The 57,671-nt window shown below is 46.7% G+C and carries 52 protein-coding genes (2 of these 52 cut by a window edge); 12 read left to right on the top strand and 40 right to left on the bottom strand.

What is annotated here, in order from left to right; genetic code table 11:
* Both QWY82_RS14140 and xthA read left to right on the top strand, forming a co-directional pair.
* A protein-coding gene (locus QWY82_RS14140; RefSeq protein ID WP_290263626.1) for a carboxy terminal-processing peptidase crosses the window boundary here: on the top strand, positions 1 to 1,620 show its 3' portion. It extends 480 nt beyond the left edge of the window; the window shows 1,620 of its 2,100 coding nt (coding positions 481-2,100); its start codon lies off the left edge, out of view; the stop codon is at positions 1,618 to 1,620.
* An 82-nt stretch (positions 1,621 to 1,702) separates the two neighbouring features.
* Positions 1,703 to 2,509, top strand: coding sequence for an exodeoxyribonuclease III (gene xthA, locus QWY82_RS14145; protein ID WP_290263629.1), 807 nt, complete (start codon positions 1,703 to 1,705; stop codon positions 2,507 to 2,509).
* Between the two features lie 101 nt (positions 2,510 to 2,610).
* Here the strand turns inward: xthA and QWY82_RS14150 are convergent, their stop codons facing one another.
* From QWY82_RS14150 to QWY82_RS14190, 9 genes are all read right to left on the bottom strand, one after another.
* A complete protein-coding gene (locus QWY82_RS14150; RefSeq protein WP_290263631.1) occupies positions 2,611 to 4,818 on the bottom strand; it encodes a response regulator in 2,208 nt (735 codons plus the stop codon).
* 151 nt (positions 4,819 to 4,969) lie between these two features.
* Positions 4,970 to 5,200 carry a hypothetical protein gene (locus tag QWY82_RS14155; protein ID WP_290263632.1) on the bottom strand — a complete coding sequence of 77 codons (231 nt, stop codon included), beginning with the start codon at positions 5,198 to 5,200 and terminating at the stop codon, positions 4,970 to 4,972.
* Between the two features lie 23 nt (positions 5,201 to 5,223).
* Positions 5,224 to 6,843, bottom strand: a complete 1,620-nt coding sequence (locus tag QWY82_RS14160) for a methyl-accepting chemotaxis protein (protein WP_290263634.1) — start codon at positions 6,841 to 6,843, stop codon at positions 5,224 to 5,226.
* A gap of 148 nt (positions 6,844 to 6,991) precedes the next feature.
* Positions 6,992 to 8,377, bottom strand: coding sequence for a siroheme synthase CysG (gene cysG, locus QWY82_RS14165; protein WP_290263636.1), 1,386 nt, complete (start codon positions 8,375 to 8,377; stop codon positions 6,992 to 6,994).
* Positions 8,377 to 9,654, bottom strand: coding sequence for a serine--tRNA ligase (gene serS, locus QWY82_RS14170; protein WP_290263638.1), 1,278 nt, complete (start codon positions 9,652 to 9,654; stop codon positions 8,377 to 8,379). The genes cysG and serS overlap by 1 nt, the downstream gene beginning before the upstream one ends.
* 26 nt (positions 9,655 to 9,680) lie before the next feature.
* Positions 9,681 to 10,055, bottom strand: a complete 375-nt coding sequence (gene crcB / locus QWY82_RS14175; protein WP_290263640.1) for a fluoride efflux transporter CrcB — start codon at positions 10,053 to 10,055, stop codon at positions 9,681 to 9,683.
* Positions 10,056 to 10,080: 25 nt separating this feature from the next.
* A complete protein-coding gene (locus tag QWY82_RS14180) occupies positions 10,081 to 11,439 on the bottom strand; it encodes a replication-associated recombination protein A (protein ID WP_290263642.1) in 1,359 nt (452 codons plus the stop codon).
* Entirely contained in the window at positions 11,432 to 12,061 is a 630-nt protein-coding gene (gene lolA, locus QWY82_RS14185; protein WP_290263644.1) for an outer membrane lipoprotein periplasmic chaperone LolA, read from the bottom strand. Before lolA ends, QWY82_RS14180 begins: the two co-directional genes overlap by 8 nt.
* A 30-nt stretch (positions 12,062 to 12,091) precedes the next feature.
* Entirely contained in the window at positions 12,092 to 14,425 is a 2,334-nt protein-coding gene (locus QWY82_RS14190; RefSeq protein ID WP_290263646.1) for a DNA translocase FtsK, read from the bottom strand.
* A 252-nt stretch (positions 14,426 to 14,677) separates the two neighbouring features.
* On the opposite strand from QWY82_RS14190, the gene trxB reads away from it, so the two are divergent.
* The 4 genes from trxB (at position 14,678) to infA (ending at position 17,386) form a co-directional block, all read left to right on the top strand.
* Positions 14,678 to 15,628, top strand: coding sequence for a thioredoxin-disulfide reductase (gene trxB, locus QWY82_RS14195; protein WP_290263648.1), 951 nt, complete (start codon positions 14,678 to 14,680; stop codon positions 15,626 to 15,628).
* Positions 15,629 to 15,739: 111 nt separating this feature from the next.
* Positions 15,740 to 16,357 carry a leucyl/phenylalanyl-tRNA--protein transferase gene (gene aat, locus QWY82_RS14200; RefSeq protein ID WP_290265707.1) on the top strand — a complete coding sequence of 206 codons (618 nt, stop codon included), beginning with the start codon at positions 15,740 to 15,742 and terminating at the stop codon, positions 16,355 to 16,357.
* Positions 16,350 to 17,063 (top strand): arginyltransferase, encoded by a 714-nt coding sequence (locus QWY82_RS14205; protein ID WP_290263650.1) that lies wholly within the window; start codon positions 16,350 to 16,352, stop codon positions 17,061 to 17,063. Before aat ends, QWY82_RS14205 begins: the two co-directional genes overlap by 8 nt.
* 104 nt (positions 17,064 to 17,167) lie before the next feature.
* Positions 17,168 to 17,386 carry a translation initiation factor IF-1 gene (infA, locus tag QWY82_RS14210; protein ID WP_290263652.1) on the top strand — a complete coding sequence of 73 codons (219 nt, stop codon included), beginning with the start codon at positions 17,168 to 17,170 and terminating at the stop codon, positions 17,384 to 17,386.
* Positions 17,387 to 17,486: 100 nt separating this feature from the next.
* On the opposite strand, the gene flgL is transcribed toward infA, so the two are convergent.
* The 13 genes from flgL to QWY82_RS14275 all read right to left on the bottom strand — a co-directional run bounded on the left by flgL (position 17,487) and on the right by QWY82_RS14275 (position 33,049).
* Entirely contained in the window at positions 17,487 to 19,088 is a 1,602-nt protein-coding gene (gene flgL / locus QWY82_RS14215) for a flagellar hook-associated protein FlgL (RefSeq protein ID WP_290263654.1), read from the bottom strand.
* A 10-nt stretch (positions 19,089 to 19,098) separates the two neighbouring features.
* Positions 19,099 to 22,272 (bottom strand): flagellar hook-associated protein FlgK, encoded by a 3,174-nt coding sequence (gene flgK, locus QWY82_RS14220; RefSeq protein ID WP_290263656.1) that lies wholly within the window; start codon positions 22,270 to 22,272, stop codon positions 19,099 to 19,101.
* Positions 22,273 to 22,334: 62 nt separating this feature from the next.
* The gene (gene flgJ / locus QWY82_RS14225) at positions 22,335 to 23,300 is read right to left on the bottom strand and encodes a flagellar assembly peptidoglycan hydrolase FlgJ (RefSeq protein ID WP_290263658.1); all 966 of its coding nucleotides are present in this window, start codon (positions 23,298 to 23,300) and stop codon (positions 22,335 to 22,337) included.
* Between the two features lie 12 nt (positions 23,301 to 23,312).
* Positions 23,313 to 24,419: a flagellar basal body P-ring protein FlgI gene (locus tag QWY82_RS14230; RefSeq protein WP_290263660.1), complete on the bottom strand. Its 1,107-nt coding sequence runs from the start codon at positions 24,417 to 24,419 to the stop codon at positions 23,313 to 23,315.
* Positions 24,416 to 25,093 carry a flagellar basal body L-ring protein FlgH gene (gene flgH / locus QWY82_RS14235; RefSeq protein WP_290263662.1) on the bottom strand — a complete coding sequence of 226 codons (678 nt, stop codon included), beginning with the start codon at positions 25,091 to 25,093 and terminating at the stop codon, positions 24,416 to 24,418. Before flgH ends, QWY82_RS14230 begins: the two co-directional genes overlap by 4 nt.
* 16 nt (positions 25,094 to 25,109) lie before the next feature.
* The gene (flgG, locus tag QWY82_RS14240) at positions 25,110 to 25,895 is read right to left on the bottom strand and encodes a flagellar basal-body rod protein FlgG (protein ID WP_290263664.1); all 786 of its coding nucleotides are present in this window, start codon (positions 25,893 to 25,895) and stop codon (positions 25,110 to 25,112) included.
* 107 nt (positions 25,896 to 26,002) lie between these two features.
* Positions 26,003 to 26,746: a flagellar basal body rod protein FlgF gene (locus tag QWY82_RS14245; RefSeq protein ID WP_290263665.1), complete on the bottom strand. Its 744-nt coding sequence runs from the start codon at positions 26,744 to 26,746 to the stop codon at positions 26,003 to 26,005.
* A gap of 152 nt (positions 26,747 to 26,898) precedes the next feature.
* On the bottom strand, positions 26,899 to 29,361 hold the full coding sequence (locus QWY82_RS14250; protein ID WP_290263667.1) for a flagellar hook-basal body complex protein: 2,463 nt from the start codon (positions 29,359 to 29,361) through the stop codon (positions 26,899 to 26,901).
* 20 nt (positions 29,362 to 29,381) lie between these two features.
* Positions 29,382 to 30,092, bottom strand: a complete 711-nt coding sequence (locus tag QWY82_RS14255) for a flagellar hook assembly protein FlgD (RefSeq protein ID WP_290263669.1) — start codon at positions 30,090 to 30,092, stop codon at positions 29,382 to 29,384.
* A 14-nt stretch (positions 30,093 to 30,106) separates the two neighbouring features.
* Positions 30,107 to 30,541, bottom strand: a complete 435-nt coding sequence (gene flgC / locus QWY82_RS14260) for a flagellar basal body rod protein FlgC (RefSeq protein WP_290263671.1) — start codon at positions 30,539 to 30,541, stop codon at positions 30,107 to 30,109.
* A gap of 2 nt (positions 30,542 to 30,543) precedes the next feature.
* Entirely contained in the window at positions 30,544 to 30,948 is a 405-nt protein-coding gene (gene flgB, locus QWY82_RS14265; protein ID WP_290263673.1) for a flagellar basal body rod protein FlgB, read from the bottom strand.
* A 244-nt stretch (positions 30,949 to 31,192) separates the two neighbouring features.
* Positions 31,193 to 32,035 carry a CheR family methyltransferase gene (locus QWY82_RS14270; protein WP_290263675.1) on the bottom strand — a complete coding sequence of 281 codons (843 nt, stop codon included), beginning with the start codon at positions 32,033 to 32,035 and terminating at the stop codon, positions 31,193 to 31,195.
* A gap of 63 nt (positions 32,036 to 32,098) precedes the next feature.
* Positions 32,099 to 33,049 carry a chemotaxis protein CheV gene (locus tag QWY82_RS14275; protein ID WP_290263677.1) on the bottom strand — a complete coding sequence of 317 codons (951 nt, stop codon included), beginning with the start codon at positions 33,047 to 33,049 and terminating at the stop codon, positions 32,099 to 32,101.
* A gap of 215 nt (positions 33,050 to 33,264) precedes the next feature.
* On the opposite strand from QWY82_RS14275, the gene flgA reads away from it, so the two are divergent.
* The 5 genes from flgA (at position 33,265) to QWY82_RS14300 (ending at position 37,137) form a co-directional block, all read left to right on the top strand.
* Positions 33,265 to 33,975, top strand: coding sequence for a flagellar basal body P-ring formation chaperone FlgA (flgA, locus tag QWY82_RS14280; protein ID WP_290263679.1), 711 nt, complete (start codon positions 33,265 to 33,267; stop codon positions 33,973 to 33,975).
* Between the two features lie 304 nt (positions 33,976 to 34,279).
* Positions 34,280 to 34,576, top strand: coding sequence for a flagellar biosynthesis anti-sigma factor FlgM (gene flgM, locus QWY82_RS14285; RefSeq protein WP_290263681.1), 297 nt, complete (start codon positions 34,280 to 34,282; stop codon positions 34,574 to 34,576).
* 71 nt (positions 34,577 to 34,647) lie between these two features.
* On the top strand, positions 34,648 to 35,127 hold the full coding sequence (locus QWY82_RS14290; protein ID WP_290263683.1) for a flagella synthesis protein FlgN: 480 nt from the start codon (positions 34,648 to 34,650) through the stop codon (positions 35,125 to 35,127).
* A 5-nt stretch (positions 35,128 to 35,132) separates the two neighbouring features.
* Positions 35,133 to 35,870 (top strand): flagellar regulator YcgR PilZN domain-containing protein, encoded by a 738-nt coding sequence (locus tag QWY82_RS14295; RefSeq protein WP_290263685.1) that lies wholly within the window; start codon positions 35,133 to 35,135, stop codon positions 35,868 to 35,870.
* Between the two features lie 283 nt (positions 35,871 to 36,153).
* A complete protein-coding gene (locus QWY82_RS14300) occupies positions 36,154 to 37,137 on the top strand; it encodes a hypothetical protein (RefSeq protein WP_290263687.1) in 984 nt (327 codons plus the stop codon).
* A gap of 176 nt (positions 37,138 to 37,313) precedes the next feature.
* Here the strand turns inward: QWY82_RS14300 and QWY82_RS14305 are convergent, their stop codons facing one another.
* Positions 37,314 to 38,777, bottom strand: coding sequence for an MBL fold metallo-hydrolase RNA specificity domain-containing protein (locus QWY82_RS14305; protein ID WP_290263689.1), 1,464 nt, complete (start codon positions 38,775 to 38,777; stop codon positions 37,314 to 37,316).
* 450 nt (positions 38,778 to 39,227) lie between these two features.
* Between QWY82_RS14305 and QWY82_RS14310 the strand changes: the two genes are divergently transcribed.
* Positions 39,228 to 41,147: a polysaccharide biosynthesis protein gene (locus QWY82_RS14310; protein WP_290263691.1), complete on the top strand. Its 1,920-nt coding sequence runs from the start codon at positions 39,228 to 39,230 to the stop codon at positions 41,145 to 41,147.
* Positions 41,148 to 41,171: 24 nt separating this feature from the next.
* On the opposite strand, the gene QWY82_RS14315 is transcribed toward QWY82_RS14310, so the two are convergent.
* The 17 genes in view from QWY82_RS14315 to QWY82_RS14395 are tightly spaced (at most 29 nt apart) and all read right to left on the bottom strand, a layout consistent with a single transcriptional unit that may run on beyond the window.
* Positions 41,172 to 41,720 (bottom strand): sugar transferase, encoded by a 549-nt coding sequence (locus QWY82_RS14315; RefSeq protein ID WP_290263693.1) that lies wholly within the window; start codon positions 41,718 to 41,720, stop codon positions 41,172 to 41,174.
* A 1-nt stretch (position 41,721) separates the two neighbouring features.
* The gene (locus tag QWY82_RS14320; RefSeq protein ID WP_290263695.1) at positions 41,722 to 42,672 is read right to left on the bottom strand and encodes a UDP-glucose 4-epimerase family protein; all 951 of its coding nucleotides are present in this window, start codon (positions 42,670 to 42,672) and stop codon (positions 41,722 to 41,724) included.
* Positions 42,665 to 43,843, bottom strand: a complete 1,179-nt coding sequence (locus QWY82_RS14325; protein WP_290263696.1) for a glycosyltransferase family protein — start codon at positions 43,841 to 43,843, stop codon at positions 42,665 to 42,667. Before QWY82_RS14325 ends, QWY82_RS14320 begins: the two co-directional genes overlap by 8 nt.
* Positions 43,843 to 44,979, bottom strand: a complete 1,137-nt coding sequence (gene wecB / locus QWY82_RS14330; RefSeq protein WP_290263698.1) for a non-hydrolyzing UDP-N-acetylglucosamine 2-epimerase — start codon at positions 44,977 to 44,979, stop codon at positions 43,843 to 43,845. The genes QWY82_RS14325 and wecB overlap by 1 nt, the downstream gene beginning before the upstream one ends.
* Positions 44,976 to 46,082: a UDP-2-acetamido-2,6-beta-L-arabino-hexul-4-ose reductase gene (gene wbjC / locus QWY82_RS14335; RefSeq protein ID WP_290263701.1), complete on the bottom strand. Its 1,107-nt coding sequence runs from the start codon at positions 46,080 to 46,082 to the stop codon at positions 44,976 to 44,978. Before wbjC ends, wecB begins: the two co-directional genes overlap by 4 nt.
* Before the next feature lie 3 nt (positions 46,083 to 46,085).
* Positions 46,086 to 47,120, bottom strand: a complete 1,035-nt coding sequence (locus QWY82_RS14340) for a polysaccharide biosynthesis protein (protein WP_290263703.1) — start codon at positions 47,118 to 47,120, stop codon at positions 46,086 to 46,088.
* The gene (locus QWY82_RS14345; protein WP_290263704.1) at positions 47,107 to 47,892 is read right to left on the bottom strand and encodes an AglZ/HisF2 family acetamidino modification protein; all 786 of its coding nucleotides are present in this window, start codon (positions 47,890 to 47,892) and stop codon (positions 47,107 to 47,109) included. The genes QWY82_RS14340 and QWY82_RS14345 overlap by 14 nt, the downstream gene beginning before the upstream one ends.
* Positions 47,893 to 47,894: 2 nt before the next feature.
* On the bottom strand, positions 47,895 to 48,512 hold the full coding sequence (gene hisH, locus QWY82_RS14350; RefSeq protein ID WP_290263706.1) for an imidazole glycerol phosphate synthase subunit HisH: 618 nt from the start codon (positions 48,510 to 48,512) through the stop codon (positions 47,895 to 47,897).
* Entirely contained in the window at positions 48,509 to 49,648 is a 1,140-nt protein-coding gene (locus QWY82_RS14355) for an N-acetyl sugar amidotransferase (protein WP_290263708.1), read from the bottom strand. Before QWY82_RS14355 ends, hisH begins: the two co-directional genes overlap by 4 nt.
* Before the next feature lie 9 nt (positions 49,649 to 49,657).
* Complete coding sequence (locus tag QWY82_RS14360) at positions 49,658 to 50,803, bottom strand: glycosyltransferase family 4 protein (RefSeq protein ID WP_290263710.1); 1,146 nt, start codon at positions 50,801 to 50,803, stop codon at positions 49,658 to 49,660.
* Between the two features lies 1 nt (position 50,804).
* Complete coding sequence (locus QWY82_RS14365; protein ID WP_290263712.1) at positions 50,805 to 51,413, bottom strand: CatB-related O-acetyltransferase; 609 nt, start codon at positions 51,411 to 51,413, stop codon at positions 50,805 to 50,807.
* A gap of 29 nt (positions 51,414 to 51,442) precedes the next feature.
* Positions 51,443 to 52,780, bottom strand: a complete 1,338-nt coding sequence (locus QWY82_RS14370; RefSeq protein WP_290263714.1) for a hypothetical protein — start codon at positions 52,778 to 52,780, stop codon at positions 51,443 to 51,445.
* Positions 52,777 to 54,165, bottom strand: coding sequence for a polysaccharide deacetylase family protein (locus tag QWY82_RS14375; protein WP_290263716.1), 1,389 nt, complete (start codon positions 54,163 to 54,165; stop codon positions 52,777 to 52,779). The genes QWY82_RS14370 and QWY82_RS14375 overlap by 4 nt, the downstream gene beginning before the upstream one ends.
* 1 nt (position 54,166) lies before the next feature.
* The gene (locus QWY82_RS14380) at positions 54,167 to 54,658 is read right to left on the bottom strand and encodes an acyltransferase (protein ID WP_290263719.1); all 492 of its coding nucleotides are present in this window, start codon (positions 54,656 to 54,658) and stop codon (positions 54,167 to 54,169) included.
* Entirely contained in the window at positions 54,631 to 55,818 is a 1,188-nt protein-coding gene (locus tag QWY82_RS14385) for a hypothetical protein (RefSeq protein ID WP_290263721.1), read from the bottom strand. Before QWY82_RS14385 ends, QWY82_RS14380 begins: the two co-directional genes overlap by 28 nt.
* On the bottom strand, positions 55,799 to 56,932 hold the full coding sequence (locus tag QWY82_RS14390; RefSeq protein ID WP_290263725.1) for a CapA family protein: 1,134 nt from the start codon (positions 56,930 to 56,932) through the stop codon (positions 55,799 to 55,801). Before QWY82_RS14390 ends, QWY82_RS14385 begins: the two co-directional genes overlap by 20 nt.
* A protein-coding gene (locus QWY82_RS14395; protein WP_290263726.1) for a lipopolysaccharide biosynthesis protein crosses the window boundary here: on the bottom strand, positions 56,929 to 57,671 show its 3' portion. Its footprint extends 520 nt past the window's final position; only the last 743 of its 1,263 coding nucleotides appear in the window; its start codon lies beyond the right edge, outside the window; it ends in the stop codon at positions 56,929 to 56,931. The genes QWY82_RS14390 and QWY82_RS14395 overlap by 4 nt, the downstream gene beginning before the upstream one ends.

The raw sequence follows: 57,671 nt of genomic DNA on the forward strand, positions 1-57,671 counted from the left end.
CTTTGGCGCAAGCGTGTAAAAGCCGCAGTACTGTCGCTCAAACTGTCTGGGAAAAGTGTTGAGGAAGCGAAAACTACGTTAACGCGTCGTTATAAAAATCAACAATCTCGCCTGCAACAACAGGATAGAGAAGATGTATTTGAAACATTAATCAATGCACTGACACTCCTTTACGACCCACACACTAGTTACCTATCACCCCGCACCTTGGAAAACTTCAACATCAATATGTCCCTTTCCCTCGAAGGCATTGGCGCGGTATTACAGACAGAAGATGAATTTACAAAGATCGTTCGCCTAGTCGCGGCAGGCCCGGCTGATAAAACCGGCCAGTTAAAGCCTAGCGATAAAATTTTAGCGGTAGGTCAAGGTAAGGAGGGTGAGTTAATCGATATCGTTGGCTGGCGCTTAGATGAAGTTGTACAACTGATTCGCGGTGAGCCCAACACCATCGTGCGCCTGCAGATTCAACCCGCCAATGAAGATGCCACCGCCATTAAAACGGTAACCATTAGTCGGGAGCGGGTAAAGCTTGAAGAGCAGGCCGCTAAAAAGGCTGTGTTTGAAGTTAAAGAAGGCAATAGCACCTATCGACTGGGCGTTATTGATGTACCTGCGTTCTACTTAGATTTTGAGGCCTACCGGCAACGAGATCCAAACTTTAAGAGCACCACGCGAGATGTGATGCAGCTACTGCAAGAGCTTGAACAAGAAAATGTTGATGGCATTATCTTGGATTTGCGCAATAACGGCGGAGGCTCCTTACAAGAGGCCACAACCTTAACAGATCTATTTATTGATCAAGGGCCAGTTGTCCAGATTCGACAATCGAACGAAACCATCTCTCGCCACCACCGGTCTCGTGCGCGTGCAGTTTACCGAGGCCCCCTACTCGTGCTAATCAATCGATTGAGTGCATCAGCCTCTGAAATTTTTGCCGGCGCGATTCAAGATTATGGCAGAGGTATCATTGTAGGCTCACAATCTTTTGGTAAGGGCACAGTGCAATCTCTTACGGGATTGCAGGAAGGGCAACTAAAGATCACCGAGTCGAAATTCTATCGCGTTTCTGGTGACAGCACTCAGCACCGCGGTGTTATCCCCGACATTCTGCTGCCTAACCTAATCGACAGCAGTGAGGTTGGCGAAAGCTCGTATGAAACAGCCTTGCCGTGGGATAAAATTCATGCGGTTGCGCACGACAAATATTACGACATAACAGAGCTGATGAAAGAAATTAACCCGCAACACGAAGCCAGAGTTGCGGTCAGCCCAGATTTTAACTTTCTAAAAGATCAGTTGCAGATGGTGGCTGAGCTTAAAGAGAAAAAGGCACTCTCACTCAACGAGAAAACCCGATTAACGGAAAAAACCTTGCTAGACCAGCGCAACTTGGCTAGCGAAAATGCTCGCCGCAAGGCTAAAGGTGAAGCACCCTATCCTAGCTATGAGGCACTAAAGGCAGCAAATGAAGAAGAAAATGCCAATGCACTGAGCAGCCCGGTACAAATTGATACTGAAAAAGATGCCATGCTTCGGGAAGCCGGCTTTGTATTAGCTGATTTCATCACCAGTCAACGTGTAGAGGCTAGTAGCAAGTTAGCCAATTTTCAGGAATAGTGAAATAATCATGTGCTAAGACGAGCCCCCTTGGGGCTCTTTTTTTGCTTAACCGGCCGGCACTCGACACAAAGGACATTCTGTGAACATTATCTCTTTTAACATTAATAGTATTCGCGCCCGCCTTCCGCAACTGGAAGCTATTGTTAAAAAGTACGCCCCCGACTTCATTGGTTTACAAGAAACAAAAGTTCAAGACATAGATTTTCCGATAAGCGCCATTGAGGCTATGGGTTACCACGCAATCTATCACGGACAAAAAACCCATTATGGTGTTGCCTTACTGTCTAAACAAAAGCCTACTGAGATAGTGAAAGGTTTTGAGTCAGATGCTGTAGACGCGCAACGTCGTTTCGTCGGCGGAAAATTTATTATCGGCAATCAGGATATTTGGGTCTACAACGGCTATTTTCCACAGGGGGAAAATGAAAAACACGTAACTAAATACCCTGCGAAACGCAAGTTTTATGCCGACCTACTCCATTTATTGAAATCAAAACATCATCCGAGTGAATCAATTGTGATTATGGGTGACATCAACATTTCCCCCCAAGATATCGATATTGGTATTGGCGAGCAGAACCGTAAACGATGGCTTAAGGATGGAAAATGCAGCTTTTTACCCGAAGAGCGACAGTGGCTTCAAGCGCTACAGGCCTGGGGCTTAGTGGATAGTTTTAGGCATCATCATCCTGAGCAAGCGAGCGAATACAGTTGGTTCGATTATCGCAGCCGCGGCTTTGAAGATGAGCCTCGGCGTGGCCTACGCATCGACAGTATTTTATGTACGAAAAGCCTCGTTGAATCGTCTATTGGCGCAGGCATTGATTATGAGATTCGAGGCATGGAAAAGCCTTCAGATCACGCGCCAATTTTTACTCGTTGGTAGCAGTTCTTGCACCCGGCTAAAAGCTCCAGCTAAAGGCATTGTAGGCATCTTGTGCACATATCCAGTCCTACAATGCGCCATTAGCTCCCCCAGTGAAAGAGCTACTTCTTTGTGTCACTTTTCCCGAGCCAGCGCTTCAAACTGTCTTCTAGCTGGTCATAACTCACGGGCTTAGCAAGATAGTCGCTCATCCCAGCTGCGAAACACTTAGCTTGATCAGAATCACCCGCATGCGCGGTCATGGCCACAATGGGAATTGGGTCAGCGACGTTATCCAACTGCTCCTTTTTTCGTATCGCGCGTGTTGCCCCGTAGCCATCGAGCTCTGGCATTTGGCAATCCATCAATATTAGATTAAATGCCTGCTCATCCAGCGCAACCAACGCCTCTTTGCCATTGTTGGCTAGCGTAACCTTATAACCAAGTTTTTGTAACATACCTTTAGCGACCATTTGATTGACACGATGATCGTCAACTAACAATATTTTTTTACCCGTACCGAGCTGATGATTATGCCCTTCTGTTTCCTCCACAACTGCTGCAGCCAATAGTGTCTCCAGCATGGCTTGATGTAAATTACCGCGCAAAACCGGCTTTAAAAGTACCTTGATATCGTTGTGTACCAGCAACGCTTCCACCTCTGCAGAAGCACGCTGTTGCAGCGTCGCCGCAATAGCAAGGGGCATAGATTTCAACTCGGGGTGCTGCTTTAACCTATGTGCGAATGTTAATAATCCAAGCGATTTCACATGCGTGTATAAGAGTGCGCCATCAAAGGGGTGCTCATCGTTCAACCCCTCCTCAAGACGCGTTAACGCCTGCTCTTCATCGTGCGCAGCGTCTACGTTCATGCCCCAGGCTTCCATCTCAATTAAGAATGAATCTTCAATTGAAGACGGAATGCCCACTAACAAGATACGTTTATTGCGAAGCTGTGGCTCTATGGCGATGCTTTTAGGCGACTTGCTCGTCGTGTCCAGCGTTATATTGAAAAAATACTGGGTGCCACTGTCCTTGTCTTCGAATACCTGTAGAGAGCCATTCATGCATTCAGCCAGACCTTTACACAAAGTAATACCGAGCGGTGCGTTTTCAGTATCGTAATGTACGGCCTCTGCAGTTGCGGGCATGATTTTCTCGTTCGAAACCGTTTCACGCTGATCTATGATGGTGATTTGAAGCTCGCCCTGCTGCTCATTCTTGATAACGAACTCAGATTTGAAAAAAACTTCGCCATGGCTGGAATATTTAATGGCATGACTTAAAAGATTTATTAGTACCTGCTGCAATCGCTGGGCGTCGCCTTTAACTCGAACTGGCGTGTCACTATCCAGCACGTGATTTAGCTCAACCTGTTGTTGATATGCGTCGTGAGAGACATCTTCGACCACGTGCTCAATTAATTTCCATAGGTTGAATATGGCGTGATCGAGCACGAGGTTTTCGTTCGACGCCTGGGAAAAATCGATGGCGTTATTAACCAAATTTAATTGCCGCTCACCGGCTTTATTTGCAAGCGCGAGCAGTTCCCTTTGCTCGCTGGTTAAGCGACTGTCAGCGAGCAAGCTGAGAGCGCCCAATACATCATTAAGTGAGGTGCGCAACTCGCCACCAAAGCGAGTGAGAAAGGTATTTTTTAGCTCCGCTGCAGCCTCTGAGTCGCGCTTTTCAATCTCCAAGTTTTTCGCGTGTTGATCCAAATTGTATTGCGCCTCGAGCCTATCCCAGTAAATGCGCGACGTAACTTCTCCTTGATGATCCAGCAACAAGTAAAAAACCAACATGGTTACACCATAAACATAGCCCTCCCAAGTGCCCAATAGAATGGCAGCCGCCGCGGCTGGAATTTGACCTAAAAATAAATATAAGCCTAAAAATTTGCGATAAGGCGCGAGCACGTTGGCCACGCTAGAATAAAAAACCACCGAATAGAGCCAGATAAGCAAAGTGTCATTTTTCATCCCCACAATGGTTGTGACGCTAGCAATAATCAAACTCCACCAAGCCGCGCCCACGAAGGATGCCCAAAAATAATGGGTGCGCCAACGTCCAGGGGCTCTAGGGTAAAGAGTGTCAAATCGAAATAAAAAATAACCACGCCATAGGGTGATTAAAAGGAGACCTATGGCAAGTCCGAGCGAATAATTCGGGGCCTGCTGGTAAAAGTCACCGAGTGCAACACATAGCAGAAAAGCAAAAAGATTGAGAATTAAGCCTCTTCGGCTGTATTTAGCCATGCGAGCATCCGTCTCGCGCATGATTTTCCGATCTTTTTGAACTTTATTGGCGGGAACAAATAGCTGCAACATTGATCTACCTGAATGGGTCGCGGATCTGAGGTTGAGGCATTGTAGGGCTTGTAAGAAAGAGAATGAACCGGTTTTTGAGGTCTAATCCGTAATTGTGTTGACCATGTACCCTAGTCCGAGGGCTTCGAATCCGTTACATAACGTTTCCTCGCTATGCGGTTACATCCACCTTATGATCACTGCGTCGACGGTCCTGACCTGTGCGCAGCTCGATCAGCGGGCGGCGATAGGCGCGTCCACGCCGCCGCTGCCGGCGCCTCCGCTCCTTACTTGGCGAGCTGTCTGGAAGATCAACGGCCTTTTCTATATTGACGTGCTTGGGCAGTGTTTGGCTGACCGGCGCTACGCTAATAACATTACTCGGTATTCGTATATCAGACATATTACATCTCGTTTTACATGTACCTATACCCTAAATTGTGCCGCGACAGTTTTCAACTGGTCGGCTAAGCCTTGTAACGATGAGCTCAATTGAGTCACCTGCTCGGTATTGTTTTGCGCAACTTTTGATCCATCCCGCATTTTAATCACATTACTTTGAATGGACTTAGCAAAATGCTGTTGCTGTTCTGTTGCCGCAGCAATCTGTTTGTTCATGTCGGTAATTGAGGTGACTTTTGAGGTAATGGCATCCAGGGAATTCCCGGTCTCACTGGCCTGCGCAACACTTTGTTTGGCGCGAGATTTGCCCGTATCCATAACCTGAACTGCTTCTCTCGCCGCGTTTTGTAATTGCTCAATCACTTTTTGAATCTCATGAGTAGATTCCTGCGTTCGAGATGCAAGCGTTCTAACCTCATCCGCCACCACGGCGAAACCTCTCCCCTGCTCTCCCGCTCTCGCTGCCTCAATGGCCGCGTTAAGAGCGAGTAAATTAGTTTGCTCGGCAATGCCTTTAATTACGTCCAAGATGCCTGCAACGCTCTCGGTGTCTTTTTCCAGTTTTACGATAACTTCTGCCGCCCGCTCGACTTCTGTAGCCAAGTTGTTAATGGTAATAACCGTATCGCCAACAACCTTAAGACCCGCTTTCGCCTCCTTGTCGGCATGCGAGGCTGCCTGCGCTGCGGAACCCGCATTTTCTGCAACGTTATTGACACTACGCATCATATCGGCCATGGCATTATTTACATGCTCTGAAGATTGCGCCTGATCGGTGGAAAGTTTTTCCGATTCGTGTGATACACCATTGAGGCGTGTGGCCACATCAGTGAGTGGCGAGATCACTTGAATGACCTCCCCTATCGTATGATGCAGTTTATCGATAAAGGTATTAAACCAGCCAACCAACTCGCCTAGTTCATCCTCTGAGCTCTTTTGAATACGCTGGGTTAAATCGCCATCGCCCTGAGCGATATCCTTTAAAGACTGGGTAATCACGTCGACATTGCGGGTAATAATCAAAGCAATGCTGATAGAAATAACCAGAAGTAGCGCGACAGTGATAAGACCTACGATCAAGCCTACTTTAAGATTGGCCTGCTCTGTGTCGGTGGCTTGGCTAACGGTGTCTTTAAAGCTTGCATCGCTTTGGTCTCGAAAAAGAGTTAGCGCATTGTTAATTTTTTGAAGGGATTTAGTTCTGTTTTCTGCGATAGTGGCTAGTTGAGTAAAATCCACTGTGCCATCGATCATACTGGCGGTTAAGTCGAAAGAGATTTTTAGGTAAGCTTTTAAAGATTGCTCGATCAGATCTATCTCGGCTGCTCGTTCTGGCTGAAGCTGACGAGTTTTGCCAAGATTAGTTTTAATCGCCTCTCCCATACGTTTGGCGCTATTGAGCATATCCATTTCGCCAGTACTAGCGGCGGTGCTCATGGTCTCATTCATCCGGTCTAAGGTAACAATATTGGTGCTGGCTAATTCCAGAACAGGGAAATATACGTTCTGGATCAGGTTTAATCGCTCAACGTTTTTAGTACCCGAATTAATGGTAAACATCAGAAAGAGCGCAAACCCCGTGATGCCGACCGCTGGGATTAGCAAAATTTTGTACTTTATACTGACTTTACTCAACCAGTTCATAGAGCCACTTACCTTTAAGTTTCAATAGAATAAGCATAGCTAATAACCGACTGGATGCTAATCAGTCGGGCTATAACGGGTTATCGACTTAATGGAGGCCGACTTTAGAAAAATACCTCGAACTTACCATTATGTTGGGCATAACCGGTCAATTGTGGCGTTTATACCACTGTAGCTCTGGCTGAAGGGCGACAACACCACCAATAATAAGCAGTGTCGGGGCTTGAATGGATTCTTGCCTAGCGATTTGCGGGAGGCTTTCCAGGGTGCCAGTGTAGGTTTTTTGATCTGGCGTAGTGCCCTTTTCGATCAATGCTGCTGGGGTGGAGGCCGCCTTGCCATGCTTGATAAGGGCTTCGCATATGGCGGGCAGCCCCTGCAAACTCATGTAAAACACTAGGGTTTGATCATCCGCCACTAGCTCTGGCCAGCGAATATTGGTGGCATCAGCCTTCAAGTGGCCGGTGATAAACCTTACGGATTGGGCGTGATCTCGGTGCGTTAAAGGAATTCCCGCATAGGCTGCACAACCCGACGCTGCAGTAATGCCCGGCACCACTTCAAAAGGGATGTTATTTGCGGTCAGCAGTTCAATCTCCTCGCCACCGCGGCCAAAGATAAACGGATCACCGCCCTTTAAGCGCAGCACCCTTTTACCCTCTTTGGCGAGGTCGACCAGCATTTGGTTGATGTCGGCTTGTTCAACCGCGTGCTCGGCCCGCCGCTTGCCCACGTAAACTCTATCGGCGTCGCGACGAACGCGTTCCATGATGGGATCTGAAACCAGCCGATCGTAGAGCACTACATCGGCTTGCTGCATAAGCTGTAACGCTCTCAAGGTGAGTAAATCGGGTGCGCCGGGTCCGGCGCCCACCAAGTAGACCTCACCAAGGGCAGGCGATTGCTGGGCGACGTTTAGGTTTGTTGTTACCCATTCGTGAGCGGCGTCTTCTTTTTCTTGATAGACCAGGTTTTCCACTGGCCCTGCAATCAATTTCTCCCAAAAGTAACGACGCTGATTTTCGGGCAGTGCGCGTTTAACCTTATCTCTCAAGTTACCGCAAAAAGTCGCAAATTTGCCGTATTGCTCGGGCAAAAGCGTTTCCAACTGTTGTTTGAGTTTGCGCGCTAGAACAGGCGCTGCGCCGGCGCTAGAAATCGCCACAAGGATGGGGCTTCGATCAATAATTGCCGGCGTGATGATTGAGCACAAGTCTGGGTTATCAACTACATTTACGGGTAAATAACGGGCCTTACACAAGGCCGACACCTGTTTGTTCACAGCCGCATTATCGGTGGCACACACCACTAGGCAACAAGCCTCTAAATCGGCCGGTGCAAACGCCTTTTTCTGCCAAATACCTCTGTTGGTTGATACTAGTTGTTCAAGTTCGGCGAGGCATTCTGGGCTGATTAAACGAACAATGGCGCCTGCCTGTACCAGCAGCCTGACTTTGCGTAGGGCAATTTGACCTCCGCCGACAACCAATACAGGTTGCTGGCGGAGGTCGAAGAAGAACGGAAAGTAATCCATTAGCCGATAGACTTTTTACCAGCCATATAAGGCTGTAATACGTCTGGAATCAGGACGCTTCCGTCAGCCTGCTGGTAGTTTTCTAGAACCGCCAAAAGCGTGCGCCCCACCGCTAAACCTGAACCATTTAAGGTGTGCAGTAGCTCAACTTTATTGGTTTCGGCATTGCGGTAACGCGCCATCATGCGCCGGGCTTGGAAGTCTCTAAAGCTGGAGCAGGAGGAAATCTCGCGGTATTTATCTTGGCTAGGCACCCAAACTTCGATGTCATAGGTTTTGGCTGCAGAAAAACCGATGTCGCCACCGCACAGTATGACCGTTCTATAGGGCAAACCTAGCTTGGTTAAAATGGCTTCCGCGTTACCTAGCAAACTCTCTAGTGCTTCATCAGACTGCTCAGGCTTTACAAACTGCACCAGTTCAACTTTTTCAAACTGATGCTGGCGGATAAGTCCGCGAGTATCGCGCCCGTGTGAACCTGCTTCACTTCTGAAACACGGCGTGTGGCACACCAATTTTAGCGGCAGCTCGACTTTCGCCTCTAAGATCTCGTTGCGTAAAATATTGGTAACCGGCACCTCGGCCGTGGGAATTAGGTAGAGCTCGCGCTCATCGGTTAACTTGAACAGATCTTCTTCGAACTTAGGTAGTTGACCCGTTCCGTACAACGACTCTTTATTAACGATAAAAGGTACATAAATCTCTTCGTAACCATGCTCATTTTGATGGGTGTCGAGCATAAACTGAATCAGTGCGCGATGCAGCTTTGCTAAGTCGCCACGTAAAATGGAAAAGCGTGCACCGGTCAATTTCGTGGCTGTTTCAAAGTCGAGGCCACCTAGGCGCTCACCCAATTCCACGTGGTCTTTGATGTCGAAATCAAACACGCGCGGTGAACCCCAGCGCCGCACTTCAACATTGTCGTCTTCGCTTAAACCCTCGGGCACTTCGTCGGCGGGAATATTTGGCACACCGGCTAAGAAAGCGTCCAGCTCCACTTGCACGCTAGAAAGCTCAGTTTCGGCGCTCGTCAACTGTGCTTTAAGGTTTTCAACTTCAGCTAACAAAGGCGCTATGTCTTCGCCCTTAGCCTTGGCCTGGCCGATAGACTTCGAACGAGTGTTGCGCTCTTGCTGCAGCGCCTCTGTGCTGGCCTGAATCGCTTTACGGCGTTCTTCGAGTTGAGAAATAGCCTTAATATCCAGCGTATAGCCACGCTTTTTCAGTTTTTCGGCAACTTCTTCTGGGTTAGTTCTTACATATTTTGAGTCAAGCATGAAAAGGCATTCTCGTAACGCGTGGTTTACAGATATTCGCTGCTGATCTTAATAGCGAGGGAAACCGCAATGATACAGGTGGTCACGCTGAGTAGTACATAGCCAGCGGCAGTAAATAGGTCGCCGTTGCGCATCAGGGCAAAGGCGTCTAGAGAGAAGGCAGAAAAGGTGGTAAAAGCGCCGAGAAACCCGGTCATAATCAGGTGGCGCAGCTCAGGCTGAAAATTGCCCCGCTCGATCAATATCACATAGGCAAGGCCCATGAGTATGGAGCCCAGCACATTGGCAACCAGCGTAGCCAAGGGAAATCGCAGTTCAAAAATGGGGAATAACCAAAGGTTTAAGCCGTATCTCGCCATGGCCCCTAGCGCGCCGCCGCAGGCAATCATTATCCAAATCATTGCGTTATCCCTAGCTTAATCAGATTCATAACTTTAACTCGGGCCAGCGCTTATGCTTACTGGCCTGGTCCAGCTCCTTGAGGCGCTGCAACTTCTCGGCGATTTTGATTTCCAAACCGCGGTTTGAGGGCGTGTAATAGCGTCGCGCTGCTATTGCCTGCGGTAGGTAATTTTCGCCGGCGGCATAGGCATCTGGTTCGTCGTGGGCGTAGCGATATTCGGCGCCAAATCCATTATCTGCCATCAGCTTCGTCGGCGCGTTGCGCAGATGCAAAGGCACCTCGAAGCTCGGGTCGGCTTTGACATCGGCCATGGCCTTGTTGAAGGCCTTATACACGGCATTACTTTTGGGTGCGCAAGCTAAATAAACCAAGGCTTGTGCTATGGCTAATTCACCCTCGGGGCTGCCTAAGCGAGTTTGCACATCCCAAGCCGCCAAGGCCAAATCTAAGCCCCGCGGGTCTGCATTACCAATGTCCTCGCTGGCCATACGCACCACGCGTCGGGCAACGTACAAGGGGTCACAGCCACCGTCTATCATGCGGGCAAACCAATAGAGTGCGCCGTCGGCACTGGAGCCTCTAACCGATTTGTGCATGGCGGATATTTGATCGTAAAACTGCTCACCGCCCTTATCGAAGCGCCGGACATCACTGCGCAGCACGTCGGCCAACGCGCTCGCCGAAAGAGTGTGCTGGCCGTCGGCTTGCTCTTCGGCAAGATCTGCTGAAATCTCGATTAAATTAAGTAGCCGCCGCGCGTCGCCGTCTGCCACCTCGCAAAGTGAGTCTTTTAGGGCGTCGTCCAGCGATAAGTTCAACTTACCCAGCCCCAACTCCTTATCGGATAAAGCCCGTTCGAGTAACGCGAGCAAGGCTGGTTTTTCCAGTGGTTTTAGCAGGTAAACTCGGCAGCGCGATAAGAGCGCACTATTGAGTTCAAACGACGGGTTCTCAGTGGTCGCGCCGACGAAGATAAAGGTGCCATCTTCGACGTAAGGCAAAAAAGCATCCTGCTGACTTTTATTAAATCGATGCACTTCGTCGACAAACAGCAGGGATTTTTTATTCTGTACTTGGGCGAGCTGTTTGGCCTGCTCTACCACATTGCGAATGTCCTTCACGCCGGCCATCACTGCCGACAGGGTAAAAAAATGCGCATCCACTTGATCAGCCAAAAGTTTCGCAAGTGTGGTTTTACCCACGCCCGGCGGCCCCCAAAAAATCATCGAGTGTATTTGGCCGCTGGATAAAATCTCACGCAATGGCTTACCCGGCCCGAGCAAGTGCTCTTGGCCAACATACTGAGCTAAGTTATTTGCTCTTAAACGCGCGGCTAGTGGTTGGTATACACGCTTGTCGCTATGAAATAGATCCTTAGTCATTGCGAATGACGTCAGTTCCTTTGGGTGGTGTGAAATCAAAAAGCCCGTCGGCTAGCACAGGGTTAAGTGTGACGCCGTCAAAAACAAAAACCGTGGTGTTACCTATTTTGTCGACGAAGGACATGCGCGATAACACACCGGCAGTAAAACTGGCACTTATTCTGGTGAACGCCGCTTTGGTATTTTTGCTGGTTAACTCAAAGGCTGCCACATTTGAATCCGCAGATGCCGCTTGTAAGATTGTGAATTGATCTTTGAGCTTTTTGGCGTCGCCACTGAGCAAAAGTGCTGGTGTTTGTTGGCTATCGGCATCAATCGCAGAGATGCTAGCCTGCTCTAGATCGGCGTCGTATAACCAAAGTTCTTGGCCGTTACTGATCAGCTGCTGGGGGAAAGGCGATTCGGTTAGCCATAAGAATTTACCAGGCTTTTTGACTGAGAATGTGCCTTGACTAGCCTGTAACTGTTGGCCTTTAACATCAACTAAAGATTGTTCAAATTGCCCAGTTGCCGCGTTCATCCCGCCCAGTAATTGAGTGAGATCTTTTGCTGGCTCTGCGCCAACATAACTCGGCGCCAAGAGATAAAAGGCACAACTAAGCTGGGCGAATAATCTGAACATAAAAATCCTTTGTGTGCATAAATGTGCTTACTAATGCCGCGGCGGCGCAGGCGCCAAGACTTCGCGACTGCCGTTGGTACCCATGGACGATACGACCCCCGCTTCTTCCATGGCTTCAATCAAACGCGCGGCGCGGTTGTAGCCAATGCGCAACTTACGTTGCACCGAGGAAATCGAAGCTTTACGTGTTTCGGTGACAAAGGCCAAAGCTTCGTCGTACAGCGGGTCTGATTCACTGCCGCCCTCCTCGTCGCCTTCGGTTGCCATACCCGGCACCGGAATACTATTAACGCTTTCATCGACAATTTCATCGAGATAATTGGGCTTGCCGCGTTTTTTCCAATCAGCAACCACCGCGTGCACCTCGTGGTCGTCAACAAAGGCGCCGTGTACACGAATGGGAACCGAGGTGCCGGGAGGCAGATAAAGCATATCACCGTGACCGAGCAATTGCTCCGCGCCACCTTGGTCGAGAATGGTCCGAGAGTCGATTTTTGACGACACTTGAAAAGCGATACGCGTGGGTACGTTGGCTTTGATCAAACCGGTAATCACATCCACCGAAGGCCTTTGCGTCGCCAAAATAAGATGGATACCCGCCGCCCTCGCCTTCTGCGCGATGCGCGCAATGAGTTGTTCGACCTTTTTACCGACGATCATCATCATGTCGGCAAACTCGTCAATCACAACAACAATGGAGGGCAAGGTCTCCAGATCCGGGGCCGGGGCTTCCGCGTGACCCGCTTCAAAATGTTCTGACGCTACCCACAAAGGATCTTTGATAGGCGCGCCAGCTTTAATCGCGTCTTCTACCTTTCGGTTAAAACCCGCCAAGTTGCGAACGCCTAGCCGCGCCATGAGTTTATAGCGCCGCTCCATTTCCCCCACGCACCAGCGCAAGCCGTTAGCGGCGTCTTTCATGTCCGTTACCACCGGTGTTAACAAATGCGGAATATCGTCATAGATAGAGAGCTCCAACATTTTGGGGTCAACTAAAATCAACCTCACTTCCTTGGGGGTAGATTTGTACAGCAGGCTTAGCAGCATGGCGTTAACGCCGACGGATTTACCCGAGCCAGTAGTACCCGCAACCAGCAAGTGTGGCATCTTGGCAAGATCAGCGACTACTGGCTGACCGGCAATATCATGCCCTAAGGCAAGCGTCACCGGAGACTTGGCCTTGTCGTAAGTTTCGGAGGCCAAGACTTCACTCAGGCGAACCATGGCCCGATGCTCGTTGGGAATTTCAATACCAACCACCGATTTACCGGGAATAACCTCTACCACACGCACGCTAATAACCGCCAAGGATCTTGCGACATCCTTTGCCAAGTTGGTAATGCGAGAAACTTTCACCCCGGGTGCGGGCTGAATTTCGAAGCGCGTTACCACGGGGCCTGGCAATACCGAAACCACTTCGGCGGTGATACCAAAATCCGCTAATTTCAACTCTAATAGCCGGGAAAGTGCCTCGAGATTCTCTTTACTGTACCCCTTATCGTTACTGTGATCGGCCGCGTCTAACAAGCCAATTTTGGGCAGCTCACCATCCACCGTGGTATCGACAAACAAAGAGCTCTGCTTCTCTTTTTCTACTCGAGGGCTGGGGATTTTTTTACGGATTGGCTGCTCAATAACAATGGGCTCGCGCTTTTCCTGCTTTTCTACCTGCGCAGCTATCGCTTTACGGCGCACTTGTTGTGATTCTTGCACCCGGGTTTTCTCTTGCCGAGTGTCGCGATAGGTGCGAATGCGGTTGGAAACCCGCTCGATCAGTAACAGGGTAATGCGACCGGTTTGATCCATCAGCTTTATCCAGCTGAGGTCGGTAAATACCGTTAAACCGAACAGCAAGCAGGCGAGCAAAATAAGGCTGGTACCAATAAAGGAGAAAGCGCTGTCGAGTGCATCGGACACAGAAGCGCCCAGCAGCCCTCCTTCTGAAAAAGGTAAGTTGGCGTCTCCGGTTTGGTGCAGGGCAATTAAACCGGTGCCGCCAATAACCAACAACGCCAAGCCGAGTAAACGCAAAGCCATCAAAAGCCCATCAAACTCTCTACCGGCTTTGCGATCGCGAAAGATAAGCCAGGCGCGCCAGGCCAGGAGCCCAGGGAATAAATAGGCCATATAGCCGAATAGAGACATGCAAACATCGGCCAACCAGGCGCCAAAAGGACCGCCGGCGTTGACCACAGTGCGATTCATGCCCGTGCTGGACCAGCCTGGGTCGACCGGACTGTAGCTAACCAAAATGATCGTTAAAAAGACACAGAAGACCGAAAGTACGATCAAGGTACCCTCAGTTATTGCCCGACCGACAACCTTAGTTGCCGGTGGCGTCTGCGTTTGCTCCAGGTTTTTCAAAGCGTACCGAACCCTTCTTGATTGCGCGCCCCGCGCTTAAGTGGAGCGTGATGAAAATTATTAACTTACACAAAATCAATATGTTATACGCCTTTCTTAATGTAAAGAAAAGCAATAAAATCACACTATAGTCACCAATTATCCGCTAGATAAATAGATACAATTAGCTAATTTGCACGATAACCCTAGAATTCGGCAGCATTGCCCCCATCTGGGATACAGCGCGTTTAAATCTTTCAATAGGATGCATTCATGAGCGACACCAAGCACCATCGCCTCATTATTTTGGGCTCAGGCCCTGCAGGCTACACCGCGGCTATCTATGCTGCGCGAGCAAATCTCAAGCCCGTGGTCATAACCGGCATGCAGCAAGGCGGCCAGCTTACCACAACCACCGATGTTGAGAATTGGCCAGGTGGCGTTCACGACCTGCAAGGCCCTGATTTAATGGTGCAAATGCAACAGCACGCCGAGCGCTTCGATACCGAGGTCATTTTTGATCACATCGATTCGGTCGATCTGCAACAGCGTCCTTTTACGCTCAAGGGTTCCAGCACCTACACCTGCGATGCCTTAATCATCTGTACTGGCGCTAGCGCCCAGTATTTGGGCCTCCCCTCAGAGGAAGCCTTCATGGGTCGCGGTGTCTCCGCCTGCGCAACCTGCGATGGTTTTTTTTACCGCGATCAGAAGGTTGTGGTGGTTGGCGGCGGCAACACAGCCGTTGAAGAAGCCTTGTACCTCTCTAATATTGCGTCGGAGGTGACATTGATTCACCGCCGCGACACCTTGCGCTCAGAAAAAATTCTGCAAGACAAGCTGTTCGAAAAGGCCAAAAATGGCAATGTGACCCTGATGTGGAACCACACCCTCGAGGAAGTATTGGGCAATGATTCCGGTGTCAGCGGTGTGCGGGTAAAGAGCACTAAAACGGGTGAAACGCAGGATCTGGACACCCAAGGCGCATTTATCGCGATCGGGCACAAGCCCAATACCGATATTTTTGCCGGCCAACTGGAAATGAAAGATGGCTATATCGTGGTTAAGTCGGGCTTAAACGGTGGCGCAACGGCAACTTCGGTGCCTGGCGTATTTGCCGCTGGCGACGTCGGCGATCACATTTACCGCCAAGCGATTACCTCCGCCGGTGCCGGCTGTATGGCGGCGCTGGATGCTGAGAAGTATCTGGACGACTTAGCCTAATCAAAATCAGGTAATGCGGATAGCGAGGTAAGTTGAACGTTGATTCCCTTCCTGCCTCCTATCCCCCCTCAATTTCCCTCCACCCGCTTTGCCTTAAGTGACCCGAATGGGTTGCTTGCCGCGGGTGGCGGTTTATCGCCCGACTGGCTCCTCGCCGCTTACCGCCGCGGCATCTACCCTTGGTACAACGATCCCGGAGAAATCTTCTGGTGGTCGCCTGCGCCACGAATGGTCCTGCTTCCCAGCCACATTCATATTTCTAAAAGCCTGAGAAAGTTTTTAAAGAAATCGCCCTTCACCATTCGCTTCGATACCGCCTTTAAAGAAGTGGTCGCGCGCTGTGCTGATAGCCGAGACGACACCTGGATTTTGCCCGAGATACAAGCTGCCTATTGCCGGTTACACGCCCTTGGCCACGCCCATTCTGTCGAGTGCTGGCAAGGCGAAGCCTTGGTGGGTGGCCTCTACGGCGTGCATCTGGGCCAGCAATTTTTTGGCGAGTCTATGTTTTCGACCTCTACCAATGCGTCTAAAGCGGCCCTTGTCGCCCTGTCTCGTCATTGTCAGGCGTGGGAAATTTCCGCTATTGATTGCCAAATGCACACCCAGCATCTCGAATCCATGGGCGCCCAGCTCTATGACCGAGACGCCTTTGAGGCTATGCTTGAAGGCTGTGATACCCCCTCCAAAGCCGATTGGTGTTTTCGATCAGAGTGGATGAATGTCTAGTTCCATCAACATAAAGCTATTTTCTACCCATCCGCACAAGTGCAGTTATCTGGCTGATCGGGAGGCGACCACGGTGTTTGTCGACCCGGATGCGACCATGGATAGTGCTTTATACAGCCGGCTTTCAGAACTCGGTTTTCGTCGCTCCGGCCAGCACGTATACCGGCCGCAATGTGCCGAATGCAATGCCTGTACGCCGGTTCGCATAAAGGTCGAGGCGTTTGCTTTAAATCGCCAACAAAAACGCACCCTTAAGCGCAACAACGACCTGACACTAGAGCTGCTCGAGCGCATTGATACCGACGAATGTTATGCCCTCTATGAAGCCTACATTAATGTTCGGCATCGAGATGGCGACATGTTCCCGCCCACAAAATCTCAATACAACGGCTTCCTGACCGCGCAATGGGGAGCAACCCGGTTTCTCGCGGCCAGACTTAACGGTCAACTGGTTGGTGTGGCCATGTGCGATGTATTGGCCAATGGGCTATCAGCTGTTTACACGTTTTTTGATCCAAGCCTTACCAAGCGCAGCTTAGGGGCTTGGTTTATTTTGCAGCAAATCGCTTGGACAAACCGGCTGGGCTTGAGCCACTTGTACTTGGGCTATTGGATCAAAGACTGCCAAAAAATGAGCTACAAAACACAATATCAGCCGCTGGAGTACTTTAAAGGCGGCTTTTGGACCAGAATATCGTCAAATTGAGTCAAGCTGTCCTTGGCGGCCGAGTCGAATTAGTGCACAATTGCCGCCTTTCCGAGGTTGGCCTTATTTTCCGGCCGAAGTTGCATCAAAGAGGATATTGCCGGATGGCGCGTGAAGATCATATAGAAATGGACGGTGAAGTGGTTGATACCCTTCCCAACACCACATTTAAAGTTAAGCTAGAAAATGGCCACGTGGTCATTGCTCACATTTCAGGCAAAATGCGGAAAAACTACATCCGTATTCTCACCGGCGACAAAGTGAAAGTTGAGCTAACCCCTTATGATCTATCCAAAGGGCGCATCACCTACCGCGCACGTTAAGAGCCCGTGATTTTTACCAATAGAAAAGGCAGCTAAGCTGCCTTTTTTATTGCCCGAGCACTGCTATTTTTCCCTCGCCGTCACTTATAAACTTCCGCAACTACAAGCGATCAAACAAACTCAATTGACTAATACGCACGAATGTCGATTGTGCAGCCTGCATGATCAGCTCCTGTTTCGATAGCCGACTTGCCGCTTCAGCGTAATCCAAGTCTTGGAGCTCAGATAACACCTCCTTGCTAATCAACTCAGTATCCAAGTGAAGATCCCGCGTGGTGTCAATGGTATTAAATCGTGCACCTAACTGACTGGTTTTTTCCAATATGTTAGTTTGGGCATTGGCCAGATTACCTAAGGTGGCATCTACTATAGATTTCAACAACGCCTTGCTATCGGCACTGGAGGTAACGGACTTCATTGCATCGGACAGCCGCGCTAAGGTCAGCAAAACATCTTGGTTGTCAGTACTGTCGATAAACACCTGATCGCCACCCACGGCTCGCTGGCCATTGACAGAAGCAGAGCCAATAACGGTATCCAGTCCCATCACGGCACTGATATTCGCCGTTCCGCCCTCAACGCTAAAATTGACTCCAGTGGGCATGGCAAAACCAGCACCGGTAACCGCGATACCGAGATTGGCCAGTTTTGCCGCGTTGCCATTACCTGCACTGTTGAGCATGGCCGCGAGGTCTGTGGTATTGGTGACATTGCCATCGAGCACAAACGTTTCCGACCGACCGCCTACATTCACGGTGAAGGTTTCATTCCCAGGCGCAGTAAAATCAAAAGGAAAGCTTACGGCGAAATCTGTACCGAAGTTTCTGGTTGCTGCGACTGGCGGCAAACCAGACGCCGGCTCGCCAATCACGGCAAAGGTGACACCGGCCACCTCTATGGCACTACCGCTGACAAATGCTTGATTGGCAACCAGCACCTCACCCGTCGCCCGATCGGTAACCGTATAGTTTTTGGCCGATGGCACAACGGCTGAATCATGATTAAAGGTAACCACCATATCTTTTGGATAAAAACTATTAAACTCCTCTTGATCAACAACCTGCCCCACACTCACGGCTATGGGTGGAACGGAGCTATTGGCAGCGCTAACACTGGTTCTAAACGTCGGGTTAACAGAGTCCACGTCCATGAAGATCGCTTTGCCGTTGTCGCTCACTGCAATTTTGACGCTTTCCGAAATTTTAACTAATTTCTGCCCATCGTCGCCGCGGTATTCAAACTGGCCCTCGCCCAAGCGAACAAAGGGCTGGGTATTGCCCTTATAGCCGGCAAATATATAGTCGCCGTTGGCATTGCGCGAGTTAACCAGATTTACCATTTCATCCAGTCGTGAATCTACTTCTGCTGCTAGCGCTTTGTAGTCATCAGGTGTCAAGGTTGCTGTATTTCCCGCCTGCACACTCAACTCTTGAATGCGTTGAATTAACTCCAACACACCATTCAGGGTGGTTTCCTCAAGTTGAAGATCATTTTCTGCAGAATTAATATTCTTAGTAAATTGACTAATGCGGCCGATACTCTCATTTAGCTGCATAATTTTTGTAGCAGCAACTGGGTCATCGGAAGGCTTCAATACTCTAAGCCCCGTGGATAGCTGCTCTTGTGTTTTAACCATTGCGACACTGGCATTACTGATACCGCGATTAGCGATATTGAACATTTCAGAGGTAGATACACGCATAGTTTTTTACCTAAAAGCTGCTAAGCAAGCGGTCAAACAAATCCCTAGCAACGGATATTGCTTGCGCATTGGCATTGTAGAGTTGTTCAAATCGTATCAAATTGGCGGCCTCTTCCTCTAAGTTCACACCCGAAATCGAATCTCTTAAGGTCTGACTCTGCGAGAGAATCTTTTCCGCCGCATCGCGATTTATTTTGGAAGACGCTGTTTTCGTCCCTACCTCTTCCACCACTTTTCCATAGGCGCTAGAGAAGGTATTTTTTCCGCCATCGACAATTCGCTCGAGCTCCAAATCGACCATGTTCAACGCATTGCGATTGTCCGCAGACGCGTCAAGGTTAAAATCCAAGGTAAATACGTCACCCGTTACAGGGTGACCGTCGATAGAAGCTTGAATACCCACGTACTTTGATTGTTGAAAATTCGCCGCGCCACTATTACCAAATAATTGACTAACCGTCGGCAAAGTCGTCATGGTATAACCCTCGGCGAGCGTTACATCCACTCTGCCACCAACCACTACGCCGGACTGAACGCCAGGGCCATTAGCGGTTAAACGCATTTGGCTATTAACACCATCACCCACGTCGACGGTGTTGCCGGCTGCTGCCGTTAAACGGAAATCTAAATCGTCACCGAGGCTCGATGTCACACTAAGGCTGGTTCGGCCGGTTGACGCGTCCACGTAAACTGACGCATAAACACCGACGGCGCTTAAGCTACTGTTGGCACCAATTCGGTCGTTCAGATAATTGATAAAGGCGGGCTGATCGGTAGCGGGGTCAGGGATATTATTGGCTAGGACACTCGCTCCGGTGTTGGGATCGATGACATATTCAAGTAGATTTTCACCGTTGAGCGTTAACTGTAAGGGCTCTACTCTGGTAAGGTTTAGGTTATCAATTTTTACATGGGTGTGGGCCGTGGCGGTGACACCAGCAATATTTGACAAACTGCTCGCTAATAAACGGGCGCTGCCATTCTGAGTTGTTGTCAGCGACGTGGTGACAGGTAAACCCGTGCTCGGGCTCACACTGTTAATACGAATGATTTCAGAAGGATAGCGATTTCCGACCACACCTTGCCCGGAAACGCCACTAGCGCCGCCCGCAGTAGTAAATGCAGCGCCTTCAACGTTAAAGCCCAGTAAATTATTCGCTTGCCCAGCGGGTGCGAAGTCAGCATTGCCATCAGGATCGCCATTATAATTCTGCAATGACACATCACCATAACCCAGGCTTCTCATTCGAAACGCTAACTCGCCATTTTGATCTATGTAGGCCACAACATTGGATGCGGCTAAATCGTCGTTAATATCGGCCAGCAGCGACGCGTCATCTAGAATTGAGGGGCTATTAATGGTGACGACAAAGGTGCCATCGTTTACACCATTGAGTGTATTACTCACCACAACATCGAAGGAAAACTGATTTGTGGTAGCCGAGAAATCGAAGACACCATAGTTTGGCGCTACCGCTCCCGTTGGCTGTAGCGACGCTTGCAGTAACGGCGAGCTTCCACTCGGCAAGCCTATGGCCCTACCGTTTGAGCTTACCAATGTTGAACCAGGGTCTTCAGAAAACAATGGATTGGACAGGCCTGGCACGAAGCGTTGATTGCGAATGGGTGGATCTAGCTGAACCGGATTTCCAGGATCAGAGTTGTCTAAAATGTCATAACTGGTGGGCGTGGTAAATTTTACGATTAGCGGAGGTGAAAATTTACCGGCATCTGAAAAAAGCGGCAGCAAATTACCGTTTGCATCGGTGGTGGATAGCACTTCACCAGCACTAATCGCACCATTGCCTTGGTTGGCCAAGCTACTATCGGTAACCACTGGCGACGCGAAGGCGATTTCCTCGGTACGAGTAATTTGCGCATCGATGGAGCGTGCCCCCAAGCGCGTTGGCTGAAGTAGGAATCGATCGCCATTGGTGAAGGAGCCACCAGAAAATTCCAACGACAAACCATCAAACTCAACCTCAAAAGGAAATGACGTTGCCATAATGCCTTTTGCTGCAATACTATCATCACTCAATTTGGTAATGGTGTAGGTACCACTTGGGCCCATCTTCATCTCGTAATCTGACGCGGTTAAAGATGACACATCCACTATATTCAGCATCAGTCGACGATCGTCTGGCGGCAAATTTCCCGAGCTGGCTTTTACCCTCGATGCGGCAACCAGAGGATCATTGGCATCGCTGAAAAAGTCAGCGCCAAAGTCACCATTTAGGTCGAGGCCTTGGGTGTGAATCTCGTTGAAGGACTCGCCTAACACTATGGCTAAACGACCAATTTCATTAATGGCTGGGTCGAGTATTTGATCGCGAAACTTTAACAACCCACCAACACTACCACCGCTAATCAAATCGGTAATACGCTGCGGCCCATTGTTGGAATCAAAGACAATATCGGACTTGGAGGCGTCTAACAGCCCATCCTCAATGCGCAAGTTGCGGGAAGTGGCGCCCACGACTAATGGCTGACCATTGCCAACGAGCACGTTGATTTGATTATCACCTTGATCAAAGGTACTCACCGAAACAAATGTCGCTAATTGCCGCAGCGCCTCATCCCGTTGGTCGAGTAAGTCATTCGGCTCGGCTCCCTGCCCTGCACCGAAGGCCAGTGAAATTTTCCCATTGAGCTCGGCAATAACCGATGTCAGTGAATTAATTTGCGCAATGGCCGTGTCCAGTTGCTGGGTTATTCCATTATTCAACGCATTAAATCGGTCGTAGAGTGTGTTGAAGCGCGTGGCCAGATTGCTCGCTTCGCTGACAATTAATTGACGAGATGGAATTGAGGTTGGATCATTCGCACCGTTTTGAACGGCTGCAAAAAAAGTTTGTAGCCCTGCAGCTATACCCGTAGAAGGGTCTGAAAGTAATGAGTCCACCTGTTGAATACTGTCATTGAAGGTGTCGAGCTCACTGTACAGCGTGGTATCAGAACGGAGCTGATCAATGGCGAACTGGCTCGCGATGCGTTCAATGGAATCCAAGCTAACGCCGTTACCGGCATAATTTCCACCCAATAAGGTCGCAGGGTTGGTTACCGCCAAAGCTCGCTGACGTGAAAAGCCAGCTGTATCCGCATTGGTAATATTATGACTCGTGGTTTTCAGCGCAGATTGGCTAAATTTTAAACCACTGATACTGATTCCTAATAAGTCGGCCATTGTATTTTCATCGCCCCGGGTTATCGAGAGTTACCGGTATAACACCGGCATCACATTAATAACTAGAGCAACTTTCGAGCCAATGCCTGCTGCAAAACGGGATTGCTTGCGATACGCGCAATTTTATCTGCGTAATGAGGGTCGGTTGCATAGCCTGCCGCTTGCAGGGCCGTACCGTAATCTTTCGGCGAACTTTGGCCCAGAACATGTTGATAGCGCGGCGAATCGCTTAGAAACGACATGAAGTCAGAAAATGCGCTAGTGACCGAGGGGTAAACCCTGAATTTCGCCTGCTCGAGTGTCGCTAAACCTTCGTCAAACTCTTGCACCACACGGGAAATAGTGTCGCCCTGCCAACGGGTACCCGCTTTAATGTTGAAAAAATTATAACTGCTATTACCGTCGGCGTCGGCCAGGGTGTGTTGGCCCCACCCGGTTTCCAAAGCAGCTTGCGCAATCACCGACTCAACCTTTACCCCGAGTTTGTCCGCCGCCTCAACTGCAACATCATAGATATCATCGACAAAGCTAGAGATTTTTTCTGTCACGTCTAATGGCTGAGCTTCAACGATTGGGGCTATCTGTTCAGTGCGAACTTGGGCCGAGTTAGCGTAAGCGGTAGAATTCTGATTTTGCTTGGCACCCGTGCTGGCCACCACCGGGTCGCGCGTCTCAGCGCTTCCGCCCGACGGCAATTTACTGCCGTATTGCGCTTTCATTTGATTAAATAATGCCTCTGCCAAACCTAGGCCAGAGCCCTTCGTCAATTCCAAGGACATTTGTTGATCCATCAAGTCCCGGTGAAATTTCATTTCATTGGATTGATCGTAGTTGCCTTCGGAAAACACATCTTCGGTGGCGCGCATGGTTTTCAATAATTGCTGTACAAACAACGCCTCAAACTGCTTGGCAACCTCCTTAAGCGCCTGCTCATCACCGTTGCGGCCCATCTTTTTAATGCTATTTAAACTATTGAGATCAGTAAAATTGTCGCGAAGCTGTGTCGTGGTATTGACGAAGTTAGTCATGAATCGCTCCGATTAGATCACAATAAGTTCTGCGCGCAGCGCGCCCGATTGTTTCAGCGCCTCGAGAATGGCCATCAAATCTCCTGGGGCTGCCCCCACTTGATTCACGGCGCGAACGATATCGTCCAAGCTGGTACCGGAATCGAATTTGAACATAGGGTTAATATCCTCTTCCACGCCAACGTTACTCTGCGGCACAACCACGGTTTGTCCCTCGCCCAAGGCATTGGGCTGACTAACTTGTAAAGATTCGGATACGGTCACGGTCAAACTACCGTGAGTCACCGCAACTGGAGACACCCTGACATGCTGACCAACCACAATGGTGCCGGTGCGAGAATTAATCACTACCCGGGCCGGCTCCTCGCCTAAAACGACCTCAATATTTTCTAACAGCGACAAAAAGTTAACCCGCTGGGCAGGGTCAATTGGCGCCTGCACGGCAATGGAGACAGCGTCTTTAGGGGCGGCAACATCTGGCCCAAGCAGGCTATTAATGCTTTCAGCGACTTGCTTGGCGGTGGTGAAATCTGGCCGATGCAAATTGAAGACAATGGCGCGGCCATTATCGAATTGATTGGGCACTTCGCGCTCCACCATCGCACCGCTGGGAATGCGGCCAACACTGGGAACATTAACGGTCACTTTCGAGCCGTCATTGCCTTCGCCGCCAAAACCGCCCACCACTAAATTGCCTTGCGCAACTGCGTAAACTTGGCCATCAATGCCTTTTAATGGCGTCATGATCAGGCTGCCACCGCGTAGACTTTTAGCGTTACCAATAGAAGAAACCGTGATATCTAGGGTTTGCCCTGGCTTGGAAAAAGGTGGCATTTCCGCGTGCACTGTGACCGCTGCAATATTTTTTAACTGCAGTTTAATACCCTGGGGTAATGCGATACCAAACTGATTTAACATGTTCATAAACGATTGTACGGTAAAGGGCGTTTGATTGGTTTGATCACCGGTGCCATTCAGGCCAACAACTAAGCCGTAACCCACCAGCTGATTGCTTCTAACCCCTTCGACATTGGCAATATCCTTAACTCTTTCTGCTTGCACATGAGCGCATAGCAACAAAGTCGATAAGACCGCGATGCCAGCGATAATATTTTTCATAGTGGCCATACCGGTGAGTTAAAGAATTGCGCAAGCCAACCCATTTGACCGGAATCTGCCAGCGGGCCTTTGCCTGCGTAACTGAGCCTGGCGTTAGCCAAGCGGGTGGATTGGATGCTGTTGTCGAGATTGATATCTTCGCGCCGCACCATACCACTGACGCGAATAAACTCTTCACCTTGGTTCAAGGTTATCCATTTCTCGCCGCGAATGATGAGGTTGCCATTGGGTAACACGTCGGTAACCGTCGCCGTAATGTTACCTTGCAAGCTATTACTTTGATCTGCATCCGACTCGCCATTAAAGTCTCGATCGAGTTGGGTTTCTGTATCGAGTGTGTGCTCGCCGATTCGCGGCGTGACGCCTAAAATGGAGCCCGTAAAGCTGTTATCCGACTCCTTCTTAACGCTTACACCGGACTTTTTGCTGCCAGTCGTTCTTTCATCTAAAACGATGGTAATAATGTCGCCCACTCTGGTTGCCTTGCGATCATCGAAGAACGACATACTGTAATCGCCACGGTAAAGAGAACCATTTGTCGGTGCCGTTGGCATGGGTGCATTAGTCATGACCGGCGCATAAAACGGATCGTTAGGTGACGGTGGCGTAGCAACAACGCAGCCCACTAAGCCGGCGGCGAAAAAACTGATTATCATTAATCTTTGCAACATCATGGCATTACTCCGGCTGTTACAAATTCTGAGTGATAAACTGCAGCATTTGATCCGCGGTAGACACAACTTTGGAATTCATTTCGTAAGCACGCTGTGTGGTGATCATGTTGACCATCTCCTCCACAATGTCGACGTTCGAGTTCTCTAACGTACCTTGCAATACTTCGCCTAGCCCGTCTTCGCCCGGTGTACCCGCTTGTGGATTACCGCTCGCGGCAGTCTCCAGAAATAAATTGCCACCAATGGCCTCCAGACCAGCTGGGTTAATAAAATCCACCAGTTGGATATCACCCACTTGCTGAGCATTTGGGTCTCCCGGTACATATACATTCACAACGCCGTCGGTACCAATAGTGATTCTGTTGGCATCATCTGGAATGGTAATAGCTGGCTCCAACAACAAACCGTTAGCGTTAACAATTTGACCATCCGAATTTAAATGCAGCTGACCATTTCGGGTGTAAGAAATTGTGCCATCGGGTCTTAACACCTGCATAAAGCCGCGACCATTAATAGCCACATCTAGCGACTGATCGGTAACCTGCAAGCTACCGGTGGTAAATTCCTTTTGAGTGCCAACCACGCGCACACCTGTACCGAGCTGTAAACCAGAAGGCAACTGAGTATCCTGGGTCGTTTGCCCACCCGGTTGGCGTTGAACTTGATACAGCAGATCCTCAAACACCGCGCGATCGCGTTTATAGCCAACAGTCGATGCGTTCGACAAGTTATTCGATATGGTGGTTAATTGTTTATCGTGGGCACTAAGGCCTGTTTTACTGACGTAGAGTGCAGCTAACATAATGGCTTGTCTCCGCTTTCAATGGTGTGTCGACTCAATCTAACAGTCGATGTTTTTGCCTGCCGAGCAGCTTAACCAAACAGCTTTACGGCAAAAATCTTACGTCTTTAACTTATCTGTAGTAGTCGTGCCGAGGCTTCTGAATTTGTTTGTGCAGTACTCATCATTTTCACGTGCAATTCATACTGCCTAGCCAGCGTTAGCACGGAGGTAAACTCCTCGACCACACTCACATTGCTGGCTTCGAGAAAACCCGAGGTAACGGCTATGTTGGCGTCTGGCACTAAGGCGGCACCATCGCGCGTGCGCAAATAACCGCTCGGGTCTTTTTCGATATTTTGGCTGTCTGGGTTAACCAACCGAAGGCGATCAAGCTGTGCCGGTGTTTGTGGCCCCTCGCCGGCGGCAACAATGGTAATACTGCCGTCCAAACCAATGTCTATTTTTTCTTGCGGCGGTATCGTAATTGGGCCGCCGTTGCCTAGCACCGCCATGCCCTCGCCGTTGCGCAATACGCCGGTGGCATCTATTTGAAAATTACCCGCTCTGGACATCATTTCGCGACCGTCTGGCAGTTGAACCACAAAATAGCCAGCGCCGTTTATCGCTACATCCAATTCATTGCCGGTTTCATTTAAAGCGCCTTGGGTCAGGTCTACCGCTGGCGTTTCCGTTAACGCATAGGCGCGCGTCGGTAAACCGTCACCATAAAAGACGGGCATAGCCCTCGCCTGCGCGAGATCGGCTTTAAAACCCTGGGTATTAGCGTTGGCCAAATTGTTGGAGTGCGCTGTCTGCGCACGCATATTGTGCTTCGCACCGGTCATTGCTAAATACAAAACCTTATCCATATCCCCTCCTAACAAACGACAATTTTTTGCGCTTGTATTTCGTTATGAAGAGAATTGCAATTATGGTGCCAGAAATAGAAATACGCGGGGACTAAAGCAAGAGGATGAAACTAACCCAACCCTGGCGTTCAGCAGGATTGGGCTAGTCAAGATTAGCGCAGGTTAATAATGGTTTGGGTTACAGCGTCGGCTGTTTCTATGGTCTTTGCACTTGCCTGGAAATTCCGTTGGGCAATGATCAGATTAACCAATTGCTCCGATAAATCCACATTCGAGTCTTCCAACGCGCCGGAATTGATGATGCCCAATGCCGCGGTACCGGGCGTGCCAATCTGTGGGATGCCAGACTCGAAGTTTTCCGCCCACATGGTATCGCCAGCAGGTTGTAGGCCTTGCACGTTGGCAAAATCAGCGATGGCAAGCTGACCCAAAACCTGCGCCTCACCGTTGGTGAAGCGGGCAAACAAGACACCTTCGTCATCCAGATCAATGCCAGAAAGCCGCCCCGTGGTGTAACCATTCTGATCCACGTTATTCACGGCAAAGCTACTACCGTACTGAGAAGTGCCGTCCATAGAAACTTCCATGTTCGAACTGGTTGGCGGCTCGACAACCGGTAATGCGCCACCCTGTAGCCGGTTTTGCGGCCCAAGTGCGCCGTTTGGATTACCGTTGTCATCCAATGGCGTCCAGTTTGAAATTAAGATTTGGTCACTCGACGCGGTATCCAAAGCACCGTTGGAGTTAAAGCGTAAATTAAACGAGGCCTCAGTCGGCAACACGTTGCCGGGTGGTGGCAAGGTTGTGTCTGGGTCACCCACATCGACGCCGTCAACTTGAACATACATTAACCAATGGTTGGGAGACGTCGCTGGGTCATTGGGATCATAAGCTTGACGGACGAAATATTGGGTCATTATGTGACTATTACCCAATGAATCGTAAACATTCACTGACGTTGTATGGTTATAGGTGGTTTGGTCCGTAGGATCAAATTGATTAATGACAAAAGGCGTGAAGCTGGTACTGGTAAATGGACTGTATAAGCCAATCGCTGGCGGATTTGGATTGTTGAGGGTATAACCTTCATCAAGAATGAGATCAATTTCACCGCCCACCACCACGCCGTTTGCTGTCGCACTGGTATTGCCCACGGCGACGCCGTTATTACTGGGGTCAGCCTCTAAGGTTTGCGAAGGAACTGCGGCGTTACCGAGTACTTCTAGCGTATCGCCATCGGTAGTAGAGGTTATGGTGAAAGACAGATCATCGCCGATATTCGACGTTATAATAAGATCGCCGGTCGTAGCATCAAGCTGAGCCGTCACGCCAGGCAGGGTCGAGTTGGACAGGCCATTGATTTCTGCGGCTAAGCTTGTTAAATCATTCGACGTTAGCGGCACATTATTTAAATTAATAATCATATTGCCAGCAGCGTTTGAATAGCCGGCATTCACCAAGCGCGCCGTGGTTGTCGCCGTAGCGGTCACGCCGGCTAAGGCGTTCATCTCCGATGCAATTTCAGAGGCCGTTGCGCCAGCGGCACTAGTGTAGGTTACTGTTTGATCCGGCCCTACAATATCGATGCCTTGTTGCGGGTAACCATTATTGACCGCTGGGGTGCCGGAATTATCCTGTATGGTGCCAGCGCCAATTGCGCCAGCTAAACCCAAGGTACCAGCGTTGGCACTGGCGTTGGTCGCCGTTACTTGCGCCGCTTCACCACCTTGCAGCGCTTGAAACTCTAAATGAAAATTACCGCCACCATCGTCCACAGCCACAGCCAATACATCGATCGGTGTTTGAGGCAAGGTAGGCGAAAATATTTGCCCATTAATAACGCCTTCCAGTGTTCGAAGATCGTTAAAATTATTGATATTGGCCGGCACGCCGGAAGCGGTATTTAAGGTAATGGATACGGTGCCGTTGTTACCGGAACCAGCACCGGCTAATTGTAAATCAAAGGTAATGGTGTTGGCGTTGAAATCAAAGCCGGCGCCGGGCAAGGCAAAATTAGCTGAATCTACCGTGGAGGTTGTTGGCACTTGCAAGCCGGCCTGAGTTACGGCGATAGCATTGCCATCGGTTAGCAAAGTAGAGCCAGAGCGCTGCAGCACCGGCGCGTTTGCATCTAAATTTAAAGCGGAATCAACGAGCGTGGTTTGCCGCGGCGCCTGATTCCCGGTTTGGATTTGCATGTCGCCAAGAACGCCGCCAACAATGCCATTGATGTCGGCGCCAAAACCTTGCAGGCGGGCATTCGAGTTGGTAACGATATAGCCATCTTTATCGAGCCCAAAGGTACCGGCGCGGGTATACAACCTGTCGCCCCCCTGATCGACAATAAAAAAGCCCGCCCCACTAATCGCAAGATCCAGCTCATTTTCTGTGAAGCTGATATTACCCTGGCTAAATTGCTGAGATACCGCTTGTAACCGAACACCGCCGCCGATGGTATTTACCCCGGAGCCTAAAATGGTTGTCGCGTAGACATCACCGAACTCTGCGCGCGACGATTTAAAACCCGTGGTACTGGCATTGGCGATATTGTTGCCGGTGATCTTAAGGTCGGAGTTTGCTGCACGAATGCCGCTAAGAGCTGTGTTAAATGGCATTGTAATCTCCCACTAGAATACTAGTTAAATTGCTTTACATCAGACATTGCAACAGGGCCAATGCCAGCCAGATTTAAGGTCAGTTGACCGCCTGAACCAATCGTCACGCTATTCACGTTTGCACTTAAGGCTGTGTCTAACTGTGTCGGCTCGCCGTCTACACTCGCCATTACTTCAAACCGATAAACCCCGGCCGGAACGCCTTCGGGTTGACTGCTTTGCCAATCGAGCATTTCGCCGTTAGCCTCTAAAAACATACCGTCCCAACGAAAAACAACCTCGCCTGCCGACTGGTAACCAAGAGGAATGGACTCAACCAATGCGCCAGTTTCGCCGTAAATATTGATGGTCATGTCACTGGTTGAGGCGGGTAATTCAGCGCTTCCACTGACCACATTACCCAACTGCAAAGTGGCTGAATTTGTTGGCACTGTGACACTTCTGCCCACGAGTGCCGACGCCTGAAGCGCTTGATTAGACATCATGGCCGATGAGAAATTAGAAAAGTTAGAATTCAATTTTTCTATCTCCTCCAGCTCACTAAATTGCGCCAACTCGGCAATAAATGCCGTGTCGTCTTGAGGGCTCAATGGGTCTTGATTCTGCATCTTGACCATTAGCAGCTCGAGAAATTCAGCCTGACCCAACTCATTGCTTTTTGGCTTGTCGGTATTTTTTGATCCAATGTTCAGGTGATCTAAAACACTGCCAACATCACTGATACTGCTCATAGCGCTGCCCTCACCTACTGACCAATCGTTAATACGCGTTGCATCATCTGCTTCGCGGAGTTCATGACTTCCACATTGGTTTGGAAGCTTCTCGACGCGGAAATCATATTGGCCATTTCTTCAACCACATTAACGTTGGGGTAGAAGACGTAGCCCTCTTCATTTGCCAAGGGGTGATTGGGCTCATAGCGTTGCTGCAGCGGGGCATCGCTCTCGACAATACCTAACACCTGCACGCCACCCTCTACTTCACTAGGTGAGCCCATTAACAACTTGCCATTGGCTTGGTTAAAAGCCGTGGTAAATACGGGATGCCTGGCGCGGTAAGTTTGGTCGATACTCGAACTGGCCGACTCGGCATTGGCCATATTACTGGCCGTGGTATTAAGCCTAAGGCTTTGTGCGTTAAGGCCCGAACCTGCAATTGAAAATATGGAATCTAAAGACACGATTACTCTCCCCGAATTGCCGTCATTAGGCCTTTGAATTTGCCGTTTAGCATGGTGAAACTCGCCTGAAAGCCCAGTGCATTTTTCATGTAGGCGCTGTGTTCTATTTGCTCTTCCACCGTATTGCCATCAACTGACGGCTGGATGGGTGTGCGATAAAGCAGATCGTTTAAGCTGGTGATTGTTTGACCTTCGATATGACGGGCCTGGGTGTTTTCCAGCTCAAAAGTTGAGCGCTTTTGACCGGACAACTCTCGCGACAAAGCCGCCTTAAAGTCGAAATCACGGGCCTTGAATTGGGGTGTATCGGCATTGGCTAAATTATTGGCAAGCAGCTCTGCACGACTTGCTTTTAGCGCAAGAGTGGTTTCAAAAAATCCGGTTGCTTGTTGAAAACTAATCGCCATAACGCCCTCTGCTCTATCTTTGCTTTCAATCGGCTGTAGATAGGGTCGAACACTCCAATAGTGTCTTGCCTGTTACGCCTTCGCTTTAACACTCTAATAAGAATGCAACAGCTGTGCCAACGGCTGACACACGTATCAAGTAACTGATTTAATTAGAAAAAGGCAACCAATGACTTATTGCTGAGGGGAGTAAGTTTGGGCTAAGCGGCAACTTATTACCGCTGGCTAATCACGCTGTATGGCATCATTTTGCCCGGTACAGGATACCAGGGTTGCAGTGTACCATTTCAAAAAACTCGGATGCCCCGGCCAGGCCCTCGGAAGCACCTAAGAAAAGTACGCCGCCCGGGTTTAAGTTGCGGTGTATTCGTTTCAATATATCGAGCTTTAACTCATTGTTAAAATAGATCAGCACATTGCGGCAAAAGATAATATCGAAACTGCCTAGGCCGCCGTAGCTGTCTTGTAAATTCAGCGTACGGTAATTAATTCGACGGCTAACCTGCGCCTTAGCACGCCAGCTATCTTCCCCTAGCTGGTCAAAAAACGCATTTAACCGTTCCACCGACAAGCCGCGCATAACCGACATTTGATCGTAGGTAGCAGCCTTGGCAATTTTTAACATGCTGGGCGACAAGTCCGTGCCAGTTATATTGACGTTTACTAATTTCTTCGGACTAAGACGCTGATACTCTTCCACCGCCATGCTTATGGATAAGGGCTCTTGGCCCGAACTACAGGCAGCAGACCAAATATTGATACTGCTTTTTTGCCCAGCGAGCTCCGGAAAAATATGGCTTTTCAACATTTCAAAGGGATAAGTATCGCGAAACCAAAAGGTTTCATTGGTGGTCATGGCATCGATAACAATATCGCGCAAGGGCGAATATTTATTGCGCTCAAGTTCCTGAACCAGTTCACCCAAGTCTTTAAAGTTGTGGTGCGAAAGCAAGGGGCTGATACGTGTTGTGACCAAATACTGTTTACTTTCGGCTAGGTAAATACCGCAAGCATCGTGTAAGAAATCACGAAACTTGGTAAAGTGCGCGGAATCTAAAAAGGTTTGAGACAAGCCAATAATACTCATGTGGAAACAGCGCTGACAGTTTAACCCGGCAGCGCTGTTATTCTACGTTAATGACCAACAGGTTTATTCTTCATCCAACATACTTTCACCGCACATTGACTTCACTCGCTCATTAACACGCCGCGCCAGGTCGTCGGGGTGAAATTTAGCGAGGAAATCATCTGCGCCTACTTTTTTAACCATTGCCTGATTAAATACGCCGCTCAATGAAGTATGCAGGATAATATGTAGATCCTTTAACGCGGGGTTGCCACGCACTTCGGCCGTAAAAGTATAGCCATCCATTTCCGGCATTTCGATATCAGAAATCACCAACAGCAATTCCTGAGTCACGGTTTTCCCTGCCTCGATCAAGCTCTGCAGAAACTCCAGCGCCTCGCGGCCGTCTTTACATAGCGTTGTTTGCAGCCCCATAGATTCAATAACCCGTTGGATTTGCTTACGGGCAATCGTGGAGTCATCGACAATAAGCACATGTTTCTGCACCACCCGCTCGGCGATACCATCCTCAATCACACCGGCCGTAATTTCTTCGCTAATAGGTGAGACCTCTGCCAATATTTTTTCGACATCGATAATCTCTACCAGCTGCCCCTCTACCTCAGTGACGGCTGTGAGGTAGTTTTCGTGACCGGAGCCCTTTGGTGGTGGATGAATGTGCTCCCAATTCATATTGACAATTCGCTCAACCTTGCTCACTAAAAAGCCCTGAGTTGAGCGATTGTATTCTGTGATAATAACGAAACAGTTTTCGAGGTTTTTTAACGGGCCATGACCTGTTGCCAAGTTCATATCCATAATCGAAATGGTGCCGCCGCGAATATGTGCAACACCCCGAACCACCGGGTGGCGCTTAGGTATTTCATTCAGTGGCGGGCACTGCAAAACTTCCTTTACCTTGAAAACGTTGATGCCATACAGCTGCTTTCCCGCTAGGCGAAACAGCAACAGCTCTAGCCGGTTCTGGCCGACTAGCTGGGTTCGTTGATTAACGCTGTCTAAAACGCCTGCCATTACGGCCCCCGACCAATTCTTGTTGTGGTGTCAGTGTGGTGTCTGTGTATCAGTACCGCTATAAACATAGTTCATATAACTCAATTGCGCACAACGGCATACATGTTGCACTCAGCCTTATATAAACCCGAATACGCCAAATTACTGTCGTCTCGAGTTGTTGTCGGCATAAAGACAAACTCCTTGAGTGTTTAGCAAGCATAGGTCATAAATTCGTGAAATTATTGTTAGGTCTATTAAGCGCGCTCTTTATCCTCTTTACGTCAAGCCCTAGTGGTGGCGAAGAGCGCTGGCACCCTATCGACAATATTGCTAAAACGGTCGATACCGCACTGGCAAGCCATTACTTGGGGCTCTACCCGAACTACGATATTAAAATTACCGTCAACGCACCCGACAATCGCCTTAAATTCCATCAGTGTGACAAACAATTGACGGTGGACACGCAAAACCTGCCCGCTAGCGGGGGCAACGCAACGGCACAAGTGAAATGCGCTGGCCACACACCCTGGTCGCTCTATGTCTCAGCCACTATCGAGATATGGGGTAACGCCGTTACCGCCAATACCAGTATCGCCCGTGGGCAAGTTATCGACGAAAGCAGCTTAACCTTAGCCCGCACCAATATTGCCAGCATCCGCAAAGGTAGCTTGCTCAGCATTGAGGATGCCGAAGGGCTTGAAGCACGCCGCGCCATACGGCCGCATCAAGTGGTGAGAAGCCAAGATTTGATTGAACCATTAGTGATTCGCAAGGGCGACGCGGTCCAGGTTGCGGCGCTACTGGGTAGCCTCCGGGTGATAACCCCCGGCACGGCACTCGGAAATGGCCGCGTTGGCGAACATATATCGGTTACCAACAACCGCTCAAACCGAAAAGTTCGGGCTAAAGTTATCGCTGAAGGCCTTGTTGAAGTGCCTTTGTAAAGGGCTATAAGGTAGCGCGGCTATTGGATGCGCCGGATTTTAACCTTATCTGCCGACAACCTAGGTTAAAATCGCGCCCTGAGCTGACGCCCGTCGCGCCGGCGGTAAAAATAACGGTTAATTTCCACTAAAGATCTAGGTTGGCCTGCCGATAACCGAGCAAGAAAGGTTGATTTATATGAGAGCTTCGAGTCCAGAAGCCAGTAGGAGCCACGGTTTACGCAATATTGCATAATATTTCGTGGCGCCGTGAATCAGATCCAGCGTTTACATTTAGGGTTAAAAAAGGGTACGAGAGGTTCATATGATTATTGATCCCAAAGCTGGGCTAACGGGCCTTAGCAGCCAACAAAGCCAACGCGCTAGCCAAAAGCCCGAAGGCGAGAGCGGCAAAGCAGGTAAAACTGATGCCCCAAAATTGGATAGCGTCCAATTGAGCGACCAAGCCCATAGCCTGAAGCGCCTCGAAGACAATATTGCCGCAGCGCCCGCCGTCAACGAAGACAAGGTGGCCGCCTTGCGCGCCGCTATCGCCGACGGCAGCTATCAAATCAATGCCAATAGCATTGCCGAAAAAATGCTTGCCAGTGAAGGCATTTAAGCGATGACTTTTCTTCTGTAGGCATAGTTCTTGCTGCGCTTAGGTATTACTAGGCGCAATGAGGAACTGACATGGCCACCCCACTCCCCTTCAAAATTGCTCAAACTGTCCAACAAGAATTAAATGCGGCTAACGCACTTTTCGCGCTACTGCAGCAGGAATCAGATGCCTTAGGCAGTCGAGATACCCAATTGCTGGCAACAATCATTGAGCGCAAAAATCAAGAACTGGTCAATCTTGCGCAGGGTGCGAATAAACGCTTTGCCATTCTCACGGAACAAAAACTCGCCCACAATCAGCAGAATTGGATGCTCTTGTTAGGGCGCTGTAGAGATGAAAAATTACTCCAACAATGGCGCGCCTTGGAGCAACAAATTAAGGCCTGTAAACAAGAAAATGAAACCAACGGCAAGCTGTTGACCCGAAGCCAGCGGGTGCTTGCAAAACTCACGGGCGTGTTGCGTGGGCAAGTGGAAAATAATCAAGAACTGTACAACCGAAAAGGCAGCCATAGCGCCGCAAAGCGCAATTTAACCTATGCCCAGGCCTAGTAATCATGCCTGTTGATCATGAAGAAGCACTCGAGGCGCAGCACCTAAACGATGCTGAGGATATCTACCGGACCCTCAGGGCGCTGCAGCTACAAAGAAGTCTCCTTACCGTGACACTTGCCGGCAGTAAAAACATCGGCAGCAGCTTGGTGCTTGAGACTGAGCTAGATAGCCACACCCTGTACATCGATCAACTCAGTGATTCAGCGCTACAAGCTCAACTCGCGCCAGGCCAAACGTTGTTATTGCGTGCGAGTTACGGTGGCGTACAAGTGAGCGGGCTTTTCTCCATTATGGCGATCAGCCGCGATAGTGACGCTATTCAGCTCGCCTTTCCCAGCGAGCTGATGCACCGGCAAAGACGCGCCGCCTTCAGGGTGAATTTAACCGCACCACTCACCACCATCCAGCTTAAAGGGAAAGATAGAGCCGAGCCTCTTGAAGGCGTCATTGTCGATATCTCTGCGGACGGGCTTGCGGTTGAATTCGACAGGTTCGTACGCCCACCTATTATGCCAAGTGAATATTTCCAACATTGCCATTTCAGTTATAACGACGAGGAATGGGAACTAGGCCTGATAGCCAAACACCCCAGCTTCGATAAACAAACCAGTAAATACCGCTGCGGGTTCAGCTTTCGCAGCCTATCTTCGAGCCAGAGTAAATCCATTAATCAATGGATTCTCCAAACCCAGCGCTATAAACAAAAGCGAAGCGCACTTTACCCCAGGCCTAAGTCATAGGCATGAGAGATAAAGATCGTCTAACAATCTAAAAAAGCCACCTAAATAGCCACTCTTTTGTCGCTAAACAGAGCACTATGGCTCAGTTGAGCGATGCAAAAGTTACCGATAATTAACCTTAGGCGACACTTGAAAGACAAAATATCAGTCACAGCGCAATTTTTGAGCATTTAAGGTGCGTTATTAAACACTTCTCGCCTATTGCGGCGAGAGCGACATCCGGCCACGCCCTTGCTGTAGAATCCGCCCCCTTAAACCCCCAGCTTCATCGGAGCCTGTCATCATGTTGTTTTATCGTACTGCGTCTTTCTGCTTAGCACTGGCTGTCTGTTTTACCTCGCAATGGGTCTCAGCGAACACCAAAGCAGAGCTCACTGCAGCACTCAACAACACCCAAGCCAAACTGGAAAACAAAGAAACCAGTATTGCAACCTTAGAAAGTCGCCTTTCTAGCTATGCCAACAGAGAAACAGATGCGCAGGAAAAGCTCGAAAAAGCAAAAGCTGAGCTAACCGCTGCCCAACAAGAACTTACCCAAGCAAGAGCCTCCACCGGAGATGAAGCGGTGGTGCAACAAGAGCTCGCCCAAAAGAAGGTTGAACTTGCCTTAAACGGCTTGGAAAGCCGTAAGAAGCGCCTGGAAAGCACCTCAGAAAAGCTAACAAGCCTCAACACCGAACTAAAAGCCGCTCAGGCAGACCGCCAAACACTCAAAATTAAATCGGCCACACTGGAAACGCAGATTGCGGCAGTAAGAAATACGCCGAGCGCTCCCGCACCAAAGGCTACGCCAACGAAACCGGTTTACACAACTGCACCGGTCACGCCTACGCCGGCGCCCATCGCCTTAAAAGAACCCGAACCAGCGGTTAATACTGTAGCCGCTACCGTTCAAGCCGCCGTCGAGCCAGCGCCAGTCAAAGCCGATACACCGCCGACAGCCCAAGAGCGTTATGCGCGTGACGAGATGAAAGCCTTAGCGGCCAAAACTAAAGGCGCCGATACCTCAGGATACCGCCAGTTTTCTGAGCTCTATGTCGAGGCAAACAACAGGGACAAAGAAGAGCTCGAGTTCCTAGGTAATAACCAGTACTACGGCGAAGTTAAATTAACAGCGGGCAGTAATAAGTTAGAAATTCGCAACCGCACCTTTAAAGTCAACGTGCCGGACGACCAAGAAGGCGATATTTTTGTCGTCATCTACGATGCAGAAAACCGCCAAAAAGCGCGCTTTGTTATCTTTAATAAGAATCTTTTGAAATATTAAGAAAGAGCAGCTTACAGGACAATAAGCTCACAGTTTACAGGAAAGGGAAAAGCTGCAAGCTAAGTGCTTGTCGCTTTTAGTTTTTTAGAGGTCGAAGTGTCGAACCGGACCATCCGCCTTTTAGGGGTAGACCACCCAGCTTGTAGGGGGCGGCCCCCCGCCTTGTAGCCTGTCGCCTATTTTCCTGCCGCTGCCTCAACCTCACATCCTATTCGCTCTTTTACTAGGGCTACAAATTCACGCTGCACCGCAATATCCCCGTGAACGACACGCACATAGTTTGGCCCTTGCTCACAGCCAGCAATAAAATCGAGTAAGTTACGTTGATCGGCGTGGGCAGAATAGCCAGACAAGGTATGAACCTGGGCACCTATCGTCATTTTTTCATTGTCTAGGTAAACATAGCCTCCTTGACCATACTGCTGAATCGCACGACCGGGGGTGCCTCGCGCTTGGTAACCTACGAAGACGATATCCGTGCGCTCATCGGGCAGCAGCGCTTTTAAATAATTCATGATGCGCCCACCACTACACATACCACTAGCGGCAATAACAATCGCTGCCTCACCGGTTTGCACCAGGCGGTTAACTAAGCTCATGTGCTGATCGTGGGAATCGATAATAACGCGATTGGCAAAATCGAGTGGGTCTCTGCCTACCGCTAAGCGCCCTTGCGCCTCCTTATCCCACAAACCTTTGAGCCGGTCATAGTGGCGGGTAAATTTTGCCGCCATGGGCGAATCAATAATAATCGGCAGGCGCTCCCAAAGGGATGCAGAGCGCGGAGCCGCTTGCGCCATGCTGTGCATAATATCTTCAATTTCATAAAGCAGTTCTTGGGTGCGGCCGATACTAAACGCCGGAATCAAGGTTGTACCGCCATTGCGCAAACTGCGCTGTAGTATGTCTTTCAAATTGCGTTGACGCTGATCTCGTCCCTCATGCAATTTGTCGCCATAGGTGCTTTCAATGACCATTACATCGACGAATTTTGGTGGTATTGGCTCCGGCAGCAAAGGCGTGTGCGGAGCGCCCAAGTCACCGCTAAAAACAATGCGCGCTCGGCCTTCGCTGGCGCCTAAATCTGGGGCTATAGCCACCCATGGTTCAAGGGTTGGCCGAGGCACATCCAGCTCTACATAGGCTGAACCGAGAATATGACCTGCCCGCTGAAAACGCAGGCGAACTGGCGCGGAAAAATACTCTAAATAACACCAACGGTTATAAGCGATAGGCACCAATTGGCTTTTCAATTGCAACAGGAATTGCTCAATAATCTTGCGGTTACGGGTAACACCAATCTTGAGCGCGTCTTCAATCACCTCGGGCAGTAAAATCGCCGTTGCTTCAGTGCAATAAATAGGCCCGCGAAAGCCCGCCGCAATTATTGCGGGAATTCTGCCCACATGATCAATATGGCAGTGGGTAACAATAAGTACTTTAACCGCGTGAAGATCAAAACCCAGGCTAAGGGCGCCACCGTCTATCTCGGGTGGATCAGCCGGGTCAAGATCTCGCTCACTTGCCTCAGCCCCTTGAAACATCCCGCAATCAACCAAAAGCGACTCATGGGGTGATACAAAAAGCTCATGACAAGAGCCAGTGACGCCCGTTTTGGCGCCATGGTGAATTGGCTTCATTTTTAACATCCTTGTAAAAGCTGGTAAGGGTACAAGACAAGACGTTAGCTGTTAATAGTTAACATGAATCGCACGCTCGCTACCCGTAGCTTTTCTTGTGGCCTCTAGCTTATAGCTTATAGCTTGTAGCTTGTAGCTTGTAGCTTGTAGCTTGTAGCTTGTAGCTTGTAGCTTGTAGCTTGTAGCTTGTAGCTTGTAGCTTGTAGCTTGTAGCTTGTAGCTTGTAGCTTGTAGCTTGTAGCAAATATTCTACCCTCCGCCCTTCCTGTGAACTACCAACTGTTAGCCCCCCACTTTCGCCCTTCGTGTTAGCTGCCCATCCTGTTTACTGTCAACTGCTCATCCCTTGCAGCTTGCAGCTTGCAGCCCAAGTATTACGTCTATACTACGTTTTTAAAGGCCTATATAATCGCGCCTGACAACGATGTATCGCATGTAGGAGCTACAATCTTGCTGGAAGCACTTTTTAACGCCAAACGCCCCATCAAAAGATTTATCAGCCTAACCTACGATATTGTCGTTTTAATCGGCGCCTATTATTTTGCTAGCGCGTTGCGCTTGGGCCGTTTTGACATAACTTTTGGCCTCAACGAAATTTACGCACTCGCGACCACCTTATTGGTAGCAACTGCGGTGTTTATCCGGCTAGGTCTTTACCGCGCCATTTTACGCTACCTAAATACACAGGCCTTATCCTCAATCGCCATTGGTGTAGGCGCCGCAGCCGTCACACTAGCCGTAGCCAGTTTCTTCTTTAACGCAACCACGCCGCGTTCAGTGCCCATAATTTTTATGGTCATCGCTCTCATATTTGTTGGCCTGCCGCGCATGTTGATGCGCAGCATTGTCGCCCTAACAAATGGTAACACCAATAACGTCACCAACGTCATTGTTTACGGAGCAGGTGAAACAGGTTGTCAGCTTGTACGCTCCTTAGGTGCCACTAATTATCATGCTGTCGCCTTTATTGATGACGACAAATCGATCCAAGGCTCCGTTATTTACGGCCTTAAGGTGTACCCGCCAGAAGACATTAATGAACTGCTACACCAGCACAACGCAAAGATCACGCTATTAGCGTTAGGTGCCGCTGGGCGCCATCAAAAAAGCATTATAATTAAGCAACTCGAACAAATAGGTACTGCAGTAAAGACCATCCCACCTATCCATCAAATTGTTGAAGGTACGGCTAAAATATCTGATCTACAAGATGTTGCTATAGAAGATCTACTCGGCCGGGAACAAGTAGCAGCGGAACCCGCGCTGCTAAGCCGCTGCATTGAAAACAAAGTGGTTATGGTAACCGGTGCCGGCGGCTCAATTGGCTCAGAACTTTCCCGTCAAATTTTACGGCTAAAACCAGAAACACTTATTTTATTTGAAATTAGTGAATACAGCCTGTATGCGATTGAGCAAGAACTGATCTCAGCATGCACCATGCTTGGTAAAGCCTGTACAACAAAGATCATTCCCATTCTAGGCTCCGTGCAAAACCTACCCCATCTTAAGCAAACTATGCGCACGCTTAGCCCGCATACGGTTTATCACGCAGCCGCATACAAACACGTGCCCATGGTTGAGCACAACATTGTAGAAGGCGTAAAAAATAATATTTTTGGTACTTGGCACGCAGCACAAGCTGCTATTGACGCTAAGGTTGAGTCATTTGTTTTAATATCCACAGACAAAGCCGTGCGCCCAACCAACGTGATGGGAACCACGAAACGTATTGCAGAGCTAGTGCTCCAGGCCTTGGCGAAACATCAAAATAAAACACGCTTCACCATGGTTCGGTTCGGTAATGTACTTGGCTCTTCTGGCTCTGTGGTTCCACTGTTTCGCAAACAGATTAAAGCCGGCGGCCCTATTACTGTCACACATCCAGATATCATCCGCTATTTCATGACCATACCCGAAGCTGCCGAATTAGTTATTCAAGCGGGATCTATGGGCTTAGGTGGAGACGTGTTTGTATTGGATATGGGCGAGCCAGTAAAAATTGCAGACCTGGCCATTGAAATGGTTAAGCTTTCCGGCTTATCCGTAAAAAGCGCGGAGCACCCGGATGGCGATATAGAAATTGAATTCACAGGCCTTCGCCCAGGCGAAAAGCTTTTTGAAGAGTTGCTTATAGGCGATAACGTAAGCGGCACAGAGCACAAACGTATTATGCGAGCGGAAGAAAAATCTTTAACATGGAGTGAAACGGAATCTCTATTAACGGCACTAAACTCTGCTTGCTCAAAGTATGATGGCGAAGCAATTAAACACTTACTACTAAATGCGCCAGCAGATTATTCAGGGTCACTGGAATTGAGCGACCCACTTGCGAAGCAAAATTTAAGTCTTACTGGGCAGTTTACGCATTAAAATTAATAGAGACAAATGGCTCTTCTAGTTCACAGCATCACCACTACCACTTCCCGTAACGGTTTGCAGGATATAAGTAAAATAGGCTTTCACGGATAACGAATCAATCATCAACTTATCCGTTTCAGCAAGCAGTTTTGGGGTAGACATATCAATATTCTGAACTTGGGCTAAACCCGTTATACCGGGCCGCACGTCGTAAACTCCTAACTTACTACGCTCAGAAATTAACTCTTCTTGGTTAAACAAATTTGGGCGAGGCCCAACTAAGCTCATATCACCTTTTAGAACATTCCAAAGTTGCGGCAATTCATCGAGTTTTGTTTTACGTAAAAATGCGCCCATTTTTGTGATGGAGGCTGCACTCGCCAAATGACTGGCAACGGAGGCGGTATCAACCGACATTGTTCGAAATTTCACTAGAGTAAATGGACGTTGATTCCGCCCCACCCGCTTCTGTAAAAACAACGGTGAACCTGTGTCAAAAAGACCAAGAACAAAAACGACAAGCAGTATGGGAAAACCAACAAACAAACCTAAAGCAGAGAAAATTACGTCAAATATTCTTAACACGCTAAACCTTACCTTTAGTGAACGCTTCCATAGTAACCTCTATCCCTTCCTTTACAGAATAAGGAGGTTGCCAATCTAGTAATCTTTGCGCCTTTGTCGAATCGACCTGTAGCGAGCCAATCAAACGCTCAATAGTAGCGCGTTTACCGGCTAATGTAGCTATGAACTTAAAACACATTACTGGGACGGGTATTAATCTTGCTTTCCGCCCAATTGATACACGCACATAGCGAATAAGATCCGACAATGAAACATCCTCACCATCGGAAACAATAAATACCTGATTAGCGGCTGCAGGATGGGTCACTGCTTTAACAATAAAATCAACAAGATTACCGATGTATACCATGCTCCTGGCATTGGCAATGGAACCAAAAGGAAGTGGCACAGTTGAACTAGCTATACGCATTAAGCTTTGAAAATTTGCTTTAACGCCTGGCCCATATATCAGTGGCGGTCGAATAATAACGACTTCCATACCTGTACGTTCTGAGATTTTGAGCAACCCCTGCTCTGCTTCAAGCTTTGAAATGCCATAAGGATCGACTGGACTGCAATTGTCGTCTTCCCTGAAGGGACTAGCACCCGTAGTAGATTCGCCATTGACTTTAATACTACTAATGAATACGAATCTTTTTACACCGGCGCTTGCTGCTTGTTTGGCTAGATTTAATGTACCAAAGGTATTGACTTTTCTATACTCTTCTAACGGGTCAGAAATACTTTCCTTCATAATGTGTGCTCGTGCCGCACAATGAACAATGGTTTTAACACCGGTTAACGCGTCCTTCCAGTCCGTATTCGCATCGATATCTCCAACAACGATGTCGCTTTTTGGCACATTAGATGCATTTCTCAAAGCCCTAACTGTCTCTCCTATCATGCATAGCTTCGAGAACAGAGCTGCCCCCAAAAAACCATTCGCACCCGTTAACAGTATTTTTTTAGTCATGAATCAAAGATTCCCTAGAAACAAGCTCAATAAGGCGATCAACAAACACATCAAAACTCAATTGCTTTTTGAGTTCCTGGCGATCGAAATCAAGATGCGAGGTGTCTAACCGTTGATTTTCAACATCAAAAAAGAATTCACAGATAACCTCCGTCTCCGGCCGGATAACTACACCTAGCTGTTTATCCAGCACCCAAGAGGCAACACTCGTTTGCTTTCCGCATATAGCAACAATACAAGCGCCAGAATAAACATAGGAAGAAGACTTGCTAGGGAAGGCAAATCTCGTCACCTCGTCCTCAATGGGCAACAATGCCCACTTATACTCTGAGTTCAACTGCGCTGCTTCATTAGCAGATATTTGTCCCTTGTAAGTAAAGTTCGGATATTTACTGGCGATCACACGAAGGTCAGATGCATACACCCCTCCCCCAGCAAAGACAAACGGCAGCTGGCCTCCCAGATCATAATAGTGGCTTATCGCCTCTGCCAACAGCGGAATTCGCTGAAGTCGGCCAGCGTTTCCACAGAATGTAAATCCATTTTTCTTTGCATCGGGTAAGGTTACTGAATCAAAGGCGACAGCGGGATTCTGAAGAACGATAACGGGCGATTTTGTGGAAGAGCGGCTTGTAATCTCTTGAACCATTTCATCGGTGATAGTAATTATTAAGCCAGCATTACGCATAACAACGGAGTCCAACCAACGGAGCACCGAATACAAGATATAATTGATTCGAACAACAACATTAGCGGCTTCCGGGTGGATATCCTGAAGATGATACACATAATCCGCTTTAAAAATTTTACAATAAAGCATCACTATCAAGGGCACTAGTACTGGGGGATCAGTTGACACATAAACTTTTTTTGGCCTTTTAAAAAGCAACACTAAAAATACGTGTAGCATAAAGTACAGAGCATCTAAAATTCGACGAATTATACCGCTTCCGGAAACAGAGAATGCTTTACATGGATAAAAACTAATGCCACCACCGCGACTTTGCTTGGCCAATTGCGATCGAATATCAACGTGATCCTGTAATATAACCCCAATTTTCATCTTGCTCGACTGCTTTTCCGCAAACCTTAAGAGCGCCTCACCTATAACTGGATAGATTGGCCAAAAGCTCCGATTGATCAAAATAAGATCATGTTTAGCACTAAGCATTAATATTGCTTCCAGACCGTGCGCAGCACATAGTCCCGATAACTATGAATAATTCTCACCACTTTATCGGCGACATTAGGCATACTGTAATCAGCCACTAAGCGCAGGCTACGATCAGCGCCACAAGGCTGACTCTCCAACACCTGTAGGCACTGGAGAACGCGCTCTACTTCAAGGCCGACCATCATGACTGCAGCTTCCTCCATCCCTTCTGGTCGCTCGTGTGCTTCTCGAATATTTAAAGCCGCAAAATTAAGAATCGAAGATTCTTCATTAATGGTACCGCTATCTGACAAAACAGCTTTAGAGGCTACCTGTAATTTGTTGTAATCTTTAAACCCTAGTGGCTTAAGAAGCCGGACATTGGGATGAAAAGTTACACCCATTGCGTCCACACGTTTTTGTGTACGCGGATGCGTGGAAACAATAACAGGGAAATCGTAGTGCGCTGCAACCGAATTAAGGACATCTACCAGCTTGAGAAAATTCTTGTCAGAATCAATATTCTCCTCGCGGTGAGCACTGACCACAAAGAACTTGCCTATTTCCAAGTTTAGACGTTGCAATACATCAGAGGCCTCAATTCCTTCGCGGTAATGATTGAGCACCTCAAACATAGGACTACCTGTTTTGATAATCATATCGGGAGATAGGCCTTCACGAAGCAGGTAATCACGCGCAATAGTACTATATGTTAAATTAATATCAGCGGTGTGGTCGACAATGCGGCGGTTAATCTCTTCCGGCACGCGCATATCGAAACATCGATTACCAGCTTCCATATGAAACGTGGGAGTTTTCCGACGTTTCGCTGGAATTACAGCCATGCAGCTATTAGTATCACCTAAAACCAACAGTGCTTCGGATTTAACGTCGGCAAGCACCCGGTCCACAGCAATAATTACATTTCCGATCGTCTCGGCACTGGACGCTCCCGCTGCGTTTAGAAAATGATCAGGCTTACGAATACCTAAATCATCAAAAAAAATTTGGTTCAATTCATAATCGTAATTTTGGCCAGTGTGAACTAACACGTGTTCACAATGCTCGTCCAGTTTGGCTATTACACGCGACAACCTAATTATTTCAGGCCGCGTACCCACGACCGTCATTACTTTTAATTTAGGCGTATTCATACTAATGGGCTCGCTATGGTATCAGGTTTACTGCGGTCATAAATTTCATTAGCCCACAACATCACTATCAATTCATCGTCACCAATATTAGTTATGTCGTGCGTCCAGCCGGGTACGGTCTCAACAATTTTATACTCGCTGGCATCAGTAGTCAGCTCATAAAACTCGCCGCTGACGATATGCTTAAAGCGATAACTGGCCTTGCCTTTTATTACTAAAAATTTCTCGTTCTTACTGTGATGATAATGGCCACCACGGGTAATGCCTGGATGCGCAGTAAAAAAAGAAAACTGGCCAGCATCTGGCGTTTTTAACATCTCAACAAAGGTACCACGAGGGTCGGTGTAGCCAGGCACGGTATAGGCAAACTGCGTGGGGCTAAAGTAACTCAAATAAGTAGAATACAAGGCTCTGGTGAGGCCCTGTCCTACCGATTCAGTTACCAGACTGTCACGGCTGGTTTTAAATTTTTGCAGTAAAGTTGCAACATCGCCTACGGTAGTCTGATATACCGGAGCTACGTCGACAAAACCAGCAGGCTGCGAGGCTTGCAATAGCTTAATAAAGCTTTCGCAAACGTCGTCAATATATACCAGCTTTAGAGCAGCCTTGGCATCGTTAATGGTTATGGGTAGATCATTTACGGTGTTATAGCAAAAGGTTGCTACAGCAGAGTTATAGTTTGGCTTACACCACTTGCCAAAGACATTAGGTAAACGAAAAACATAAGCAGCAGCGCCGCTGTCAGCATGATACTGCAGTACGGCTTGCTCTGCCGCCGCTTTACTTTTACCATACGGGTTATCCAGCGCAGCCTGAATGGATGACGACAATACCACGGGAGCTTTGTTACCCGCTGCAGATAATGCTCTGAGCAAACTGACGGTTAAATCAGCATTACCTTCAGCGAACTCCGCTTCATCTTTTGGCCGGTTTACACCCGCCAGATGAAACACAAAATCAGCCTTTGTAGCCATTACGGTTAAGTCATCCGCAGTACAGCTACGATCAAAGCGCAAAATATCGGTATAGCCTTGCTCTGCCAAGCGAATTATCAGGCTCTTGGCGACAAAACCATTAGCGCCGGTTACCAAAATTTTCATTAATTAATCCTCTGCTGTTGCCTGCTCACCACGGGCAATAGCCTGCATAAAATCCAGCTTAAGCAGTAATTGCTTCATACCTGCTACGTCGAGACGCTCGGTATTGTGAGAGTTATAATCTTCTAACTGGCTAATCTTCTGATCGCCCTGGTCAAAAAACTTACCATAGTTTAAATCACGATTATCCGGCGGTACCCGATAGTACTCACCCATATCAATGGCGCAGGCCATCTCTTCACGGCTTAATAGCGCTTCATACAGTTTTTCGCCATGGCGTGTACCAATCACGTTAACTGGGTGGCCTTCAGTTTTCATCAACTGCAACATGGCTTGAGTTAACACCCCTATAGTGGCCGCAGGTGCCTTTTGCACAAAGATATCGCCGTTGTCACCATGTTCAAACGCATACAACACCAGATCAACAGCATCTTCTAGCGTCATCATAAAACGGGTCATATTAGGGTCGGTAATGGTTATTGGCTTACCGGCACGCACTAGGTCAACAAACAGCGGTATCACCGAGCCACGAGAAGCCATTACATTACCATAGCGGGTACCACAAATAACGGTTTTAGCCGGGTCCAGGTTACGGGCTTTAGCCACCATCACCTTTTCCATCATGGCTTTCGATATGCCCATAGCATTAATAGGATATACTGCTTTGTCTGTACTCAGGCATACGACCCGAGAAACACAGTTGACAATCGCTGCCTCAAGTACATTTTCTGTTCCTTGTACGTTAGTTTTTACTGCCTCCATAGGATAAAATTCACAGCTAGGAACTTGCTTTAGCGCTGCTGCATGGTATATAAAATCGACACTGCGAGTGGCATTTAATACGCTATTGTAATCGCGTACATCTCCAATATAAAACTTAAGCTTAGGATGATTATACTTTTTACGCATATCATCTTGTTTCTTCTCGTCACGGCTAAAAATACGAATTTCCGCAATATCGGTATCAAGAAAGCGCCTTAGCACGGCGTTACCGAAAGAGCCTGTACCGCCAGTGATTAGTAAAATTTTATTTTTGAACATGACACCGTCCGTATATTTCTTCGTGTTTCTGAGCTTGTGTTGGGTAATTGATTAATACAGCTCTGTAAGGGCCTTTAAAAACAAACAAGCTTCCGGCAGCAACGCCCAGCAAACCATTCTCAGCTACCACTTCACCCAAATCATCTAAGCTACCGGCCCCGCCCATTGCGGTAAAAGGCACCTTGCACGCTGTTTTAAAAACTTTAATCGCATCAAGTGGCATTCCTTTCATTGTACCTTCGTGGTCAATAAAATTAATAACCACTTCGCCAGCACCAAGGGCTTGCACTTGCGCCATGACTTCAAGAGGATCACGCTTGGTGTTGCGTTTACCATTGTGAGTCCACACTTCGTAGTTTCTGCTTAGCAACTTCTTTTTAATATCTAGCACAACAACCACGCTTTGGCTGCCAATCTCGGCTGCCATTTCCGCAATTAAACTGGGGGTTTCTAAAGCAGCCGCACTAATGGCCACTTTCTCTACGCCGAGTGCCGTAATACGTTTAGCCTGTTCCGCTGTTTTAATGCCACCACCGTAGCAAAGGGGCATTCGGCACTCCGCTGCCAAATAGCTTATGCGTTCATAATTAGGCTCTTGCCCCTGAGTTGTAGCATCAATATCTAACACCACTAACTCATCAGCCTCCTTTTCGTTAAAAATCCTAACTGCATTAATAGGATCGCCGACATATTTAGCATCTTTAAACTTAGTGGTTTTAACTAAACCTCCATCCTGAATTAACAAGCATGGTATTAACCGAGGTCTTAACACGCTTACAACTCCGCAAAATTCTTAAGTAAAAGCTCACCAAAGTGATGGCTTTTTTCAGGATGAAATTGTACCCCGTAGACATTATCTTTGTTCACTGCACAGCTGAAAAGCAAACCATAATCACAACGTCCCATACAGTTTTCAGTTGCTTCAGGCTCAAAATAATAGGAATGAAGAAAATAAAAGCGTGTATCGGCTGGCTCAAACTGCTTAAATAAAGCCGCTTCTGGCGTAGCAGTTACATCATTCCAACCCATATGAGGTAGAGGTAAATTTTTACCAGCAAGTACTTCTTTAAATGCCTTTACCCTACCAGGAATCCAGCCAAGCCCTGGTTCCGAGCCTTCTTCACTTGAGTTAGCAAGCATTTGCATGCCGACACAAATGCCAAGAATGGGAACTCCGTCTTCGGTTACCCTGCGAACCACGGTGTCTTTCATTTCAGATGCATTAAAAAGTTGCATTGCATGATCAAAATGCCCGACACCCGGTAAAATTAATTTTGTTGCTTGCTCAATATCCGCGGCTGTGGTGGCCATAGTTACCGGTATATGCAAACGCTGATAAAGATTTAAAAAGGCCTGCAAATTGCCGATGCCATAATCAATTAACGCGATCATCTGTAGTTTCTTCTCTCTATACCCAGCCAGTTCAATAATTTGGCCCCCAACTGGATCAGCCAAAGTTTATTCTTGTAATCACGGTATGTTTTATTCGGCTCATCAAATATGGCTTGTAGTTCGTCAACCGTCATTCCCAATTTATTAGCAACGTATTTAAATTCATTCTTCATAAATTCATCTGCTAACTCAGTGCGAGAAATACGTTCTAACGCTTCTTCTCTGGTCATTTGACCTGTCATAATCAGACTTGAGAAATGAGCCCGACGTTTCTCATATCCAAATTTACGGGGCATCCAGTAATCTTCATAAAACCGCGTAAACCGCGATTCGTGATGCTTATGCTTAAATGGCAGCCACCCAAACTTTTCGTTGAGGGTTTTTTCTGCTTCCTTCTTGATATATGGCACCAGATTCAATGGCTTAAAAACCTTCATCCCCAGTACTCGGTGATGAAACACTTTGTAAACCAATACATCGATAATTGGAAAACTCTTGAGTTTACGCTTACCGAAACGCTTATGAATATCGGTAATCAGTGTCTTATCTATGCCTGGGTACGCTCCCCATTCATTTGGCTCACGGCAGCACTCAGTAGAGTAATTACCGCCAGTCAGCACATACTTGATTTTGTTTTTCCTGGCAAATTTATATAAACCGGAGAAAAAAGAGCAATCCTGGGGGATGTCCTGATCTGATATACCTGATTTAAGGAAAGCTACCTGAAGATCTTTCATTTCTTCCCAATTAATCACATCGGTGTACAGATCTAAACCAAGGCCATCAACGAGTTTCTCAATATTACCTACTGCCTGGTCGGTGTTCCAACCTGCATCCACATGAAACAACAAAGGACGCAGGCCCATAATCTCTTTAGCAACATAGGCCGTGTAAGAACTGTCTAAACCGCCGCTCAGACCGATAATACAGTCGAAGTCTTTTCCTACGCCTTCACGCTTAATTCGTTCAGCTGCCTGCATTAACTCCGTATAACCTTGCTCATTGGTATGCCAATTAGGTTTAATATTTAAATCAAAATTATGGCAATGATCACAGATACCATTTGTATCAAAATTTATCACTGCATCAGTGGTATCCATGATACACCTGTTACATATTGTATATTCTACTGACATTGGTATCCCTTATTTAAGCAATCTTTCGGCCAAAACTGCATAGTTTAACTTTTGACTGGCAAATTCAAATGATCTTTGTGACATCTCACCCAAGGCCTCAGAATATTCAGCACACGAAGCTAAAGCTTCATATAACTCTTGTTCATCACTTACTAAAAAGCCGTTGTCCCGAAATATATCCTGGTGGCTGGGCACATTGTCAATTATCACGACACATCTGGCAGCAATACTCATCTGTAAGGTTGCAGATTGTGAACCCGGTTGCACATAAACATCGGTAGCGCAGAGTAAATCCAATAATTGGTCAGAGTTAGCCCAACCCAGAAAGTGAATACGACTATCCGCAGCAATTAGCGCTTCAGCTTGTAACTTAATCGAGTCTGAAAAGCTTCCGGCAATAAAAAAGCGTGCATGCTCAGCTCTAATTTTCGAAAATGCACTAAGCGATTCTAACAGTCTCTTCTTCTCATCAAATTTTCCTGATTGGAAAAATAAAGTTTGCTCTCCCAATACTGCCAGTTCAGCACGTTTTGTCTGACGCTTTTGAGCATAAGCCTCGTCGTCTAGCACCACGCCCCCCAATGGATAAAACTCTAACTCTGAGTCTTCCAACCTATAAACATCCTTGCAAAATCTCTTGGTTTCATAAGTTATATATAAAAATTTACTAACATGATTTTTGACAGCTCGAATTATAGGGACATAAAATGACTTGTATAACAGTGCCATTGATAATGGCCCTCGCGCGCTGTTATTAAAATCCTCATGACTATCAACATATAGTTTTACACTTGGATTCTGGCGAACATATTTACAGGCCGTCAGCAACTCCCAGCCACAAGCTCCATGGAACATAATCACATCAGGTGCAAAATCAGCAATTAGGCCTAACACACCTGGGTGCATTCTTAGTTTTGTCATCACGGCATGCGGCAACAGTCTTCGATACGGCAAGCGAACTACTCTGGCGCCATCAGTTCCTATGTAATCTCCTGGCGCAACATAAGTTACTTGCTTATCCTCGCCAAAGGTCTCCGCAGAAGCAACCACTAATACTTCATGCCCCGCTGAAACATGCTGCCGAACCAGCATATTTTCTTGATAGGTATAGCCATCAATATAAAAACACGACAAACAACAGTGCAAAACTCGCAACCTATTCCCCTGTTAACTTTTCAAGAAAAACGCTTGGTTCGTTGATGTATTCACCAAGTTCAGTCAACCTATCAGTTGGCAACATCCACCACTCTGAAGCTAATAACTCAGCAATTAATTTCTGATCGAACCGGTAGCGTAAAACTTTGGCTGGATTACCTGCGACAATAGCATATTCAGGCACATCTTTAGTCACTACTGCTCCCATACCAACAACAGCACCAGTACCCACCCTAATACCGGCTTTAATAAAAACACCTTCACCAATCCAAACATCATTGCCAATATATGTTCTTATCTTAGGTAGATACTCATGCCGAGCATACTTGGTTTTTACGCTATCTGTGTGAGAAAGGAAAACCGGACTGGTAGAAACAAAATGCATAGGATGTGAGGCGCAACCTATTGTCACGCGGTTAGCAATTGAGCAGAATGAGCCAATTGTAGTATTAATAATTGTTGAGTGAGATCCTACATATGAATGACGATCAATAGCACACTCAATTACTACAGCACCAGGTTCAATTTTACTATCAAATCCTAGGACTGAATCTTTAAAACCAATCCCTCTTAGCATGCCAATCATCTTAAAATATAAGTAAGAAAACAATTAAACCTCCGAAAGAAAGATCAAAAAAATTATAAAATTGCACGATAAACAAATTTCCGAGGCAATAATGACTTAACTGTAACTCTCATGCACCACAAGCCCAGCATAAAAAAGAGAATCATAACCATATGTTTAAAAAACAAATATCCCGCGATATCTCCTGTCATAACTACGAAGCTTGGCACAAGAAGTTGAATATACAACCGAGCTCTTCCCCGTTGAATCTTAAAGAACTTATCAAATATGAAAAAGCACATTACATAAACAAGCAAATAGTTAAAAGCAACAATAAAAGGTGAAAATATAACAAGTCCTACGCCCCCTATTGCCAGCGCTTCTCCTATGAAAAATGAATTCATAACTCCAGTGGCAGCTTCATCTTTCAATGAAGCGCCGTAAGTTGCCATCATCAAATCTTTATTAAAAATAGGATAGTCCATAAGGAAATTTGCAAAAGGCACTGAATGCCAAATGTAGTTTATGTCTTGAATTACTACTGAAAATTGCTCATATACTCCTTGGATTTGGCCTGTACCTAATCTCAAAAATAGAAAACGAATAAAACCAAAAAAATCAAGATGTGGCATTTGTATCTTAACCACGAAGTACAGACCAAAACTTAGTATGAGTGAACTGAAAGCAAAGTAAGTAGATGCGCGAACCATACTAAGCTTGCTAACTGACAGAAAGCCTAATGAAAAAAGAATCAAAGCTGAAACAACAGGAGCCTTCCCTCCCATGAAACTAGAAAAAACAATTAAAAAAGCCAAGTAAATAAAGTTAATAAATTTACGAAAATAGATACTTGATACGCCGATTGAAATGGCAAAAAGTTTTACCAAAAAATCATAAAAACTCATTAAAACAGTTGGCGTTACCGTCCCATAAGAATTATGAAGTCGATACTCCATAAGGTCGCCGCCGAAAACAATAGAACCAATAAAAGCATGCCGCATGCCAAACAGGTAGAAAACACAAAATAAAAAAAGCAACGTAAACAGCACACTATCCAGCAAAACCTGAGAGCCTTTGCAATTACTCTCACCGCCCTGCAATTTTTTAATCATGAAAAAATTTTTAAGAAAGGTCTTTGATATAAAACCAACGACAAAAACAAAGACAAACAAAGAGTAAAATATAAATATCTCAGTTCTTTTTATAGATTCATCAGTAATGAAAAAATACATATTTGTAGCATCAGGACCCATTAAATTAAATAGAATAGCACCAAGAATAACAAATAAAAAAATCTCGCGAGCCAGCAGGAACCCACCGAAAGTTTTGTTTTTAAAAGAAAGGGAAAAAATGGTACCTTTAAACATTAAAAAGTAAAAAACAAGAAAAGTAATAAAGGCAACAATTATCATCGAATTAATTTCTTATATAATTTTTTTTCTATGCAATCTAAATTGCTATTATGCCAAAGCAGACCAAAACACCCGCCAAATTTGTGACATCTATCTTTTAAATTCATTGTTTTAGAAAGTAATTCAGATGGTTTTGATTTTAGGTTTTCATACTTACTATCCAGCAAGGTTACTTCCATACATATTAATGGCTTTTGCTTTAGCCTAAGTCGCTGTCTTAAAGTCAAATCATACATACAGTACTCATAACAACAACCACATCTAAAACCAGTTTTATCTGCATATGTAAGGCTTGAGTCATAATGGAAATTGTTTTGTTCCCACAACGTTGCTGTTAAAGCAGGGGCCCAACGAAGATAATGCTGCCGGCCTCCGATTTCTTTTTGATTTATATTATAACGATCTAAAATCTTCTCAAAAAATTCCGATGATTCTCTAAAATTTGAAGCATTATTATGTGTGTCATATCCGGGGTGAATACCAATATAGTGCCCTCTGGAAACTATCTCATCTATAACTTTCCGCATCTTTGAAGACGAAAAATCCTCTACATTATCTAAATGCGACGTTACCAGAGGAATGAAGTAGAATGAAACTTTATTATCAGCCTCTTCATTTTGACCCATAATCCAGGATATATTTTCTCTGAATTCGTCATGAATACTAAAACCCATCTTGCTAGCGAAATATTTTGTAATCGTTTTAACGGCAGCAACAGGTGAACGCTCTTTAACAACATGGCGAGCACATGCCCTAAACATCTTGTTAAAAGAGTAATATGCTGGATTAAATGGAAAATCTACGTCACAACTTATGTAGTTATTAGCCGTTCTATTTTTACGTTGTAATTCAGGCCATAACTGCTTTAAGCAGGACCATAAAACTTCAAGATACTCATTTACTATTGGTCGTTCCAGAAAGTTCTCTTTAAATGCTACTGACGCTGTTGCGGGAAAGCGTTGGTGTTGATCCCTGTCAGTCGTTATCAGCTCCTCATAACGAGACAACATAAAAAAAGCAGTCCCAAAAATATCTACATTCAACGTTAGTGATTTGTCAGTTTTAATAATACCCGGTTTTCCATATAGCACAGGTAAACTTGGTTCAACCAACGTTGCAACAATATCGTTTTCAGATGGCGTCCAATATTGCAATGGTAACTGGGGCATGGATTGGGGTTTTAGCCACGCACTGAATGCTTTCTGAAAAAAACTTGAATCTAAAATTAATTCCTTTTCACTGCCTGACTGTGTGATAGTTATCGATTCGCTTGCCGTAACCTCAGCTTGGAAAGTTAAACCTAAAAACTCACCAAGTAAGATATCTAGTGAGTAGCGAAGTTCAGAAACAGAGTAATCAGGTATGTAAACCTTCAGAATATTCATATCAACTTCTAAATTTAACTACTTTTGCAGGATTGCCAACTGCGATAGCATTTTCAGGAATATCTTTTACCACCACGGCACCGGCTCCTATAACGGCGCCACTGCCTATAGCAATCCCTTTAAGGATAGTTACATTAGCTGCAATCCAAACATCATCACCAATAATGATATCTTCCTTTATGTGGGGTTGCTGCTTCATTGGTACACCTAAAGCAGTGCCATGATCACGGCCCCAAATCACTGTTTTGGGGCCAATCATTACATCTCGGCCAAAACTGACATTACCTTGAACATGACAACCCGCATTCATATAAAAATTGTCTCCAATAACGATTTTCGGATCACCCGATACCCTGCAATAAGGCTCTATCACTGCCGTACCTAGAAATTCAACTCCAGAAAAAACCGTATTATTATGAATAGTAACACCTCTGAACTTTAATAATTTTTTCTGCAACCAAAGTCTTAGCGCAAACCGAATCGTCTTAGCCATGCTGCAATCATCATTTTAATTAAAAGAATATTACTATATAGAAAAGGCTTCAAATCACTGGAATCGAATATGGCCCATTCGCGCTTTTCAGCGCCGAAAACATTGTACTTAAAATGTTTCCAATAACCTTTCCGAGCTATCAAGTTCGGAAACTCATGTAGCATTAAAACCAAATGAATTTTATCAACTTTATTTTGTTGGTGTTTATCCACTTTTAAGCCAAGGGCATATTTGTACTGAGCTTCTTGTAACTTCACCCCTGAAACACTGCCAAGTCGATGCCACATCATCGAACGTAGGTTAGTTTCCATTAACTTATATTTGCCATCTCTAAAGTCAAATTTAAATTCGGGTTCAACAATTCCAAACGCATCTAAAGCATGTACTAAAGCACGCCCTTGCTCTGCTACGACATCTGGAGCCTCATTTGAGGCGCTACTGAAAATACCGTAGTTGTCAGGATACTGAGTTAGCTTTTTACCGGTCCATTCATTTAATATTTTACCATCCTGAGACCTGAAGCAGGTATATGCAAAAATATTTGTATCGTCGCCAGGAATAAACTCTGAGACTATAAACTCAACGTCTTTTGAAAGAAACGATGCTAATTTCTTTCTGTTCTTTATAAATTGATCAAGATTATCAAGATATAGCGTTCTAAAAACATCAAGAGTAAGATCTTTTCTGGTTGACGGCTTTACTAGTAGCGGAAAGTCCAATAACTCAATCTTATCAAGGTCGCTATTGCAACGCACATTTAAAGTTTTAGGGTAAGGCACGCCAATTTTTTCGCAGACATTATATTGAAAGAATTTGTCGGTTGTGTTTTTTAGCGTTACCGGATTAAAAGGCAAATAACAAAAATCTCTAATTTCATCGTAAATTGAAAGTAAGCTTTCAAGCTGTAAATCATCTGTCGGATATATAATAATGTAATCAAATAATTCGTTTAGTTTAATTAATTCTGAAAGCAAGGTGGAAGCATTATCAACTTTTATTTTAATTTTAACTTTGTTACTATATCTTGCCAATGAATTACCATCATCAATCAGCACGATGTTAACAGATCCAACATTATACAACTCTTTTATTATAGAATAGCCATTTACATATCCACCTAAAACAACTGCAGCTGTATTATTAAAATTTTCTCTGTACATAATTTACTGTCTTCTTTAAAAAATCTTTTATACCAAGCTGTCTTAGCTGAAACCACTTTATCTGCAATCTCCAGGTAGTTGTTACTTCAAAGGCGTGTATCTTCCAGATGACACTATAAATTGGTTTTGGTAATGTATACAAAAATCTCAACACATTAAAAAAAACTGAATAAAAGATAAGGCCTATTCCTTTCAACTCTCTAACTCTTGGGAAATTGTCATCTTGGACAACGAAAGTTGGTTTAATGCTACTAGTATTCGTACAAAATTCAAGAATTAGTGAAACCCTATTAACCCACCGCCATTTCTTATATGTAATTTTATAAACTGCATGATACATTCGAGTTATATACTTCGTATTCTTTTTAATTTCTTCTGTAGGATATAAAATTTGCACTGGTGGTTCTATGTAAAAATTCGGAAATATAAAATTTCCTAAACACATATAGGCTTGCTTGCCGGCATGATTAACTACTCCTTGTACACGATGGGCATGCATACCTATGATTGTAACAACTCTGTTATCCTCTAACAGTAGCTTTACAAGACTAATATCATCTGCTGGTGGCAACCAAACATGTTCCATACCCCAATGAAAGTAAAGAATCGCTTTCTTTCCAATGGGTAGTCTATCCAAATCATACATAATTGATTCCAGACGCAAGGGGTTTACACCAGGAACTTTTTCGTCTGCAACAGCAATTTGTTTTAAGTAAGGTTTACTAAATTCACAGTAACCTAAAATTGCCAGATCTTCTGTCAACCAATATGGTTGCTTTGCTGATGCTAAATCTGAACCAGCACCAAAGTGTCCGATTTTTGCTGACTCAAGATGCCCTGCAGTCTCCGATATTGCAGCAAGACCTTTATCTTGGATATGGTTATGAGCCAAGTTTACAGTGTTAATATTTAATTCTTTTAGCTGGTCAAGTGCATATGAACCTGTATAGAGAGTACATTTATCTTCCACGTGTACATTATCACTAATAGGCTGCTCTAAATTTACAACTCGCATATCTGCGTTGTTATAAACAGAACTTTCAACTAAGTTACTACATGGCTTTTTTAGAAGATCGCCGCCAAGAAAAACATCACCAGCAAAACAAATCTTCACAATTTCCCCCTTGCAACTATTCTAAGTATATAAAAAAGAAACATGTAATAAGCTGACATTATTATTGTATAAAAAAATATAAAATCTGTAAAAAACACGCTAAAGTAATTTGCGTACAATATAATTGAAGCTGAGATCAATAAGAGGCCCAATTGCCAAAGCAAGGCAATCTTCTGCTTCTCAAATATATTATTAGTATTACTTACAGCAGCAACAATAAACTGCAAAGCAACAAAGGGAAGTATAATTTGAGCGTATTCTCCTGCTATTCGCCATTCGATGCCAAAAACAATTTCAAATATCAGAGGCAAAACAAAGTAAAGGGGTGTAAAAAACAAAATTGATAATAAAAATAGTTTTTTACTTGTTTTATCAAATGTTTTTATGGCTACTCCTGTTCTTTGCTTTTCATTTACCGCTTCCTGAAAGTAGACTTGCCCGATAGAAGCTCCGATAAGCGAAGCCGGTAATCCTAAAATTCGCTGGGCCAAGGAGTAAAAACCTAAGGTACCTACATTATATATAATTGATATGAAAATATTGGTTAAATTATACGCTAAGCTATTCGAAAAAACTGCCCACATTGAAAACTTTGGGAAGTCTATATATCTTTTTGCTAGGCGTTTAATTTCAATAAAGTTAACTTTTTCCAAGTTGTAATTGCTTTTAGCATTTTTTGCCAGTCGGAAATTTGCCGCTAATTGAGATACTATTTGACCACTTATAAGCCCTGTTGCAC

Origin of the sequence: Simiduia curdlanivorans, assembly GCF_030409605.1 — a bacterium.
Lineage (GTDB): Bacteria > Pseudomonadota > Gammaproteobacteria > Pseudomonadales > Cellvibrionaceae > Simiduia > Simiduia curdlanivorans.

Coding starts and splice junctions, on each gene's coding strand:
- QWY82_RS14150 (WP_290263631.1), bottom strand. CDS start 4,818: ATGTTGCAGCTATTTGTTCCCGCCAATAAAGTTCAAAAAGATCGGAAA.
- QWY82_RS14155 (WP_290263632.1), bottom strand. CDS start 5,200: ATGTCTGATATACGAATACCGAGTAATGTTATTAGCGTAGCGCCGGTC.
- QWY82_RS14160 (WP_290263634.1), bottom strand. CDS start 6,843: ATGAACTGGTTGAGTAAAGTCAGTATAAAGTACAAAATTTTGCTAATC.
- cysG (WP_290263636.1), bottom strand. CDS start 8,377: ATGGATTACTTTCCGTTCTTCTTCGACCTCCGCCAGCAACCTGTATTG.
- serS (WP_290263638.1), bottom strand. CDS start 9,654: ATGCTTGACTCAAAATATGTAAGAACTAACCCAGAAGAAGTTGCCGAA.
- crcB (WP_290263640.1), bottom strand. CDS start 10,055: ATGATTTGGATAATGATTGCCTGCGGCGGCGCGCTAGGGGCCATGGCG.
- QWY82_RS14180 (WP_290263642.1), bottom strand. CDS start 11,439: ATGACTAAGGATCTATTTCATAGCGACAAGCGTGTATACCAACCACTA.
- lolA (WP_290263644.1), bottom strand. CDS start 12,061: ATGTTCAGATTATTCGCCCAGCTTAGTTGTGCCTTTTATCTCTTGGCG.
- trxB (WP_290263648.1), top strand. CDS start 14,678: ATGAGCGACACCAAGCACCATCGCCTCATTATTTTGGGCTCAGGCCCT.
- QWY82_RS14205 (WP_290263650.1), top strand. CDS start 16,350: ATGTCTAGTTCCATCAACATAAAGCTATTTTCTACCCATCCGCACAAG.
- infA (WP_290263652.1), top strand. CDS start 17,168: ATGGCGCGTGAAGATCATATAGAAATGGACGGTGAAGTGGTTGATACC.
- flgL (WP_290263654.1), bottom strand. CDS start 19,088: ATGCGTGTATCTACCTCTGAAATGTTCAATATCGCTAATCGCGGTATC.
- flgK (WP_290263656.1), bottom strand. CDS start 22,272: ATGGCCGACTTATTAGGAATCAGTATCAGTGGTTTAAAATTTAGCCAA.
- flgJ (WP_290263658.1), bottom strand. CDS start 23,300: ATGACTAACTTCGTCAATACCACGACACAGCTTCGCGACAATTTTACT.
- QWY82_RS14230 (WP_290263660.1), bottom strand. CDS start 24,419: ATGAAAAATATTATCGCTGGCATCGCGGTCTTATCGACTTTGTTGCTA.
- flgH (WP_290263662.1), bottom strand. CDS start 25,093: ATGATGTTGCAAAGATTAATGATAATCAGTTTTTTCGCCGCCGGCTTA.
- flgG (WP_290263664.1), bottom strand. CDS start 25,895: ATGTTAGCTGCACTCTACGTCAGTAAAACAGGCCTTAGTGCCCACGAT.
- QWY82_RS14245 (WP_290263665.1), bottom strand. CDS start 26,746: ATGGATAAGGTTTTGTATTTAGCAATGACCGGTGCGAAGCACAATATG.
- QWY82_RS14250 (WP_290263667.1), bottom strand. CDS start 29,361: ATGCCATTTAACACAGCTCTTAGCGGCATTCGTGCAGCAAACTCCGAC.
- QWY82_RS14255 (WP_290263669.1), bottom strand. CDS start 30,092: ATGAGCAGTATCAGTGATGTTGGCAGTGTTTTAGATCACCTGAACATT.
- flgB (WP_290263673.1), bottom strand. CDS start 30,948: ATGGCGATTAGTTTTCAACAAGCAACCGGATTTTTTGAAACCACTCTT.
- QWY82_RS14270 (WP_290263675.1), bottom strand. CDS start 32,035: ATGAGTATTATTGGCTTGTCTCAAACCTTTTTAGATTCCGCGCACTTT.
- QWY82_RS14275 (WP_290263677.1), bottom strand. CDS start 33,049: ATGGCAGGCGTTTTAGACAGCGTTAATCAACGAACCCAGCTAGTCGGC.
- flgM (WP_290263681.1), top strand. CDS start 34,280: ATGATTATTGATCCCAAAGCTGGGCTAACGGGCCTTAGCAGCCAACAA.
- QWY82_RS14290 (WP_290263683.1), top strand. CDS start 34,648: ATGGCCACCCCACTCCCCTTCAAAATTGCTCAAACTGTCCAACAAGAA.
- QWY82_RS14295 (WP_290263685.1), top strand. CDS start 35,133: ATGCCTGTTGATCATGAAGAAGCACTCGAGGCGCAGCACCTAAACGAT.
- QWY82_RS14300 (WP_290263687.1), top strand. CDS start 36,154: ATGTTGTTTTATCGTACTGCGTCTTTCTGCTTAGCACTGGCTGTCTGT.
- QWY82_RS14305 (WP_290263689.1), bottom strand. CDS start 38,777: ATGAAGCCAATTCACCATGGCGCCAAAACGGGCGTCACTGGCTCTTGT.
- QWY82_RS14320 (WP_290263695.1), bottom strand. CDS start 42,672: ATGACTAAAAAAATACTGTTAACGGGTGCGAATGGTTTTTTGGGGGCA.
- QWY82_RS14325 (WP_290263696.1), bottom strand. CDS start 43,843: ATGCTTAGTGCTAAACATGATCTTATTTTGATCAATCGGAGCTTTTGG.
- wecB (WP_290263698.1), bottom strand. CDS start 44,979: ATGAATACGCCTAAATTAAAAGTAATGACGGTCGTGGGTACGCGGCCT.
- wbjC (WP_290263701.1), bottom strand. CDS start 46,082: ATGAAAATTTTGGTAACCGGCGCTAATGGTTTTGTCGCCAAGAGCCTG.
- QWY82_RS14340 (WP_290263703.1), bottom strand. CDS start 47,120: ATGTTCAAAAATAAAATTTTACTAATCACTGGCGGTACAGGCTCTTTC.
- hisH (WP_290263706.1), bottom strand. CDS start 48,512: ATGATCGCGTTAATTGATTATGGCATCGGCAATTTGCAGGCCTTTTTA.
- QWY82_RS14355 (WP_290263708.1), bottom strand. CDS start 49,648: ATGTCAGTAGAATATACAATATGTAACAGGTGTATCATGGATACCACT.
- QWY82_RS14370 (WP_290263714.1), bottom strand. CDS start 52,780: ATGATAATTGTTGCCTTTATTACTTTTCTTGTTTTTTACTTTTTAATG.
- QWY82_RS14375 (WP_290263716.1), bottom strand. CDS start 54,165: ATGAATATTCTGAAGGTTTACATACCTGATTACTCTGTTTCTGAACTT.
- QWY82_RS14380 (WP_290263719.1), bottom strand. CDS start 54,658: ATGGCTAAGACGATTCGGTTTGCGCTAAGACTTTGGTTGCAGAAAAAA.
- QWY82_RS14385 (WP_290263721.1), bottom strand. CDS start 55,818: ATGTACAGAGAAAATTTTAATAATACAGCTGCAGTTGTTTTAGGTGGA.